This window comes from uncultured Anaerotruncus sp. (genome assembly GCF_902490045.1).
In the GTDB taxonomy this organism is placed as follows: domain Bacteria; phylum Bacillota; class Clostridia; order Oscillospirales; family Ruminococcaceae; genus Anaerotruncus.
In genome coordinates this window covers 1-50,315 of sequence record NZ_CABUCJ010000004.1, presented here as the reverse complement: position 1 = coordinate 50,315, position 50,315 = coordinate 1, and the positions used below count along the sequence as shown (strand labels likewise).

At 62.3% G+C, this 50,315-nt stretch carries 51 protein-coding genes, 3 pseudogenes and 1 riboswitch; of the genes and pseudogenes, 34 read left to right on the top strand and 20 right to left on the bottom strand.

Annotated elements, in window-relative coordinates; genetic code table 11:
- Positions 1-193 (top strand): annotated as a pseudogene (locus tag RDM88_RS01125) (oligopeptide ABC transporter ATP-binding protein); the annotation flags it as partial.
- Positions 194-283: 90 nt separating this feature from the next.
- Here RDM88_RS01125 and RDM88_RS01120 read toward each other — a convergent pair.
- Positions 284-589 (bottom strand): hypothetical protein, encoded by a 306-nt coding sequence (locus RDM88_RS01120; RefSeq protein WP_308752363.1) that lies wholly within the window; start codon positions 587-589, stop codon positions 284-286.
- A gap of 301 nt (positions 590-890) precedes the next feature.
- Between RDM88_RS01120 and RDM88_RS01115 the strand changes: the two genes are divergently transcribed.
- From RDM88_RS01115 to sigG, 3 genes are all read left to right on the top strand, one after another.
- Positions 891-1,706, top strand: coding sequence for a sigma-E processing peptidase SpoIIGA (locus tag RDM88_RS01115; protein WP_308752361.1), 816 nt, complete (start codon positions 891-893; stop codon positions 1,704-1,706).
- 50 nt (positions 1,707-1,756) lie between these two features.
- A complete protein-coding gene (sigE, locus tag RDM88_RS01110) occupies positions 1,757-2,449 on the top strand; it encodes an RNA polymerase sporulation sigma factor SigE (protein WP_308752367.1) in 693 nt (230 codons plus the stop codon).
- A gap of 172 nt (positions 2,450-2,621) precedes the next feature.
- On the top strand, positions 2,622-3,392 hold the full coding sequence (sigG, locus tag RDM88_RS01105) for an RNA polymerase sporulation sigma factor SigG (RefSeq protein ID WP_308752359.1): 771 nt from the start codon (positions 2,622-2,624) through the stop codon (positions 3,390-3,392).
- Positions 3,393-3,433: 41 nt separating this feature from the next.
- Here the strand turns inward: sigG and RDM88_RS01100 are convergent, their stop codons facing one another.
- Positions 3,434-4,819: a sodium-dependent transporter gene (locus tag RDM88_RS01100; protein ID WP_308752357.1), complete on the bottom strand. Its 1,386-nt coding sequence runs from the start codon at positions 4,817-4,819 to the stop codon at positions 3,434-3,436.
- Positions 4,820-5,000: 181 nt separating this feature from the next.
- Here RDM88_RS01100 and RDM88_RS01095 point away from each other — a divergent pair, with 181 nt between their 5' ends.
- From RDM88_RS01095 to hisE, 21 genes and pseudogenes are all read left to right on the top strand, one after another.
- Positions 5,001-5,300: a YlmC/YmxH family sporulation protein gene (locus tag RDM88_RS01095; protein ID WP_121585638.1), complete on the top strand. Its 300-nt coding sequence runs from the start codon at positions 5,001-5,003 to the stop codon at positions 5,298-5,300.
- Positions 5,301-5,496: 196 nt separating this feature from the next.
- Complete coding sequence (rpsB, locus tag RDM88_RS01090) at positions 5,497-6,249, top strand: 30S ribosomal protein S2 (protein ID WP_121585637.1); 753 nt, start codon at positions 5,497-5,499, stop codon at positions 6,247-6,249.
- A 45-nt stretch (positions 6,250-6,294) separates the two neighbouring features.
- Positions 6,295-7,215, top strand: coding sequence for a translation elongation factor Ts (gene tsf, locus RDM88_RS01085; RefSeq protein ID WP_308752355.1), 921 nt, complete (start codon positions 6,295-6,297; stop codon positions 7,213-7,215).
- 200 nt (positions 7,216-7,415) lie between these two features.
- Positions 7,416-8,138 carry a UMP kinase gene (pyrH, locus tag RDM88_RS01080; RefSeq protein ID WP_308752351.1) on the top strand — a complete coding sequence of 241 codons (723 nt, stop codon included), beginning with the start codon at positions 7,416-7,418 and terminating at the stop codon, positions 8,136-8,138.
- A complete protein-coding gene (frr, locus tag RDM88_RS01075) occupies positions 8,131-8,685 on the top strand; it encodes a ribosome recycling factor (RefSeq protein ID WP_308752349.1) in 555 nt (184 codons plus the stop codon). The genes pyrH and frr overlap by 8 nt, the downstream gene beginning before the upstream one ends.
- A 22-nt stretch (positions 8,686-8,707) precedes the next feature.
- The gene (gene uppS, locus RDM88_RS01070) at positions 8,708-9,424 is read left to right on the top strand and encodes a polyprenyl diphosphate synthase (protein ID WP_308752347.1); all 717 of its coding nucleotides are present in this window, start codon (positions 8,708-8,710) and stop codon (positions 9,422-9,424) included.
- Positions 9,425-9,463: 39 nt separating this feature from the next.
- Positions 9,464-10,297 (top strand): phosphatidate cytidylyltransferase, encoded by an 834-nt coding sequence (locus RDM88_RS01065; protein ID WP_308752345.1) that lies wholly within the window; start codon positions 9,464-9,466, stop codon positions 10,295-10,297.
- A 28-nt stretch (positions 10,298-10,325) separates the two neighbouring features.
- Positions 10,326-11,483, top strand: coding sequence for a 1-deoxy-D-xylulose-5-phosphate reductoisomerase (locus RDM88_RS01060; RefSeq protein WP_308752343.1), 1,158 nt, complete (start codon positions 10,326-10,328; stop codon positions 11,481-11,483).
- Between the two features lie 94 nt (positions 11,484-11,577).
- Complete coding sequence (locus RDM88_RS01055) at positions 11,578-12,603, top strand: site-2 protease family protein (protein WP_308752341.1); 1,026 nt, start codon at positions 11,578-11,580, stop codon at positions 12,601-12,603.
- A 15-nt stretch (positions 12,604-12,618) separates the two neighbouring features.
- A complete protein-coding gene (gene ispG, locus RDM88_RS01050; RefSeq protein ID WP_308752339.1) occupies positions 12,619-13,653 on the top strand; it encodes a flavodoxin-dependent (E)-4-hydroxy-3-methylbut-2-enyl-diphosphate synthase in 1,035 nt (344 codons plus the stop codon).
- A 20-nt stretch (positions 13,654-13,673) separates the two neighbouring features.
- Complete coding sequence (locus RDM88_RS01045) at positions 13,674-18,017, top strand: PolC-type DNA polymerase III (RefSeq protein WP_308752335.1); 4,344 nt, start codon at positions 13,674-13,676, stop codon at positions 18,015-18,017.
- 322 nt (positions 18,018-18,339) lie between these two features.
- Positions 18,340-19,551 carry an ATP phosphoribosyltransferase regulatory subunit gene (gene hisZ, locus RDM88_RS01040; protein ID WP_308752333.1) on the top strand — a complete coding sequence of 404 codons (1,212 nt, stop codon included), beginning with the start codon at positions 18,340-18,342 and terminating at the stop codon, positions 19,549-19,551.
- On the top strand, positions 19,548-20,195 hold the full coding sequence (hisG, locus tag RDM88_RS01035; RefSeq protein ID WP_308752331.1) for an ATP phosphoribosyltransferase: 648 nt from the start codon (positions 19,548-19,550) through the stop codon (positions 20,193-20,195). The genes hisZ and hisG overlap by 4 nt, the downstream gene beginning before the upstream one ends.
- Entirely contained in the window at positions 20,192-21,487 is a 1,296-nt protein-coding gene (gene hisD / locus RDM88_RS01030; RefSeq protein WP_308752329.1) for a histidinol dehydrogenase, read from the top strand. The genes hisG and hisD overlap by 4 nt, the downstream gene beginning before the upstream one ends.
- Complete coding sequence (locus tag RDM88_RS01025) at positions 21,477-22,544, top strand: histidinol-phosphate transaminase (RefSeq protein ID WP_308752327.1); 1,068 nt, start codon at positions 21,477-21,479, stop codon at positions 22,542-22,544. Before hisD ends, RDM88_RS01025 begins: the two co-directional genes overlap by 11 nt.
- 12 nt (positions 22,545-22,556) lie before the next feature.
- Entirely contained in the window at positions 22,557-23,135 is a 579-nt protein-coding gene (gene hisB / locus RDM88_RS01020; protein WP_308752325.1) for an imidazoleglycerol-phosphate dehydratase HisB, read from the top strand.
- 1 nt (position 23,136) lies between these two features.
- Positions 23,137-23,739, top strand: coding sequence for an imidazole glycerol phosphate synthase subunit HisH (hisH, locus tag RDM88_RS01015; RefSeq protein WP_308752323.1), 603 nt, complete (start codon positions 23,137-23,139; stop codon positions 23,737-23,739).
- Positions 23,736-24,461 carry a 1-(5-phosphoribosyl)-5-[(5-phosphoribosylamino)methylideneamino]imidazole-4-carboxamide isomerase gene (gene hisA / locus RDM88_RS01010; protein ID WP_308752321.1) on the top strand — a complete coding sequence of 242 codons (726 nt, stop codon included), beginning with the start codon at positions 23,736-23,738 and terminating at the stop codon, positions 24,459-24,461. The genes hisH and hisA overlap by 4 nt, the downstream gene beginning before the upstream one ends.
- A pseudogene (gene hisF, locus RDM88_RS01005) lies at positions 24,455-25,203 on the top strand (imidazole glycerol phosphate synthase subunit HisF). Before hisA ends, hisF begins: the two are co-directional and overlap by 7 nt.
- Positions 25,204-25,207: 4 nt before the next feature.
- On the top strand, positions 25,208-25,537 hold the full coding sequence (hisI, locus tag RDM88_RS01000; protein ID WP_308752319.1) for a phosphoribosyl-AMP cyclohydrolase: 330 nt from the start codon (positions 25,208-25,210) through the stop codon (positions 25,535-25,537).
- Positions 25,537-25,863 carry a phosphoribosyl-ATP diphosphatase gene (gene hisE, locus RDM88_RS00995; RefSeq protein ID WP_308752365.1) on the top strand — a complete coding sequence of 109 codons (327 nt, stop codon included), beginning with the start codon at positions 25,537-25,539 and terminating at the stop codon, positions 25,861-25,863. The genes hisI and hisE overlap by 1 nt, the downstream gene beginning before the upstream one ends.
- A 59-nt stretch (positions 25,864-25,922) precedes the next feature.
- Here hisE and RDM88_RS00990 read toward each other — a convergent pair whose 3' ends face one another.
- From RDM88_RS00990 to asd, 4 genes are read right to left on the bottom strand one after another with little or no spacing between them, the layout of a single operon-like run.
- Complete coding sequence (locus tag RDM88_RS00990) at positions 25,923-26,393, bottom strand: hypothetical protein (RefSeq protein ID WP_308752317.1); 471 nt, start codon at positions 26,391-26,393, stop codon at positions 25,923-25,925.
- Between the two features lie 19 nt (positions 26,394-26,412).
- Positions 26,413-27,162 carry a 4-hydroxy-tetrahydrodipicolinate reductase gene (dapB, locus tag RDM88_RS00985; RefSeq protein ID WP_308752315.1) on the bottom strand — a complete coding sequence of 250 codons (750 nt, stop codon included), beginning with the start codon at positions 27,160-27,162 and terminating at the stop codon, positions 26,413-26,415.
- Positions 27,163-27,186: 24 nt separating this feature from the next.
- Complete coding sequence (gene dapA / locus RDM88_RS00980; protein ID WP_308752313.1) at positions 27,187-28,074, bottom strand: 4-hydroxy-tetrahydrodipicolinate synthase; 888 nt, start codon at positions 28,072-28,074, stop codon at positions 27,187-27,189.
- A gap of 26 nt (positions 28,075-28,100) precedes the next feature.
- A complete protein-coding gene (asd, locus tag RDM88_RS00975) occupies positions 28,101-29,180 on the bottom strand; it encodes an aspartate-semialdehyde dehydrogenase (protein ID WP_308752311.1) in 1,080 nt (359 codons plus the stop codon).
- Positions 29,181-29,308: 128 nt separating this feature from the next.
- Positions 29,309-29,483, bottom strand: a riboswitch (Lysine riboswitch).
- 130 nt (positions 29,484-29,613) lie between these two features.
- On the opposite strand from asd, the gene queA reads away from it, so the two are divergent.
- From queA to RDM88_RS00935, 8 genes are all read left to right on the top strand, one after another.
- Positions 29,614-30,645: a tRNA preQ1(34) S-adenosylmethionine ribosyltransferase-isomerase QueA gene (queA, locus tag RDM88_RS00970; protein ID WP_308752309.1), complete on the top strand. Its 1,032-nt coding sequence runs from the start codon at positions 29,614-29,616 to the stop codon at positions 30,643-30,645.
- 210 nt (positions 30,646-30,855) lie between these two features.
- Positions 30,856-31,986 carry a tRNA guanosine(34) transglycosylase Tgt gene (gene tgt, locus RDM88_RS00965; protein WP_308752307.1) on the top strand — a complete coding sequence of 377 codons (1,131 nt, stop codon included), beginning with the start codon at positions 30,856-30,858 and terminating at the stop codon, positions 31,984-31,986.
- 100 nt (positions 31,987-32,086) lie between these two features.
- Positions 32,087-32,410, top strand: coding sequence for a preprotein translocase subunit YajC (gene yajC / locus RDM88_RS00960; RefSeq protein WP_121585618.1), 324 nt, complete (start codon positions 32,087-32,089; stop codon positions 32,408-32,410).
- Between the two features lie 62 nt (positions 32,411-32,472).
- Positions 32,473-32,871, top strand: a complete 399-nt coding sequence (locus RDM88_RS00955; protein ID WP_308752304.1) for a TIGR04086 family membrane protein — start codon at positions 32,473-32,475, stop codon at positions 32,869-32,871.
- Between the two features lie 102 nt (positions 32,872-32,973).
- Complete coding sequence (gene scfA / locus RDM88_RS00950) at positions 32,974-33,120, top strand: six-cysteine ranthipeptide SCIFF (protein WP_101550656.1); 147 nt, start codon at positions 32,974-32,976, stop codon at positions 33,118-33,120.
- A gap of 93 nt (positions 33,121-33,213) precedes the next feature.
- On the top strand, positions 33,214-34,578 hold the full coding sequence (scfB, locus tag RDM88_RS00945; protein WP_308752302.1) for a thioether cross-link-forming SCIFF peptide maturase: 1,365 nt from the start codon (positions 33,214-33,216) through the stop codon (positions 34,576-34,578).
- A gap of 16 nt (positions 34,579-34,594) precedes the next feature.
- Positions 34,595-35,398, top strand: coding sequence for a pyrroline-5-carboxylate reductase (gene proC / locus RDM88_RS00940; RefSeq protein WP_308752300.1), 804 nt, complete (start codon positions 34,595-34,597; stop codon positions 35,396-35,398).
- Between the two features lie 182 nt (positions 35,399-35,580).
- A complete protein-coding gene (locus RDM88_RS00935) occupies positions 35,581-36,177 on the top strand; it encodes a stage II sporulation protein M (protein WP_308752298.1) in 597 nt (198 codons plus the stop codon).
- Here RDM88_RS00935 and RDM88_RS00930 read toward each other — a convergent pair.
- The 4 genes from RDM88_RS00930 to RDM88_RS00915 all read right to left on the bottom strand — a co-directional run bounded on the left by RDM88_RS00930 (position 36,163) and on the right by RDM88_RS00915 (position 40,366).
- The gene (locus RDM88_RS00930) at positions 36,163-37,188 is read right to left on the bottom strand and encodes a tyrosine recombinase XerC (RefSeq protein WP_308752296.1); all 1,026 of its coding nucleotides are present in this window, start codon (positions 37,186-37,188) and stop codon (positions 36,163-36,165) included. The genes RDM88_RS00935 and RDM88_RS00930 overlap by 15 nt on opposite strands.
- A gap of 103 nt (positions 37,189-37,291) precedes the next feature.
- Positions 37,292-38,062 carry a DUF6873 family GME fold protein gene (locus RDM88_RS00925; RefSeq protein WP_308752294.1) on the bottom strand — a complete coding sequence of 257 codons (771 nt, stop codon included), beginning with the start codon at positions 38,060-38,062 and terminating at the stop codon, positions 37,292-37,294.
- A gap of 20 nt (positions 38,063-38,082) precedes the next feature.
- Positions 38,083-39,273, bottom strand: coding sequence for an ABC transporter permease (locus tag RDM88_RS00920; RefSeq protein ID WP_308752292.1), 1,191 nt, complete (start codon positions 39,271-39,273; stop codon positions 38,083-38,085).
- A complete protein-coding gene (locus RDM88_RS00915; protein WP_308752290.1) occupies positions 39,263-40,366 on the bottom strand; it encodes an efflux RND transporter periplasmic adaptor subunit in 1,104 nt (367 codons plus the stop codon). The genes RDM88_RS00920 and RDM88_RS00915 overlap by 11 nt, the downstream gene beginning before the upstream one ends.
- Positions 40,367-40,576: 210 nt before the next feature.
- Here RDM88_RS00915 and RDM88_RS00910 point away from each other — a divergent pair, with 210 nt between their 5' ends.
- Positions 40,577-40,762 (top strand): hypothetical protein, encoded by a 186-nt coding sequence (locus RDM88_RS00910; RefSeq protein ID WP_308752288.1) that lies wholly within the window; start codon positions 40,577-40,579, stop codon positions 40,760-40,762.
- On the opposite strand, the gene radA is transcribed toward RDM88_RS00910, so the two are convergent.
- The 10 genes and pseudogenes from radA to RDM88_RS00860 all read right to left on the bottom strand — a co-directional run.
- Complete coding sequence (gene radA, locus RDM88_RS00905) at positions 40,736-42,121, bottom strand: DNA repair protein RadA (protein WP_308752286.1); 1,386 nt, start codon at positions 42,119-42,121, stop codon at positions 40,736-40,738. The genes RDM88_RS00910 and radA overlap by 27 nt on opposite strands.
- Before the next feature lie 15 nt (positions 42,122-42,136).
- A complete protein-coding gene (locus tag RDM88_RS00900) occupies positions 42,137-42,889 on the bottom strand; it encodes an N-acetylmuramoyl-L-alanine amidase (RefSeq protein ID WP_308752284.1) in 753 nt (250 codons plus the stop codon).
- 41 nt (positions 42,890-42,930) lie between these two features.
- Positions 42,931-43,743 (bottom strand): HAD-IIB family hydrolase, encoded by an 813-nt coding sequence (locus tag RDM88_RS00895; RefSeq protein ID WP_308752282.1) that lies wholly within the window; start codon positions 43,741-43,743, stop codon positions 42,931-42,933.
- A complete protein-coding gene (locus RDM88_RS00890; RefSeq protein WP_308752280.1) occupies positions 43,740-44,663 on the bottom strand; it encodes an RluA family pseudouridine synthase in 924 nt (307 codons plus the stop codon). The genes RDM88_RS00895 and RDM88_RS00890 overlap by 4 nt, the downstream gene beginning before the upstream one ends.
- On the bottom strand, positions 44,656-45,159 hold the full coding sequence (lspA, locus tag RDM88_RS00885) for a signal peptidase II (protein ID WP_308752278.1): 504 nt from the start codon (positions 45,157-45,159) through the stop codon (positions 44,656-44,658). The genes RDM88_RS00890 and lspA overlap by 8 nt, the downstream gene beginning before the upstream one ends.
- Positions 45,160-45,229: 70 nt before the next feature.
- Complete coding sequence (gene ileS, locus RDM88_RS00880; protein ID WP_308752276.1) at positions 45,230-48,028, bottom strand: isoleucine--tRNA ligase; 2,799 nt, start codon at positions 48,026-48,028, stop codon at positions 45,230-45,232.
- 45 nt (positions 48,029-48,073) lie between these two features.
- Positions 48,074-48,820: a DivIVA domain-containing protein gene (locus RDM88_RS00875; protein ID WP_308752274.1), complete on the bottom strand. Its 747-nt coding sequence runs from the start codon at positions 48,818-48,820 to the stop codon at positions 48,074-48,076.
- A 43-nt stretch (positions 48,821-48,863) separates the two neighbouring features.
- Complete coding sequence (locus RDM88_RS00870) at positions 48,864-49,625, bottom strand: YlmH/Sll1252 family protein (protein WP_308752272.1); 762 nt, start codon at positions 49,623-49,625, stop codon at positions 48,864-48,866.
- Positions 49,625-50,074 (bottom strand): cell division protein SepF, encoded by a 450-nt coding sequence (locus RDM88_RS00865; protein WP_308752270.1) that lies wholly within the window; start codon positions 50,072-50,074, stop codon positions 49,625-49,627. The genes RDM88_RS00870 and RDM88_RS00865 overlap by 1 nt, the downstream gene beginning before the upstream one ends.
- Positions 50,075-50,095: 21 nt before the next feature.
- Positions 50,096-50,315 (bottom strand): annotated as a pseudogene (locus RDM88_RS00860) (YggS family pyridoxal phosphate-dependent enzyme); the annotation flags it as partial.

Below are 50,315 nucleotides of genomic sequence, written 5' to 3'. Positions count from 1 at the left end.
GGTGCGGCGGGTATGCGGGCGCATCGGTGTCATGAAAGCGGGAAGGCTCGTCGAACTGGGGGAGACCGCGGAGGTCTGCGGGCATCCGCGCCACCCCTATACCCGGGCGCTGCTCGAGGCGGCGTCCAGCCCGGACTTCGCTTTCGCCGGCGGGCGCGGTTCCGTCGAGCCCGGAAGCGGGAACGCCGGGTAAATATTTGCCTGCCAAATAAAAAAGGCGCGCGGCGGTTGCCGCGCGCCTTTTTTATGTCCTGCGCGGGCGGCGCCGTCCCAAAAACGGGAGTCAGCAGCCGCACTTTCTCCTCGCGCAGTAGAGGTCCTTGCAGCAGAGCCACCGCGGATGGGCGAAGTCGGGCCAGAAGGTATTCCGGCAGTCCTCGGGAAACATCCCGCAGCAGCCGTTCTGGTCGCAGCAAAGCCTCATCTGGCGTCCGTTGTCGGACGTGACATCAACCGGATACCAGCAGCAGTCGCTGTTGGGCCGGCATCCGCTGACGGGCTGGATGCGGCAGTCGTCCATGCAGGTCTTTTTCCGGCAGCAGTTGCAGCCGCAGTTGCAGCGGTTCCTGTTGTTACAACAACAAGCCATTAACGATCACACCTTTTTCTCAGAATAAATGTATCAAAAGCACAGCTCACAGGGATAAGAACGCCGCGCGCGGTCCCGTGCGGCAGGAAAGGGCGGGCAGGGAGCTCCGCCGGCGTTCCGATACAGTTGCTGTTCTCTCTCATTGTATGCGGGAGGGGCCCATCGTGTTAGCCCGCGGGAGGCTTCGGAGAAATCCGATGATTTGTCCCGCGATTTCGACAGAAACAAAACTTGTCCGCTCACTATAATAGTCCTGTTGGACAATATCGGCTTGGGATTTCCGGCGGGGGGCGGGGCGGTTATGACAGTTTATGCGGATGTGCTGGTAGTGGTGAACTATATCGTCAATCTCCTGCTCCTGCTCGCTTCGGCCAAACTGCTCGGCGTGCTGGCGAGCCGCTGGAGGCTGTGCGCCGGGGCCCTCGTCGGCGCGCTCGGGTCGCTCGTCATCTTCCTGCCCTATGTGGGGCTGTGGTTCCAAATTCTCTATAAAATCCTGCTCGCACTGGCAATGGCGGCGGCCGCCTTCGGCGTGCGCCCATGGCAGCGTCTCGCAAAGGCCCTTTTCGTCACCTTTGCGGTGAGCTTCCTCTTCGCGGGGCTCATGCTGGCGCTCTCCCGCCTGCTCGCGCCCGCCGGGATGATCTTCTATAACGGCGTGGTCTATTTCGACATCTCCGTGCTGGCGCTCATCCTTTCCACGACCGCCGCGTATCTGCTCATTTTGCTCTTCGAGCGGCTCTTCGCGGGCCGGGTCGACGAACGGCGGCTCTATGAAATCACCATGACGGCGGACGGGAAGACGGTCTCCTGCAAGGGGCTCGCGGATACCGGCAGCGACCTGCGGGAGCCCTTTTCCGGCGCGCCCGTCATCGTCTGCGACCGGGCGCTGGCGGAACGGGTGCGGCCGCCCGAATTTGCGGGCTTCCGGGTGATCCCCTGCCGGACGGTGACGGGGGAGGGGGCGCTCGAGGGGTTCCGGCCCGATGAAATCCGGATCACCGGAGGAGGCAGGACGATCCGGACCTCCGACGTCTACATAGCGGCGAGCCGCGAACCGATCAGCGGGGAATACCAGGCGCTCATCAACCCGCAGATTATCGACCGGGCGCATTAGGGAAGGGGCGTATTTATTTGATCACGACATTACGGACGCGGGCGGCCGGGCTGTTCGGGCGGCTGCGTGAAATCTTTTGGAGGCTGTGGAGGAGGCGGGCCTACTATATCAACGGCCCGGAGACGCTGCCCGCGCCCCTCTCCAAGGAGGAGGAAAAGATCGTTTTCCGCAAGCTCGAGGAGAACGACGAGGGCGCGAAGGAGACGCTGACGGTACATAACCTGCGGCTGGTCGTCTACATCGCCAAAAAATTCGAGTCGACCGGCATCTGTGTGGAGGACCTCATTTCCATCGGGACGATCGGGCTGATCAAGGCGGTGAACACCTTCTGCCCGCAGAAGAATATCAAGCTCGCCACCTACGCCTCCCGCTGCATCGAAAACGAGATTCTCATGCACCTGCGCAAAAACCAGTCGCACCGGAACGAGATTTCGATCGACGAGCCGCTCAACATCGACTGGGACGGCAACGAGCTGCTCCTCTCGGACATTCTGGGCACCGACCCGGACAGCATCAACCGCCCCATTGAGGACGAGGCGGAGAAAAACCTCCTGCTCGGCGCGATCAGCCATCTCGACGAGCGCGAACAGCTCATCATGAAGCTGCGGTTCGGCCTGCTCGGAAACGAGGAGAAGACCCAGAAGGAGGTCGCGGATATCATCGGCATTTCCCAGTCATACATCTCGCGTCTGGAAAAGCGCATCATCAAAAAGCTCAAAAAGGAGCTCGAAAAAACTCTGTAATGTCACTTCGCTTTACAGAAAGGCCCCGGCACGAAAATTTCGTCCCGGGGCCTTTTACGCGCCAACCGGGAAATGCCGCCGCACCGGTCAAGCAATTTCTGGAAAGCGTATGTTTGCAAATTCCCCTGCTCATACTGAATTTAGAAAGATTCGGGTGAGCGGGGTGCGAAACGTGTATTACAACAAGGTGGAAATCTGCGGGATCAATACGGCCAAGCTGACCGTTTTAAAGGAAAAGGAAAAGATCGAGCTGTTAAAGCGCATCCGGCAGGGGGACCAGCAGGCGCGCCAGGAGATGATCAACGGCAACCTGCGGCTGGTGCTGTCGGTCGTGCAGAAGTTCACCAACCGCGGCGAAAACCTGGACGACCTCTTTCAGGTGGGGTGCATCGGGCTCATCAAGGCGATCGACAACTTCGATCCCAACCAGAACGTGCGCTTTTCCACCTACGGGGTGCCGATGATCATCGGGGAAATCCGCCGCCATCTGCGCGACAACAACTCGGTGCGGGTGAGCCGTTCGCTGCGCGACCTCGCCTATAAGGCGATGCAGGCGAAGGAGACGCTCATCAACCGCAACTCCAAAGAGCCGACCGTGGACGAGATCGCGGCGGAGATGGGTGCCAAAAAAGAGGACGTCGTGCTCGCGCTCGAGGCGATCGTCGAACCGATGTCCCTCTACGAGCCGGTCTATTCGGACGGCGGGGACACCATCTACGTGATGGACCAGGTGGGGGACAAGGGCGGTGAAAGCGACTGGATGGACGAGATCGCGATCAAGGAGGCGATGAAGAGCCTGGGCGAACGGGAGAAGAAGATCCTCACGCTGCGCTTTTTCGTCGGCAAGACCCAGATGGAAGTCGCTAAGGAGATCGGCATCTCGCAGGCGCAGGTCTCCCGTCTGGAAAAGGGCGCGCTCGACTGGATCAAAAAGCACATCTAATCTAAAAAGGGAGCCGCCCGCGGGCGGCTCCCTTTTGCTTCTCAGTGGATAAACAGCGCCTTGAAGAATTTGTCCCAATAGCCCTGGAAAAAGATGAACAGCACGATGAGCGGCAGGATGTAGGAGACGTAGATCCGCGACCACTTTGGGAACTTGACGCCGTTTCCGGTGTCCGCCTCGGCAATGAAGTTCTTCCAGCCCCAGCCGTACCGGGAGGTGCAGAAGAGCAGGTAGACGAGGGAGCCGAGCGGCAGCAGGTTGTTGCTGACGATGAAGTCCTCGAGGTCGAGCACCGCGGAGCCCGCGCCGAGCGGGGCAAAGCCGCTCCACAGGTTGTAGCCGAGCACGCAGGGGATCGAAAGCAGGATGATCGCCGCGAGATTGACGGCGACCGTCTTTTTGCGGGTCCAGCCCCAGAGATCCATCCCGAAAGAGACGATGTTTTCAAACACCGCGATGATGGTCGAGAGGGCGGCGAAGGACATAAAGACGAAGAAGAGCGCGCCGAACACCCGGCCGCCGGGCATCTCGTTGAAGATATTGGGCAGGGTGACGAAGACGAGTCCGGGGCCCTGCGCCGAGTCGACGCCGAACGCAGAGCAAGCGGGGAAGATGATGAGGCCGGCCATCAGCGCGACGAAGGTGTCGAGCAGCGTGATGCTGATCGACTCGCCGGTGAGGGAACGGTCCTTGCCGATGTAGCTGCCGAAGATGGCCATTGCGCCAATGCCGAGGCTGAGGGTGAAGAACGCCTGCCCCATGGCCGCGGATACGACGGTGGCAACGCCCTGGTCGGCCATCTTGCCGAAATCGGGCATCAGGTAGAACCGAAGCCCCTCGCCCGCGCCCGGCAGCGTGACCGAACGCGCGACGAGCACCACCATGATGAGAAGCAGACAGCTCATCATCGCCTTGGTGATCTTTTCAACTCCGTTTTGCAGCCCCATCGAGCAGACGCCGAAGCCGATCACGACGACGATCACCATCCAGATCATCATGAGCAGAGGGTCGCCGAGCATGCTGTTGAAGATGCCGCCAACCTCATCCGGGGTCTTGCCGGCGAACTCGCCGCCCGCCATCTTCACGAAGTAGATGAGCATCCAGCCGCCGACGGTCGTATAGAACATCATCAGCATGTAGTTGCCAAGCATGGCGCCGTATTTATAGAGGTGCCATTTGCTCCCCTTCGGTTCGAGCACGTCGAACGAGCGGGCGGCGCTCTTCTGGCTGGCGCGGCCGACCGAGAATTCCATGACCATGATCGGCAGGCCGAGGATGACGAGGAAGAACAGATAGATCAGCACGAACGCCGCGCCGCCGTACTGTCCCGTGATGTAGGGGAACCGCCAGACGTTGCCGATCCCGATGGCGCAGCCCGCCGAGATCAGCAGAAAGCCGAGCCGCGAAGAAAACTTTTCCCTTTGCACAAAAACACCTCCGTCCCGGCACGTCCCTGTACTGCCGGGGATTTCCGTTTGCGGGGTTTACAAATTGTTCATAAAGTTTATCATAAGGGATTTCCATCCAAATGTCAATTGCTTTGCAGAAGAACTATTTCCCCGGTCCCGCACATATACTTTAATCAAATCAGCACAGGGGGGAAGCGCCATGTTTTGCCGGATGGGGGACCTTCGGAACAAATACGTCATCAACGTGCGCAACGGCAGCAAGCTCGGGTACGTTTCGGACGCGGAGATCGACACGGCCGCCGCCGCGGTCACGGCGATCGTCATCCGCGGCAGGCTACGCTTTTTCGGGCTGCTCGGCCGGGAGGAGGACACCGTCATCCGCTGGCAGGACATCGAGGTGATCGGGGAGGACACCATCCTCGTCAACCACACCCTTCCGGCACAGGAGAATTCCACGGGCGGACGCGGAAAGTGGTTCCGTATCCTGGAGGACGACTAAACGCCCCAAAACCGCGCAAAATATTGGCGCGGCGGGAAATTCATACTTGCATTTTTTCTCTCTTTGTGGTAATATATTACGGCTGGCATACTGCCGGTAACACACACACCGCGCGATCATCTGATCGGTGTCCCTCTGGGATGGTGGGATGAGATGAACGCGGTGGCGGAATTTAACCGAAAGAGAGGAATTTATCATGGGCGTAGTATCAATGAAACAACTGTTGGAGGCGGGTGTCCACTTCGGCCACCAGACCAGGAGATGGAATCCGAAGATGGCCCGTTACATCTTCACCGAGCGCAACGGCATCTACATCATCGACCTCCAGAAAACCGTCAAAAAGCTGGACGAGGCCTATATGTTCGTCCGCGACATGGCCGCCAACGGCGGGAACCTCCTGTTCGTCGGCACCAAGAAGCAGGCGGGCGACTCCGTCCGCGACGAGGCCACCCGCGCCGGCGCCTACTATGTCAACGCCAGATGGCTCGGCGGCATGCTGACCAACTTCAAGACCATCCGCCGCCGGATCGACCGCCTCGCGCAGCTGCGCAAGATGCAGGAGGACGGCACCTTCGAGCTGCTACCGAAGAAGGAAGTCAGCAAGCTCAACCTTGAGATCGAGAAACTCGAGAAGTTCCTCGGCGGCATCAAGGACATGAAGAAGCTCCCGTCCGCCCTCTTCGTCGTCGACCCCCGCAAGGAGAAGATCGCCGTCGCCGAAGCGCGCAAGCTGGGCATCCCCATCGTCGCGATCGTCGACACCAACTGCGATCCCGATGAGATCGACTACGTGATCCCCGGCAACGACGACGCGATCCGCGCCGTCAAGCTGTTGTGCGCCACCATGGCCGACGCGCTCATCGAGGGCCGCCAGGGCAGCACCGAGGTCGCTCCGGAAGAGGCCGCCGCGAAGGAGAACGAGACCGACGAGGCTCCCGCCGATAAGTAAATCCCGGCTTTTTGGACGAATAAAAGATATATGGAGGTTTCACGAATGGCATTCACTGCAAAAGACGTACAGGCGCTGCGCGAGCAGACCAATTGCGGCATGATGGACTGCAAAAAGGCTCTGACCGAAGCGGATGGAGATATGGAAAAAGCGGTTGAGATTCTCCGTGAGAAGGGGCTCGCCGCGGCCACCAAGAAGGCCGGCCGCATCGCGGCCGAGGGCGTCGTCCTCGCGATGGTCGACGACGACACCAAGGTCGGCGTCGTGATCGAAGTCAACTCGGAGACCGACTTTGTCGCGAAGAACGACAAGTTCATGGATTTCGTCAAATCCTGCGCCAAGACCGTCGCGGCCCACAAGCCCGCCGATGTCGACGCGCTTCTGAAGCTCCCCGCGGTCGGCATGAGCATGACCGTCGAGGAGGAGCTCCGCGACAAGATCCTCACGATCGGCGAGAACATGAAGGTCCGCCGCTTCACCTATGCCGAGGGCCCGCTCGTCACCTACGTGCACGGCGGCGGCCGCATCGGCGTCATGGTCACCTTTGAGACCGACGTCGCGGACAAGGAGGGCTTCCAGGCCTACGCGAAGGATGTCGCGATGCAGGTCGCGGCGATCAATCCGCTCTTCCTCAACGAGGCTTCCGTTCCCGCGGACGTTATCGAGAAGGAGAAGGAGATCCTCACCGCGCAGATCGCTAACGACGAGAAGCTCAAGAACAAGCCCGCCCAGATCATCGCCAAGATGGTCGACGGCCGCATCGGCAAGTACTACAAGGAGAACTGCCTGCTGGATCAGCCGTTCGTCAAGAACGGCGACATCACCGTCGCGCAATACACCGAGGAGACCGCCAAGGCGCTCGGCGGCTCGATCAAGGTCACCGGTTTCGTCCGCTATGAGAAGGGCGAGGGCCTTGAGAAGCGCGAGGACAACTTCGCCGACGAAGTTGCCAGCATGATCAAGTAAGATTTTTCCGTCGAAAGGCGGCCGGATTTCCGGCCGCCTTTTTTGTATGCGGGAGGGGGAAATTAATCGCGGCGCGCCCTTTACTTTGACGGGTGATTATTGTAAAATAGAAGGGATGTAATTTCCCCCTCCGGCCTGCGGGCTGGATTGCATAAACAGGGCGCAAAAGTGCCAAAAATAACCATTCCGGGAGGTCATGTATGCCACTGAAGTATAAACGGGTCCTGCTGAAGCTCAGCGGGGAAGCCCTCGCCGGGGAGAAAAAATTCGGCATCGATTACAGCGTCGTGCGCGGCATCTGCGAGAGCATCAAGAAATGCGCCGCGCTCGGGGCCGAGATCGGGATCGTGGTCGGGGGCGGAAACTTCTTCCGCGGCAGGGACGCGGGAAGCATGGACCGCACCCGCGCCGACCACATGGGGATGCTCGCCACCGTCATGAACTCCCTCGCGCTGGCCGACGCGCTCGAGGCGCTGGAGGTGTCCGTGCGGGTGCAGACCGCCATCACCATGCAGCAGATTGCCGAGCCCTACATCCGCGGACGCGCCGTCCGCCACCTCGAAAAGGGCCGGGTCGTCATTTTCGGCTGCGGCACCGGCAACCCCTATTTCTCGACCGACACAGCCTCTTCTCTGCGCGCCGCCGAAATCGACGCGGACATCATCCTCAAGGCGACGATGGTGGACGGCGTCTACGACCGCGACCCCAACAAGTTCGACACCGCCGTGCGGTATGACAATGTTTCCTTCCAGGAGGTACTGGAGAAGGGCCTGGGCGTGATGGACAGCACGGCCGCCGCGATGTGCCGCGACAACCGGATTCCCGTCCTTGTATTCAGTCTCGCCGACCCGGATAACATCCTGGCCGCGATTGAAGGCAAAAATATCGGAACCATCGTGAAGGAGGATGACTCAGATGAATGAACGGCTGAATCCCTATAACGACAAGATGGAAAAAACCATCCGCGTGCTGGAGGGCGAGTTCGCGACCATCCGCGCCGGAAGGGCCAATCCCGCAGTGCTCGACAAAATTACGGTCGACTACTACGGCACCCCCACGCCGGTCCAGGCAATGGCGGCGATCTCGGTGGCGGAGGCGCGCATCCTGGTGATCCAGCCGTGGGACAAATCCACCCTCAAACCGATCGAAAAGGCGATCCAGGCCTCTGATATCGGCATCAACCCCACCAACGACGGCTCCGTCATCCGCATCGTGTTCCCGCCGCTGACCGAGGAGCGCAGGAAGGAGATCTGCAAGCAGATCAAGAAGCAGGGAGAGGAAGCCAAGGTCGCGATCCGCGCGATCCGCCGCGACGCGAACGAGAAGTTCAAGGCGCTCAAGAAATCGAGCGAGATCAGCGAGGATGACCAGAAGGATCTCGAGGAAGCGACCCAGAAGATGACCGACAAGTTCTGCAAGCGGATCGACGAGACCGCCGCGAAGAAGGAGAAGGAAATCCTCGAAATCTGATTTTCCGGAACGGAGTGTATCCATGTCGAACAAGCAGCCTGCCGGCGCCATGCCCCGTCATATCGGCATCATCATGGACGGGAACGGGCGCTGGGCGAGCCGCCGCGGCCTGCCGCGCAGCGCGGGACACAGGGCCGGGGCGGACACCTTTGGCAAAATCGCAAAATACTGCCGGGAAATCGGCGTCCCCTACCTGACGATCTACGCCTTTTCCACCGAAAACTGGAAGCGGCCCGCGGACGAGGTGGAGGGGTTGATGGATCTTCTGCGCAGGTACCTGAACGAGATGTTCAGGCACCGTGAGGAGGACGCGCGGCTGTGTTTTTTGGGGGAGCGCGGTCCGCTCTCCGAGGACATTCGGGAGATGATCGCGCGCGTGGAGGCCGAGAGCGCCGGGAACACCGCGATCACCGTCAACATCGCACTCAACTACGGGGGCCGGGACGAGATCGTCCACGCGGCGCGCACGCTCGCGCGCAGATGCCTCTCCGGAGAGCTTTCTCCCGATGAAATCGACGAGGAGGCCTTTGCCGGCGCGCTCTACACCGCCGGGCAGCCCGACCCCGACCTGATCATCCGCCCGAGCGGGGAGCAGCGCACCTCCAATTTCCTGCCGTGGCAGGCGGCCTATGCCGAACTGGTGTTTATGGATGTGCTCTGGCCGGATTTTACCCCCGAGCACCTCGACCGCGCCATCGCGGAATACCGGGGGAGGTCGCGTCGTTTCGGCGGCCTGTAATGTCACCCCGCGTGACGGCGCGGAAGATGGGAGAGTTCTATGAAGGTAAGAATCATCAGCTCCATGATCGGTCTTGTGCTGCTGTTCGTGGTGTTTGTCTTTTTCGATACGGTGCTGACAAACCTTGTGATCGCGTTTCTCTGCGCGCTGGCGGTCTACGAGCTGCTCGCCGCGACCGGCTGCATCAAAGATAAGCTCGTGGCGGTGCTGTCGATCGCCTTCGCGGCGGTGATCCCGCTCTTTTCCGTGCAGTGGATCGCCCGGCACATCATGGCGATCTGCTACCTCTATGTGGTGGCGCTCTTCGCCGTGCTGCTGCGCCGTCACCACCTGCTGCGCATCGAGCAGATCGCCATGAGCTTCCTTTTCAGCCTGGTGGTGCCATTTTCGCTTACCACGCTGATCTATATGCGCGACCACTGGGGCAAGGCGCTGGGCATCTTCTACGTGCTCGTGACGCTTGGCAGCGCCTGGCTGAGCGACACGGGGGCCTATTTTGCGGGGCGCGCGTTCGGAAAGCATAAGCTCGCGCCCGTCATCAGCCCGAAAAAGACGGTGGAGGGCGCGGTCGGCGGGATCGTCTTCGCCGAAATCGCCATGCTGCTCGTCGCGCTCCTCTACGGCGCCATTTCGGGCTGGCTGGGCGTTCCCATCGCGGTCAATGTGCCGGCGCTGCTCTGCATCGTGCCCTTCCTGTCGGCCGCGAGCATGCTTGGGGACCTGTCGGCCTCGATCATCAAGCGGCAGTTCGGGGTCAAGGACTACGGTTCGATCATGCCGGGGCACGGCGGGGTTATGGACCGGTTTGACAGCGTGCTGATGGTCGCGCCGCTGGTGTTCATCTTCAGCCAGCACGTCCATCTGGCGGCGTGAGTACATATCAATGAAGGCGGGGCAGAATTTGAAGAAAACAATCGCGCTTCTGGGGTCGACCGGCTCGATCGGCACCCAGACGCTTCGTTGCTGTAAAAATCTCGGATATGGGGTCGACGTGCTTGCCGCAAACAGGAACGCCGCCCTGCTGGAAACGCAGGCGAGGGAGTTTCACCCTCGCTGTGTTGTCGTTTCGGACAAAACGGCCTACGCGGACCTGAAAACCCGCCTCGCGGATACCGATATCCGGCTGCTGGCGGGCGTGGAGGGGATGTGCGAGGCCGCTTCGCTTCCCGGCGCGGATGTGGTGTGCAACGCGGTGGTGGGGATGGTGGGCCTGCGCCCGACGCTCGCCGCCATCGCGGCCAAAAAGACGGTCGCGCTCGCCAACAAGGAGACGCTCGTCGCAGGCGGACGGCTCGTGATGAACGCGGCGGAGGAAAACGGGGTAAAGGTGCTGCCTGTCGACAGCGAGCACAGCGCGATCTTCCAGTCGCTGCAGGGCAGCGACCGCGCGGCGCTCCGAAAGATCATCCTCACCGCGTCGGGCGGGCCGTTCCGCGGCAAAACCGCCGCGGAGCTTGAGGGGATGACCGCCGCGGACGCGCTCAAACATCCCAACTGGTCGATGGGCGCGAAGATTACCGTCGATTCCGCGACGCTCATGAACAAGGGACTCGAATTCATCGAGGCGATGTGGCTCTTCGGGCTGTCGCCCGATCAGATCGAGATCGTCGTGCACCCGCAGAGCGTCGTCCATTCGGCGGTGGAGTACGCCGACGGCGCGGTGATCGCCCAGATGGGCACGCCCGACATGGCGGTGCCCATACAGTACGCGCTGACCTGGCCGCACCGCGCGCCGACCGGGGCGAAGCGCCTGTCTCTGACCGACTGCGGCGGCCTCACCTTTGAAAAACCCGACTACGGGACGTTCGCCTGCCTGGGTTTCTGCATCGAGGCGGCAAAGCGCGGCGGGCTCTATCCCTGCGCGGTCAACGCTGCCAACGAGTATGCGGTCGGCCGCTTCCTGTCCGGATCGCTCGGGTTCCTTGAAATCGGACGGTGCGTCGGGTACATATTGGAGCACTTTCCCTGTAACGCTGAAGAACTTTACACGTTGGAAGAGGTGCTCGAGGCGGAGCGGACGGCGCGGGAGCTTGCCGAAGCGTACTGCGCGCGCCGGTAATCCGCCGGAATATTGCGCGCGCCGGTAAGAATACTATGATAGTAGCGCCGCCGTATGCAGGCGATTTTATGTGGATTGGAATGTGTTGCGTTCTATGAGTATTGTCTTTCAGGTCGTTGTCGCGGTTCTCGTGTTCGGGCTGCTCATCTTCGTCCATGAGCTCGGCCATTTTACGGTCGGCAAGCTCTCGGGGATGCGGGTCAACGAATTTGCGCTCGGCATGGGTCCCGCGATCTGGTCCACCCAGCGCGGCGAAACCAAATACGCCCTGCGCGCCCTGCCGATCGGCGGCTATGTCGCGGTCGAGGGGGAGGACGAGGACAGCTCCGACCCGCGCGCCTACTGCAACGTGCGGCTGTGGAAACGGATCCTCTTCGTCTGCGCGGGCGCGCTGATGAACCTGCTGCTGGGCTTTCTCATCCTGTCGATCCTCGTGGGGATGCGCCAGAGCCTGCCCACGACGGTGGTCGGCGGGTTTCACGAGGGCGCGCAGAGCAACGCGCGGCTCCAGGCGGGGGACCAGATCCTGCGGGTCAACGGCAGCCGTGTCTTCACCTCCAACGACATCTCCTTTTCGATGGTGAGCGACAAGGACGGCGTCGTCAGCTTCACCGTCCTGCGCGGCGGGGAAAAGCTCGAGCTCAGGGACATCGACTTCGGCATGCAGGTCATGGAGGACGGTACCAAGGTCATCAACCTCGATTTTTACGTCAATTCCGCGCCCAAGACCTTTTGGAGCAGCGTGCGGTACACCGTTTTATGGATGTTTTCGATCGTGCGGCAGGTGTGGATGTCCTTCATCAACCTGATCACCGGAAACTTCACCCTTGCGGAGCTCTCCGGGCCGGTCGGGGTTTCGACGGTCATCGGGCAGGCGAGCATGGCGGGAATCAAGACGCTCCTGCTGCTCGTCGGGTTCATCACCGTCAACATCGGCGTGTTCAACCTTTTGCCAGTGCCCGCGCTCGACGGCGGGCGGCTGCTCTTTTTGCTGATCGAGCTGGTGATCCGCCGCCCGGTAAACCCCAAATACGAGGGGATCATCCATACGGCGGGGTTCGTCCTGCTGATGGGGCTGATGCTGGTGGTAACCTTCAACGATATCCTGCGATTCTTCTAGACGGGATGTGAACGGATGACAGGGAAAGTAAAAATCGGGAATGTGACGATCGGCGGCGGAAGTCCCATCGCGGTGCAGTCGATGCTGAACGTGCCCGCTGAGGACGTTGCGGGCAGCGTCGCGCAGGCAAAGGCGCTCGAGGCCGCGGGCTGCGATATCATCCGCGCCGCCGTGCCCGACCGGGAGGCGGTCCGGCTGGTCCCCGCGATCAAGGCGGCGGTCTCCGTCCCGCTCGTCGCGGACATCCACTTCGACTACCGCATCGCGCTCGACTGCGTGGCGGCGGGGGTGGACAAAATCCGCCTTAACCCCGGCAACATCGGCGGGGAGGACCGCGTAAAGCAGGTCGCGGACGCGTGCAGGGCGGCGGGGGTGCCCATCCGCATCGGGGTCAACTCCGGCTCGCTGGAAAAGCACATCCTCGCAAAATACGGCGCGCCGACCCCTCAGGCGCTGGTCGACAGCGCCCTATACCACGCGCGCCTGCTGGAAAAGTTCGACTTTACCGACATCGTCGTGTCCATCAAGTCGTCGCACGTCCCCACGATGATCGAGGCCTACCGGCTGGCCGCGGAGCAGCTCGGCTGTCCGCTCCACCTCGGCGTGACCGAGGCGGGCACCGCCCGCATGGGGCTCATCAAGTCGGCGGTGGGCATCGGGTCGCTGCTCTGCGACGGCATCGGCGACACCATCCGCGTCTCGCTGACCGCCGATCCGGTCGAGGAGGTGCGCGCCGCCCGCGACATCCTCAAGGCCGTGGGCAGGGGCAGGGGGCCGGAGGTCGTCTCCTGCCCGACCTGCGGACGCACGAAGATCGACCTCATCTCCCTGGCGGGCAGGGTGGAGGAGGCGCTCGCGGACTGCCGCAAGGATATAAAGGTGGCTGTCATGGGCTGCGCCGTCAACGGACCGGGGGAAGCGCGGGAGGCGGACATCGGCATCGCGGGCGGAAACGGGGAGGCGCTCCTCTTCAAAAAGGGAGTTCCCGTTGGGAAATACCCCGAGGACCAGATCGTGGACGTGCTGCTCCGGGAGATTGAAAAACTGTAGGGTTTGAGGAGTTGTCTGTTTTGGCGTCATTCATCGAGATATTCGGCGATTACATAGAGCTCGTCCCCGGCTGCGCCGCAGCGCGCGGCGAAATCTGCGGGCTTCGGCTCGACCAGGCGCGGCGCGCGCTGGCCGTCACGCTCGTTTTGGACGAGCTGGTGCCGCGCGGCGCGCTGTCCGAACTCGCACGCAAGCTGGAGGGGGCGCTCACCCTCGACACGGCGGCGGTCTGCCCGCGCTATCCGGGCGAGCTCTTTTCGAGCGACTACCTGCCCGAAATCATCGCCCGCCTCGGCGGCGAGGGGGTGCCGGTCAACGGCTTTTTTACCGGCAGCCGCGCCGACCTCTCGGGGGACACGCTGCGCGTCTACCTCAGCCACGGCGGCGGCCCCTTCCTCGAGGAGATCCACTGCGCCCAGAAGATTTCCGCCGTCATCCGCGAGGAGTTCGGGCGGGAGGTCCGGGTCCTCTTCGACGGGGTGCTCGACGTCGCGCCCGACAGCGACGTCTACCATGAAACGATGGACAAGGCGCGTCCCGCGCCGATCAAATATTCTCCGCCCCCCGCCCAGCGTGCGGAGAAGAAGCTCGAAAACGGCGCGGTCGTTCCCGCTGCGGCGCGGCTCAGCTTTGACGCGCACGACCTGCCCTTCGAGCCCGGCTCGATGGTCGCGCTCTACGGCAATCCGCCCAAGGGCCGTCCGGCCGAGATGGCGGGGGTGAACATCGAAAGCGGCAGCGTCACCGTCTGGGGGGACGTCTTCAAGATCGACCGGCGCACCAGCCGGGACGAGAAGACGCTGATCCTTTCGATCTACTTTACCGACTATACCGGCTCCTACTGCGCAAAGGTCATCGGGCGGATGGATAAGAAGATCAAGGCGCTCGACGAGCTCAAGGTGGGGGACACCGTGGTGATGTACGGGCTGGTCGAGTACGACCGCTTCGACCACGAAAACGTCCTGCGCCCCGACAGCATCGCCACCGTGAAGAAGGTCCCGCGCCGCGACACCGCTGAGGAGAAGCGGGTGGAACTACATATGCATTCCAATATGTCGGCGATGGACGGTCTGACCCCGGCGGACAAGCTCGTCCGCCGCGCCTTCGAATTCGGCCACAGGGCGGTCGCGATCACCGACCATGGGGTCGTGCAGGCATTCCCCGACGCGGTGAACGCCCAGAACGCGATCCGCAAAAAGGGCGGGGATATCAAAATCATCTACGGCGTGGAGGCCTACTTCGTCGACGACGTCGTGCAGGCCGTGAGCGGCCGTGCCGCGGGCGGCTTCGACCGGGAGATCATCGTCTTCGACCTCGAGACGACCGGCCTTTCCGCCGCGACCGAACGGATCACCGAGATCGGCGCGGTCAAGCTGTCGGGCGGGGAAGTTGTCGACCGCTTCAACACCTTTGTGAATCCCGAGCGGGCGATCCCGCCCAAGATCACCGAGCTCACCGGCATCACCGACGACGACGTGCGCGGCGCGCCCTCCGAGTCGGAGGCGCTCGCCGCTTTCTATGCGTTCTGCGGCGGGGACGAGGCGGTGCTCGTCGCGCACAACGCCCCCTTCGACACGAGCTTCCTGAAGCAGGCGGCGCGCCGCTGCCGCATGCCCTACCACTTTGCCGCGATCGACACGGTCATCCTTTCGCGGTCCCTTTTCCCCGAGCTCAAAAAGCATAAGCTCGACCTCGTCGCCAAGCATCTCGGACTGGGCGACTTCAACCACCACCGCGCCTGCGACGACGCGGAGATGCTCGCGCGCATCTTTTTAAGGATGATCGACATCCTCAAATCTGAGAAGGGCTGCAAAAGCATCGACCGGATCAACACCTCGCTCGCGGCGGTCGACGTGAAAAAATCCCCCACCTACCACCAGATCATCCTGGTCAAAAACCTCACGGGGCTCAAAAATCTCTACCGCCTCGTGTCCCTCTCCCACCTCGACTGCTATTCGCGCCATCCGCGCATCCCCAAATCCAAGCTGATGGAGCACCGCGAGGGACTCCTGATCGGCAGCGCGTGCGAGGCGGGGCAGCTCTACCGCGCGATTGTCGAGGGCAAGAGCTGGGGGGACCTCTGCGACATCGCCAAATTTTACGACTACCTGGAGATCCAGCCGCTCGGCAACAACGAATTCATGGTGCGCAACAACATCGTACCGGATGAAAACGGCATCAGGGAGTTCAACGAGACGGTCGTGAAGCTCGGTGAAAAGCTGAACATCCCCGTTGTGGCGACCTGCGACGTGCACTTCATGGACGCTGGCGACGCGAAGTTCCGCGCCATCCTGATGGCGGGCATGGGATTTTCCGACGCCGACCAGCAGGCGCCCCTCTACTTCCGCACGACCGATGAAATGCTCCGGGAATTTGAATATCTCGGCCCCCAGAAGGCGCACGAGGTCGTCATCGACAACCCCAACCGCATCGCGGACATGATCGAAAGCGACGTCAAGCCGATTCCCAACGGCACCTTCACCCCGACGATCCCCGGCTCGGAGGAGGACCTCCAGCGGATCACCCGTGAACGGACGATGAAGATGTACGGCTTTGAGGGGCAGGTCCCCGAGCTGGTGTCCAAGCGGCTCGAGCGGGAGCTCGGCTCGATCATCAAGCACGGCTTCGCGGTGCTCTATATGATTGCGCAGAAGCTCGTCGCCAAGAGCGAGGAGGGCGGCTACAAGGTGGGCTCCCGCGGTTCGGTCGGCTCCTCCTTTGTGGCGACGATGGCGGGCATCTCGGAGGTCAACCCCCTGCCGCCCCATTATTACTGCCCCAATTGCCGCCACAGCGAGTTCTTTACCAAGGGCGAGGTGGGCTCCGGCTTCGACCTGCCCGAAAAGAACTGCCCCGTCTGCGGCACGAAGTATAAGCAGGACGGCCACGACATCCCGTTCGAGACCTTCCTCGGGTTTGACGGGGACAAGGCGCCTGATATCGACCTCAACTTCTCAGGCGAATACCAGAGCAAAATCCACAAGTACACCGAGGAGCTTTTCGGCCCGACCCACGTCTTCAAGGCCGGCACCATCTCGACCGTCGCGGAAAAGACCGCCTACGGCTTTGTGAAGAAGTACGCGCAGGAGCGCGGGCTTGTAATGACCCGCGCGGAGGAGGAGCGGCTCGCGCTCGGCTGCACCGGCGTCAAGCGCACGACCGGACAGCATCCTGGCGGCATGGTCGTCGTGCCCTCCAACCACGAGGTCTTCGACTTCACGGCGGTCCAGCGCCCCGCCGACGACGCCAATTCGGACATCACGACCACACACTTCGACTTCCACTCGCTGCATGACACGATCCTCAAGCTCGACGAGCTCGGGCACGATGTCCCGACGATGTACAAGTACCTCGAGGACATGACCGGCATCGACGTGAACGACGTGCCGATGAACGATCCCGCCGTCATGAGCCTCTTTTTGAAGCCGGACGCGCTCGGCGTCACGGCGGAGGAGATCGACTGCAACACCGGGACCCTCGGCATTCCCGAATTCGGCACCAACTTCGTGCGCGGCATGCTCATCGAGGCGCAGCCGAAGAACTTTTCCGACCTTCTCCAGATTTCCGGCCTCTCCCACGGCACCGACGTGTGGCTCGGCAACGCGCAGGAGCTGATCCGGAGCAAAACCTGCACGATTTCCGAGGTCATCGGAACGCGCGACAGCATCATGACCTACCTGCTCCTCAAGGGTCTGGAACCCAAGATGGCGTTCAAGATCATGGAGATCACCCGTAAGGGCAACGCGCCCAAGCTGCTGACCGAGGAACACATGATGGCGATGAAGGAGCACGGGGTGCCCCAGTGGTATATCGACAGCTGCCTTAAGATCAAATACATGTTCCCCAAGGCGCACGCGGCGGCCTACGATATCGCCTCCATCCGTCTCTGCTGGTTCAAGGTGCACCATCCGCTGGCCTTCTACGCGGTCATCTTCACCGTGCGGGGCGACGACTTTGACGCCGAGGCGGCGGTGCAGGGAAAATCCGCGACCAAGCGCAAAATCCAGAACCTGCTCGCGATGGGAAACGACCGCTCCGCCAAGGACGAGGGCACGCTGACCATGCTGCAGATCATCCACGAGTGCCAGGCGCGCGGCTTTGAATTCCTGCCGGTCGATCTCTACAAGAGTCATTACAAGCTCTACGAGGTGGAGGACGGCAAGATCCGCCTGCCCTTCATGGCGCTCAAGGGGGTCGGAGAGGCCGCGGCCAAGAGCCTGTGGGAAGAGGCGCAGACCGAATCTTTCATCTCGGCGGACGACATCTCCAACCGCGCCGGGGTCTCCAGCGCCGTTGTCGAGACGCTGCGCGCGGCGGGCGCGCTCGGCGACCTGCCCGCGACCTCGCAGGTCACCTTCTTTTAACCTGCGGGCCCCAGGGGGACTTTTCAAAGTCCCCCTGGACCCCGAAACATTTGGCACAGGCGGGTCTCCCGTTTCCGTCTCCTCCCGCGCCCCGTGAGGAGAGCCGCGCAAACCATACGGGAGAACGAAAAACTCCCTGGCCCCGAAATGTCTGGCGCAGGCGGGGCGTCCGCTTTCAACGCCTCCCGCGTCCGTCGGTGCAGGGGACATTGGGCCGAATGGCGCAAAATACGGGAGAATCTTTGTGCAAGGTGTTGACAAGGTTATTTCACTATGCTAATATATTAGCAAGTTAAAGCAAGACGCAAAACGGGAGGTTCCCATGAAACATTACGACAAGGTCACCCCCGACGGCACCCGCGACCTGCTCTTCGACGAGTGCGTCTCGCGGGAAGAGGTGGTCGGCCGCCTCACGGCGATGTTCCGCTCGCACGGCTACCGGCAGGTCATTACCCCCGCGATCGAGTTTTATGACGTGTTCGGCTCCTCCGCGGCGCATTTTCCGCAGGAGAACATGTATAAGCTTTCGGACACCCGCGGGCGGCTGATGGTCGTGCGGCCCGACTGCACGATTCCGATCGCGCGGCTGGTGGCGACCCGCCTGACCGGCATGCCGATGCCGCTGCGCCTCTACTACTGCGAAAACGTCTACCGCGTCGAGCACACGATGCGCGGCAAGCCGAGCGAGATCTACCAGGCGGGCGTCGAGCTGATCGGCTCCAATTCCCTGCGCAGCGATCTGGAGATCGTCGAACTCGCCGCGTCGGGGCTTTCGGACATCAATGGGGAGAGCTTCCGCATCGAGCTCTGCCATATCGGCTACTTCAAGGCGCTGATCGATTCGCTCGACACCGGGGCGGACACCAAGGAGTCCATCCGCCAGTGCATCGAGCAGAAGAACTACCCGGCGCTTTCCGATCTGCTCGCGCCCTTCGGCGACAGCCGCGCAGCGGCCGCGCTCGGTTATCTGCCCCGGCTGTTCGGCGGGGAGGAGGTCTTCGGGAAGGCTTATGAGCTCTTCTCCGAAAACGGCGCGCTCGAATGCCTCGACTATCTGCACGGGCTCTACGAGGACCTCTGCCAGCTCGGGCTGGAGGACCGCGTGATCATCGACCTCGGCCTGGTCAACCAGGCGGAGTACTACACCGGGCTTATCTTCCGCGGCTATTTCGACGGAGTCGGCGAGCCGGTGCTCTCGGGCGGTCGGTACGACAACCTCCTCGGTGAATTCGGCGCGCCGCTCTCGGCGATCGGCTTCGCGGTCAACATTGATCCGGCGGCGCGGGTCGTCGGGGAACCCGCACCGCAGACGCCCGATATCCTCGTCTTTTCCGACGAGCGGCACCTGCCTGAGGCGGTCAACTACATCAAATCGCTGACGGAAAACGGCCTCGTCGCGGAGAACTGTGTCTATGATGACTTTGACGCGGCCGCCGACTATGCGCGCAGGCGCGGCATCCGGCAGCTGCACGTCGTGGACGATGTGATCGAGGCGGTCGACGTCGAGACGCTGAAGGGGGAGGGCGCGCGATGATAAAACCGATCCGCATCGCCCTGACCAAGGGGCGGCTTGAAAAGGACACGGTCGAGATGTTCGAGCGTCTCGGCTACGACTGCACCGCCGTCCGGGAGAAGGGCCGCAGGCTCATCCTGCCCGTCGCGGGGACAAATCTCGAGATCGTGCTCGCCAAGGCGGCGGACGTCGCCACCTACGTCGACAACGGCGTCTGCGATATCGGCGTGGTCGGCAAGGACACGATCATGGAGATGGGCGGAACCTTCTACGAGGTGGCGGACCTCGGCTTCGGCAAATGCCGGTTCGCGCTCGCCCTGCCGCAGGGGGTCGACTTCTACGAGGGATACCACACCCGGCGCATCGCCTCCAAATACGTGAATGTGGCGCGCGCCTTCTTTGAACGTAAAAATATGGACGTCAGCATCGTGAAGATTGAGGGCTCGGTCGAGCTCGCGCCCATTCTGGGGCTGTCCGACGCGATCGTGGACATCGTCGAGACGGGCACCACCCTCCGGGAAAACGGGCTGGTGGTCGCCGAATACATCTGTGACGTCAGCGCGCGGCTGATCGTCAACATTGCGAGCCTCAAGCTGCGCAAGGCGGAGATCGAACCGCTGATCGCGCGCATCGAGGACTATCTGGCGGGGGAGGAAACGGAATGATACCGATTGTCAGGGCGGACGGCGCCGCCGAATGGGAGCTGCTCGCCTCGCTGCGGCGGCGCGGCGCGGAGGTGGACCGGAAGGTGACGGCCGCCGTCACCGAGATCGTCGACGCCGTGCGGGAGCGCGGCGACGGGGCGGTGCGGGAATACACCCTCAAATTTGACGGGCAGTGCCCCGGGACTTTCGAGGTGAGCCGCGACGAGATCAACGACGCGCTCACCCTCGCGGAGCCCGAATTCGTGAACGCGATGCTCTCCGCGATGGAGAATATCGCGGCTTTCCACAACCGCCAGAAGCAGCAGAGCTTCATTGACACGCAGGAAAACGGCGTCATCATGGGCCAGCGGGTGCGCGGGCTCTCCCGCGTCGGGCTCTACGTGCCGGGCGGTACGGCGGCCTATCCCTCGTCGGTGCTCATGAACTGCATCCCCGCGCGCATCGCGGGGGTGGGGGAGATCGTCATGGTCACCCCGCCGCGAAAGGACGGCACCGCGAATCCGGACATTCTCGCCGCCGCCGCGGTGGCGGGCGTGGACCGCGTCTTTTTGATGGGCGGCGCGCAGGCGGTCGCCGCGCTCGCCTATGGCACCGAATCGGTGCCCCGCGTCGACAAGATTGTCGGCCCCGGCAATATCTATGTGGCCACCGCCAAGCGGCTCCTCTACGGCACGGTGGACATCGACATGATCGCCGGACCGAGCGAAATCCTCATCGCGGCGGACGACACCGCCAACCCCGTCTACCTCGCGGCGGACATGATGAGCCAGGCGGAGCACGACGTGCTCGCCTCGTCGGTCCTGCTCACGACGAGCGAACGGGTGGCCAGTGAGACGGCCGCCGAGCTGACGCGCCAGGTGGAGAGCCTTTCCCGCGCCGAAATCATCCGCAGATCGCTCTCGGACTACGGCATGATCATCGTCTGCCGCAGCGAAGCGGAGATGATCGCGCTCGCCAACGAGCTCGCGCCCGAGCATATGGAGATCATGACCGCCAACCCGCTCGAATATATCGGGAAGATCGACAATGTCGGCTCCCTCTTTTTGGGGCAGAATTCGCCCGAGCCGCTGGGGGACTACTTTGCCGGCCCCAACCACGTTCTGCCGACCTCCGGCACCGCGCGGTTCTTTTCGCCGCTCGGGGTGGACAGCTTCCTCAAGCGGTCGAGCTTCCTCTACTACACCCGCGAGGCGCTCGCCGAGGCGCAGGTGCCCGTCGTGCGCCTGGCTGAGAAGGAGGGGCTCACCGCCCACGCAAATTCGATCAAAGTGAGGTTCCCCGATGTCTGGTAACCGCTACGAGCTTCCCCAAAAGCTCCAGAACCTGACCCCCTACGATCCGCTGACCGGAAGCTACCGCATCCGGCTCGACGCGAACGAGAGCTTCCTCTCGCCGCCGCCCGAGCTGATGGAGGAGCTTATGGCCGCGGTCATGCGGGTCGATTTCAACCGTTATCCCGACCCCTACGCGGTGGAGCTCTGCGAAAAATGTGCCGCCTTTTTCGGCGTCGACCCGTCGATGGTCGTCGCTGGCAACGGCTCGGACGAGCTGATCGGGCTGATCGTCAGCTGGTTCACCGAGCCGGGCGACACGATGGCGGTCGTGCGCCCCGATTTTTCAATGTATTCCTTCTACGCGCAGCCCTGCGGGCTGCGCCTGCTGGCGTTCGACAAGGACCCGGACACCCTCGCGCTCGACGCGGACGCGCTCATCTCCCGCGCGCGGGAGGCGGGCGCAAAGCTGCTCATCTTCTCCAACCCCTGCAACCCGACCTCGCTTGCGGCGACGCGGGCGGACGTCCTCAAAATCATCGACGGGCTGCCCGGCTGCCTCGTCGTCGTGGACGAGGCTTATATGGATTTCGCGGAGGGCTCGATCCTGCGGACGGCAGGGGAGCACGACAACCTGATCGTGCTCAAAACCTGCTCCAAGGCGTTCGGCATGGCGGCGATCCGGCTCGGCTTCGCCGTCGCGAACCCGGTCCTAACCGGCGCCATCAAGGCCGCGAAATCCCCCTATAACGTCAATTCGATGACCCAGGCGGCCGGGTGCGTGCTCTTTTCCCATCCCGACTACCTTACGGGCTGCGCGGATGAGATCAAGAGGTCGCGGGACGCGCTCTGCCGGGAGCTTTCGGCGCTCGCCGGGGAAAAGGCCGATCTTCTCGACGTGCGCCCGACCTGCGCAAATTTTGTGTTCCTGCGCCTGACCGACGCGAAGGGCGTCTATGAAGCACTTTTGGCGCGCGGCGTCGCCGTGCGGCTGATGGGCGACCGCCTGCGCATCTCCGCGGGCGCACCGATCGAAAACCGCGCGCTGCTTTCCACCCTCAGGGAAATTTTACGATAGGGGGCCAAACCGATGCGTGAATCCACCATCCGGCGTACGACCAGGGAGACCGACATCGAGCTGACGCTCCGCCTCGACGGCAAGGGGCGCTTTACCGGCACGAGCGGGATCGGCTTTTTCGACCACATGCTCGCCGCCTTCGCGGTGCACGGGGGCTTCGACCTAACGCTCAACATGACCGGCGACCTTGAGGTCGACTGCCACCACTCGGTGGAGGATGTGGGCATCGTGCTCGGGCAGGCGTTTCTGAAGGCGCTCGGCGGCCGGGACGGGATCGCCCGTTACGGCAGCTTCCTGGTCCCCATGGACGAGGCGCTCGCCTTCTGCGCGCTCGACATCAGCGGCAGGCCCTTCCTCGTCTTCGACAGCGCCTTCCAAAACCCGTCGGTCGGCGCGCTCGACTGCTGTATGGCGGGGGAGTTCTTCCGCGCTTTCGCGCAGAACGCCGGGGTCACGCTGCACCTGCGCGTGCCCTACGGCGAAAACGACCACCACAAGATCGAGGCCCTCTTCAAGGCGGCGGCGCACGCGCTGCGGATTGCGGTTTCTCCCGCGGGTGAAGGGGTGCTCTCCTCCAAAGGGGTGCTCTGATATGATCGCGATCATCGACTACGGCGCGGGCAACCTGTTCAGCGTCCAGAACGCGCTGACCTACCTCAACGAGACCTTCTGCGTCACGCGCGACCCCGCGATGCTGCAAAGCTGCGACGGGATGATCCTGCCCGGTGTGGGGGCGTTCCCCGACGCGATGAAGCGCCTGCGCGCTTCGGGGCTCGTCCCGGTGATCCAGGCCGAGGCGCGGAAAAAGCCGCTGCTCGGCATCTGCCTCGGGATGCAGCTGCTCTTTGAGCGCAGCTTTGAATTCGGGGAAACCGAAGGGCTGGGACTCATCCCCGGAAGCGTGCGGCTCCTTGAGTCCGGCGGGCTGAAAATCCCGCACATGGGCTGGAACGACCTGACGGTGCTCCATCCCTGCGAGCTGACCGGCGGGACCAGGACGGGAGACTATGTCTATTTCGTCCATTCCTTCTGTGCGGACACGCCGGAGGAGAACATCTCTTGCTACACCGTCTACGGCGAGCGCGTTCCCGCTCTCGTCCGCAGCGGAAGCGTCTACGGCGCGCAGTTCCACCCCGAAAAGAGCGGGGACGTGGGAATGGGGATGCTCAAAAACTTTGCGAGGTTGTGCCAATGATCATTTTACCTGCGATTGACATCAAGGACGGTTGCTGCGTGCGCCTTAGAAAGGGAGACTTCTCGACGGCCCACAAGGTCGCCGACGACGCGGCGGAGACCGCCGCGTCCTTTCTCGCGGCGGGCGCCAGGTGGATTCACATGGTCGACCTCGACGGCGCGAAGGAGGGCGCGGTGAAAAACGCGCCGCTCTTTTTGGAGATTGCGAAGACCTCCGGGCTCAAGGTGGAGCTGGGGGGCGGCATCCGCGACCGGAAAACGATCGAATTCTACCTGAAAAACGGGATTTCCCGGGTAATCCTGGGCTCCATCGCGGTCAAAAACCCCGCCCTCGTGCGGGAGGCGGCCGCCGCCTACGGCGACCGGATCGCCGTGGGCATCGACGCAAAGGAGGGAAGGGTGGCTACCGAGGGCTGGCTCGACACGAGCAGCGTCAGCTACCTGGATCTTGCCAAAGAGATGGAGCAGGCGGGTGTCAAGACGATTATCTTTACAGATATTTCCCGCGACGGGATGCTCGGCGGGCTCAACCTGGAGCAGCTTGCGGCGCTCCGGGAAACCGTCTCCTGCAATGTTATTGCGAGCGGGGGCGTGCGGGACCTTGGGGATATCGAGGTATGCGGACGTCTCGGCCTCCACGGGGTCATCTGCGGAAAGGCGCTCTACACAGGAAGCCTCTCCCTGCGGGAGGCAATCGAAACGGCGGGTGATCAGCAGTGTTAGCCAAACGCATCATCCCATGCCTCGACGTGCGCGACGGCGTGGTGGTCAAAGGGGTCAACTTCGTCGGCATCAGGGAGGTCGGCGACCCGGTCGAGTGCGCCATCGAATACGACCGGCAGGGCGCGGACGAGATCACCTTTCTCGACATCACCGCGACCCACGAGGGCCGAAGCACGATGATTGACGTCGTGCGGGAGACGGCGCGCAACGTCTTTGTGCCGCTCACCGTCGGCGGCGGCATCCGGTCGGTGGACGACTTCCGCGCGCGGGCGCGGACAAGATTTCGGTCAACTCCGCCGCGGTGCGCAGCCCGAAGCTGATCAGCGAGGCCGCCGAACAGTTCGGCAGCCAGTGCGTTGTTGTGGCGGTCGACGCGCGCAGGCGGCCTGAGGGAGGCTTCACCGTCGTCGTGAACGGCGGGCGGATCGACATGGGGCTCGACGCCGTCGAGTGGGCGAAAACCTGCGAGCGCCTCGGCGCGGGGGAGATTTTGCTCACCTCGATGGACACCGACGGCTGCAAAAACGGTTTCGATCTCGAGCTCACCCGCGCGGTTTCCGACGCGGTACGGATTCCGGTCATCGCGTCGGGCGGCTGCGGGAAGCTCGAGCATTTCTCCGAGGTCTTCGAGCAGACGGGCGCGGACGCCGCGCTCGCCGCGTCCCTCTTCCACTTCCGCGAGCTGACGGTAGGGGAGGTCAAGGACCACCTCGCCGCGAAAAACATCCCGGTCAGGAGGTAGCGCCATGCGCGATCTGGACGTCTATTTTCAGAAATCCGAGCTCATCCCCGCAATCGTGCAGGAGGCGGGCACCGGCGAGGTGCTCATGCTCGCCTACATGAACCGCGAGAGCCTGCAAAGGACCTTTGAGACGGGGTACACCTGGTTCTGGAGCCGTTCGCGGCGGGAACTTTGGAATAAAGGCGCGACATCCGGGCATCTTCAAAAGGTGGTGGATCTGCGCGCCGACTGTGACGACGACACGCTGCTCGTCACGGTGGAGCAGGCGGGCAGCGCCTGCCACACCGGCGCGCACAGCTGTTTCTTTAAAGAGATCTGGGAGGGAAAAGCATGATGAACGACGTATTGAACGGCCTTTACGAGGTGGTGCTCGACCGCCGCGACCATCCGCGGGAGGGCTCCTACACCTGCTACCTGTTTGAAAAGGGCCTCGATAAAATCCTCAAAAAATGCGGCGAGGAGTGCAGCGAGGTCATCATTGCCGCCAAAAACGGCAAAAACGAGGAGACCGAGGAGGAGATCTGCGACCTCCTCTACCACCTGCTCGTGATGATGGCCCAGCAGGATATCCCGCTCTCCCGCATCGAGGAGATTTTGGAGGCGCGCCGGCAGAAGATCGGCAACCTCAAGCAGTTCCACGAGAGCGACCACAACACCTGAGCCCAAAAAGGCCCCGCAGCGGCTTTGCCGCTGCGGGGCCTTTTCATTTTCTTTTGGGATCAGCCGGCCCTGACGCCGAACGCCTCTTCGAGCGCGCGGACGGCCTCGTCGCAGCTCGACTGCGGCACCAGCAGGGATATCTCCACCTCTCCAGTGCTGATGAGGGTGAGCTCCGCGTCAGTCCTGGCGACGGCGGCGATCGCGGCGGAGGCCACGCCGTACATGTCGCGCATTTCCTCGCCGCAGAGCTCGATTTTGCAGTTGCCGTTGCTCACCATCGGCTTGAGTCCGTGCGCCGCCTGGAATTTGGTGGCGAGCCCGAGCACCTCGATCAGCTGGCTGGAATGCAGCGTGAAGGAGATGTCGATCCGGTGCCCCTGGGGCGCCGTCTGGCTGATCATGTCGAGGTTTACCTTTGCGTCGGCCAACTGGGTAAAGATCGACGCGAGCACGCCCAGATCGTTGGGGACCCTGCGGAAGGTGACAAGCGCCACATCCTCGGTCACGGTAATTTTCGATACGCCGTTCATATCCAATCCTCCATCCTTTTTACACCAGATCGCCCATACTGTAAAGGCCGTTTTCCTTCCCGCAGAGGAAGAGCGCCGCGTTGATGCTCCCCGTGGCGAAGACCTCCTTGCTCATCGCCGAATGGGTGAGGGTCAGTACCTCGTCCCGCCCGGCAAAGATCACCTCGTGTTCGCCGACGATCGTGCCGCCGCGCACCGCGTGCAGGCCGATCTCGTTTTTGCCGCGCCTGCGGCGCACCGCATGGCGGTCATAGACGTACTGCGGCTCCTCCGGGAGCACGCCGGAGATCGCGTCCGCGAGCATGAGCGCGGTGCCGCTGGGCGCGTCGATCTTCTGGTTGTGGTGCTTTTCTATGATCTCGATATCGAACTGCCCGCCCAGCACGGCCGCCGCTTTTTTGGCAAGCTCGACAAGCAGGTTCACCCCCAGCGACATGTTCGCGGTGAAGAAGAGGGGAACCCGCGCCGACGTTTCCCGGATGAGCGCGACCTGGTCGGAGGAGAGCCCCGTCGTCGCGATGACGGCGGGCGTATGGGTGGCCGCGGCGTAGTCGAGCAGGGGTGCGAGCGCGCTGGGGTGGGAGAAGTCGATGATGACGTCGGCCTCCACCTGGCACCCGGCGGGGGAGGTGAAGACGGGGAACGCGTCCAGCACCTCGCCGCTCACGTCGATGCCCGCGACGACGGTGCAGTCGTCGCGCCCCTTGACGCAGGAGGCGATCATCCGCCCCATCTTTCCGTTACAGCCCGATAGTACGATCCTTTTCATTTGAACCTCCAGATGCGCGGGACCTCAGATCAGTCCCGCGGCCTTCATTTCCCGGTTGAGCAGTGCGCGGTTTTCCGCGCCGAGTTCGGTGAGGGGCAACCGGCAGGGGCCGGCCTTCCAGCCCATCATTGACACGGCCGCCTTGACCGGGATGGGGTTGACGTCACAGAAGAGCGCGTTGATGAGGGGCAGGAGCTTCACCTGCAGGTCGGCGCTCTCCCTTACCCTGCCGTCAAAATAGAGCTGGCAGATGTCGTGGGTCTGGCGCGGCGCGACGTTGGAAAGCACCGAAATGACGCCCTTTCCGCCGAGCGAAAGGATCGGCACGATCTGGTCGTCGTTGCCCGAATAGAGATCGAGCCCGTCGCCGCAGAGGCTGCGGATCATCGCGATCTGCGAGATGTTGCCGCTGGCCTCCTTGGCCGCGACGATATTCGGATGCTTCGAGAGCTCCAGGTAGGTCTTCGGCAGGATGTTCATGCCCGTGCGGCTGGGGACGTTGTAGAGGATGACGGGCAGGTCGACGGTGTCCGCGACCGCGAGGAAGTGGCGGACCAGCCCCGCCTGCGAGGTCTTGTTGTAGTAGGGGGTCACGAGCAGGAGCCCGTCGGCGCCCGCCTGTTTGGCCTCCCTGGAGAGCCAGAGGGAGTAGTCGGTGTGGTTGCTGCCGGCGCCCGCCACAACGGGGACGCGTCCCGCGGTGCGCTCGACGGCGTAGCGGATGGCCTCGACATGCTCCTCGTCGGTGAGGGTGGATGCCTCGCCGGTCGTTCCGACGATGATGATCGCGTCGGTGCCGTTGTCGATCTGGTAGTCGATCAGCTCTCCGAGCAGCTCCCAGTTGATCGAAAGGTCGTCGTGCATCGGCGTGACGATCGCAACGCCCGCGCCGGTGAAAATGGTCTTCTTCATTGGTCCATCAGCCCTTCCGGTTAAATTCAGTCGAAATACCCCTTTGCCGCGAGCAGCTCGGCCAGCAGGACGCCGCCGCCCGCCGCTCCGCGCAGGGTGTTGTGGGAGAGGCATACGAATTTGTAGTCGTACTGGGTGTCCTCGCGCAGCCTGCCGATCGACACCGCCATGCCGTTTTCGAGGTTGCGGTCAAGCCTCGTCTGCGGGCGGTCCGGCTCCTCGAAATAGTGCAGGAACTGCCTGGGGGCGCTGGGCAGGGCGAGCTTCTGCGGTTCGCCCGCGAAGGAGGCCCATTTCTCCTTGATTTCATCGATCGAGGGCTTCTTATCAAAGCTCACAAACACCGCCGCCATATGGCCGTCCGAACAGGCGACCCGCAGGCACTGGGCGGTGATCGACGGGCTTGCGACCGGCGCGATCGCGCCGCCTTTGACGGAACCCCAGATTTTGAGCGGCTCCTGCTCGCTCTTTTCCTCCTCGCCGCCGATGTAGGGGATGACGTTGTCGACCATCTCCGGCCAGCGCTCGAACGTCTTGCCCGCGCCGGAGATCGCCTGGTAGGTGCAGACAAGAGTCTTAGCCACGCCGAAATCGGCCATGAGCGGGTGCAGCGCGGGCACATAGCTCTGTAGCGAGCAGTTGGACTTGACGGCGATGAAACCGCGTTTGGTGCCGAGGCGCGCGCGCTGGAAGGGGATGACTTCCGCGTGCCCGGGGTTCACCTCGGGAATGATCATCGGCACGTCGGGGGTCATGCGGTGGGCGGAGTTGTTGGAGACGACGGGGCATTCCGCCCTGGCGTACGCCTCTTCGAGCGCCCTGATCTCGTCTTTTTTCATATCCACCGCGCAGAAGATGAAATCCACCCCGGAGGCGACCGTTTTCACATCCGACGCGTCGAGCACGACCATTTTTTTGACGGCCTCGGGGATGGGCGTGGACATCGCCCAGCGGGAGCCGACCGCTTCCTCGTAGGTTTTGCCCGCGGAGCGCGGCGACGCCGCGACCGCCGCGAGACGGAACCACGGATGGTTTTCCAGCAAAGAGACGAATCTTTGGCCGACCATTCCGGTCGCCCCGACCACCCCGACCTGATACTGCTTCATAGGGAACAACTTCCTTTCCAACGCCGGCAGATCCGGCAATAAAAAAACCGGTTGAAAACCGGCATGAATTGCACTATAATAGAGAAGTTATCGGCGCGTACGAACGCGCGGGATCCGCGCGTCCAACCGCCCGCCATAGCTCTCCATCACAGTTCAATGATGACAGTCGCATGCCTTTCAGCGATGCGCCCAGGGAACGGCTGCCAGGCGTCCCCTTCGGCGTCTGTCCCTTTCACACGGCTTTTCAACGACTCTGGCAGTCTCGTTCCGGCTACTGATGAAAGACGCGCCTCTACCGGCTCGGTTTATTACTAGTTATATTATCATCGAAGCCCTCTTATGTCAACAAATTTTGATGATTTACCGCAATAAAACCAATGCTTATCCGGCGATGTCGGAAAAATGCGTTGAATCTGTCAGGAAGGACCGCCCCATGCTCAAGACATCCGATTTTTACTTCGACCTGCCGCAGGAGCAGATCGCCCAGACCCCCGTCGAGCCGCGCGACCACTCCCGCATGCTCCACCTCTTCCGCGAGACGGGCGAGCTCGAGCACCGGCATTTCTACGACCTGCCCGACTACCTGGAGGCGGGAGACACGCTCGTCGTCAACACATCCCGGGTCATCCCGGCGCGCCTATTCGGCGTGAAGGAGGGCACCGGCGGGCACATGCAGTTTCTCCTGCTGGACCAGAAGGAGAAGGACGTCTGGGAGGTCATGGTGAAGCCGGGGAAAAAGGCCAAGACGGGCGCGCGATTCGTCTTTGGGGACGGGCTGCTCGTTGGGGAAATCCTCTCCACCGTCGAGGGGGGCAACCGCCTCGTGCGGATGCACTACGAGGGGAGCAGCATCTATCCCATCCTCGAAAAGATCGGCAATATGCCCCTGCCGCCCTACATCACCGCCGCGCTCGAGGACAACGAGCGCTACCAGACCGTCTATTCCAAGCAGCTTGGGTCCGCCGCCGCGCCCACCGCGGGTCTGCACTTCACCACCGAGCTGATGGACAAGCTGCGCCAAAAGGGCGTCAACATCGCCGAGGTGATCCTCCATGTCGGCATCGGCACCTTCCGGCCCGTCAAGGTGGAGGACGTGACCAAGCACCACATGCATTCGGAGCACTACCACCTGCCGAAGGAGACCGCCGATCTCATCAACGAGACCCACGCGCGCGGCAAACGGGTGATCGGCGTCGGCACCACGAGCTGCCGCACGGTGGAATCGGTCGCCGCCAAGCTCGGCGAGGTCCGCGAGGACGACGACGACACGAGCATCTTCATCTACCCGGGCTACCGGTTCAAGGTGCTCGACGGGCTCATCACCAATTTCCACCTGCCTGAAAGCACCCTCATCATGCTGGTGAGCGCCTTCGCGGGCTACGAGCACACGATGCGCGCCTATGAGACCGCCGTGAAGGAGAACTACCGGTTTTTCTCCTTTGGCGATTCCATGCTGATTCTCTGAGGGGAATTTTTGAAAAAATTCCCCTTATCATCCCTTCAAAACTTCCGGTTCAGGCCGGCCGCCGCGGATGGACGCACGCGCCGGCCGTGAGGCAAAGGATCTTCCCGGCGCGGAAAGCGCCTGCGGTTTCGGGCGGAGGACGGCCCGATTAAAGTTTTCGGGGTCCAGGGGGGCTTTTTCAAAAGCCCTCCCTGGAAAGGAGGAGCAATTTTGTATACCTTATTGAAGCAGGACGGACACGCCCGACGGGGGACCTTTGAGACGGTGCACGGCGCCGTGCAGACCCCCGCTTTTATGAACGTCGGCACCTCCGCCGCGATCAAGGGCGGAATTTCGTCGACCGACCTCGTGGAGCTCAAATGCCAGGTGGAGCTCTGCAACACCTACCACCTGCATGTGCGCCCGGGCGACGACGTCATCCGCGCGATGGGCGGGCTGCACAGGTTCATGAACTGGCACCGCCCGATTTTGACAGACAGCGGCGGCTTCCAGGTATTTTCCCTCGCCAAGCTGCGCAAGATCAAGGAGGAGGGCGTCACCTTCGCCTGCCACCTCGACGGCAAGCGGATTTTCATGGGACCGGAGGAGAGCATGCGCATCCAGTCGAACTTCGGCTCGACGATCGCGATGGCCTTTGACGAGTGCATCGAGAACCCCGCGCCCTACGACTATACCGAGCGTTCGATCGCCCGCACCACCCGCTGGCTCGTCCGATGCAGGGATGAGATGGCGCGTCTGAACGCCCTGCCGGACACCCTCAACCCGCGCCAGATGCTCTTCGGCATCAACCAGGGAAGCACCTACGCCGATCTGCGCGTGCGGCACATGCAGGAGATCGCCGCGCTCGGGCTGGACGGCTACGCGATCGGCGGGCTCGCTGTGGGGGAAACCGCGCAGGAGATGTACGACACGATCGAGGCGGTCGAGCCGCATATGCCCGCGGACAGGCCCCGGTACCTGATGGGGGTGGGCACGCCGGTCAACATCATCGAGGGGGTCTATCGGGGCATCGACCTCTTCGACTGCGTGATGCCCAGCCGCAACGCGCGGCACGGGACCCTCTTCACCTGGGACGGCATCCGCATCCTGCACAACGAAAAATACAAGACCGACGAGAGCCCTCTCGACGAGCACTGCGGCTGCCCAACCTGCCGGAACTTTTCCCGCGGCTACCTGCGGCACCTTTTCCGCGTGAACGAGATGCTCGGGATGCGGCTGGGCGTCCAGCACAACCTCTACTTCTACAATACGCTGATGGAAAAGATCCGCGAGGCGATCGAGGAGGGAACCTACGACGCCTTCCGCCGGCACTGGGTCCCCATACTGGGGCGGCGCATCTGAAGGGCCTTTTCTGTATCTTTATACAAAATGCCCTTGCAAGACCGGCCCGGACACGCTATAATAGTACAAGTATCCTGAAAGAGAATTTGGAGGTATTACCATGAACGAACAGACGATGGCCACCCTTGGCAGCTTTTTGCCGCTGATTTTAATTTTTGTAATCTTCTACTTCATGCTCATCCGTCCGCAGAAAAAGCGCGACAAGGAGACCCAGCAGATGCGCGCCAACCTCGAGGTGGGCGATGAGATCGTTACGATCGGCGGCGTCATCGGCACCGTCGTCGTCATCAAGGACGATTACCTCCTGATCGAGACCGGCTCCGACCGCAGCAAAATCCGCATCGCGCGCTGGGCCATCCAGGCGAACAACACGCCGCACGAGTCCGCCGCTCCGGAAAAGAAGGACAAGAAGAAGGAGAAGTGAGCCGTGCCCGGCATATTGGGCGGCTTCCCTGAATATCCTGTAACAGTAAAGGGGGAGTTCAGGTGAGACAGCCCGACGTTCACGGCGCGAAGCGTTTTATCCGGCCGGTCACTTACGGCATCTTATTCGGCGCAGGCGCGTGCTTCCTGCTGCTTCTGATCATGGCCGCCGTGATGGGGCTGCGGGATATCCCGCAGTCGGCCGTGTCGCTGATCGCCACGCTGATCTTTGTGCTCGGCGGGCTCGTCGCGGGGTACGTCTCCGCCGCGTTCGCGCGTGAAAAAGGCATGCTTCTCGGACTCTGCTGCGGCGCCTGCCTCTTCGTGATCCTGAGCCTGGCGAGCCTTGCCGTCGACGGCGGCGGGTTCGGCATGGAGGCGCTCACCAAGCTGGCCGCCGTTTTGCTTGCGGCGGCGCTCGGCGGCGTCATCGGCGTCAACCGGCGTAAAAAATTCCGCTGAAAACGGGCCGTCCGGGACCGATTTCCGGGCCTGCCGGCTTGAATTACCAGCGGGGATATGCTATACTTGTTGGCAGAAATCAAAAGAAACGAGGGGATACCAATGAAACATATCAAGACGATCAACAGCGCGAACCTCAAGGAATCCGCCGTCAAGGGCGGCTGCGGCGAGTGCCAGGCCTCCTGCCAGTCGGCCTGCAAAACCTCCTGCACCGTCGCCAACCAGAAGTGCGAGAACAAGAATAAGTAAAAAAGGCATGGCAGTTTTTCAACTGCCATCCTTTCTTTATCGCGGTTTTGGGCAGTCGGACGACTGCCCTTATCTTTATGTGGGGAGATTGGAATGATACACCAGTACAGGCTCAACGGCTACAATATCGTGCTCGACGTCAATTCCGGCGCGGTGCACCTCATGGACGACCTTTCCTTTGATCTGCTGGACATGCTTGGGGACCCAATCCCCGAAAGCTGTCCCGAGGCGGTCTTCGACCGTTTCGCGTCCGCATACGCGCGGGAGGAGGTCGAGGACGCCTTCCGGGAGCTCCTCGCGCTTCAGAAAGCGGACCAGCTCTGCTCGAGCGACGACTACGACCAGTTTGCGAAGCTCATGACTCCGTCGCCGGTCAAGGCGATGTGTTTACATATTGCGCACGACTGCAACCTGCGCTGCAAATACTGCTTTGCGGACACGGGCGAATATATGGGCCACCGCGAGCTGATGTCCACGGAGGTGGGGAAGGCGGCGGTCGACTACCTCATCAAGCACTCCTGCGGCCGCCACAACCTCGAGGTGGATTTCTTCGGCGGCGAACCGCTGATGAACTTCGAGGTGGTTAAGGAGATTGTCCGGTATGCCCGCTCGCTGGAACAGGAGCACAACAAGCTCTTCCGGTTCACGATCACAACGAACGGTCTGCTGCTCGACGACGACAAGATCGATTTCATCAACCGGGAGATGTCCAACGTCGTGCTTTCCATCGACGGCCGCAGGGAGGTCAACGACCGGGTGCGGGTGCGCGTCGACGGGCGCGGCAGCTACGACAGCATCCTGCCGAAATTTCAAAAGCTCGTCGAAAAGCGCAGGAACGGGCCCTACGACCAGTACTACGCGCGCGGCACCTTCACCAAATACAACAAGGACTTTGCGGAGGATGTGCTGCACCTGGCCGACAAGGGATTCGATCAGGTTTCGGTCGAGCCGGTCGTCACCGACCCGGCGGAGCCCTACGCGCTGACCGAAGAGGACCTGCCCGAGGTGTTCGCCGAGTACGAACGGCTTGCGAAGATCATGATCGAGCGCCACGGCACGCCGCGGGATTTTAATTTCTTCCACTTCATGCTCGACCTCGACCAGGGCCCCTGCGCGATCAAGCGCCTGCGCGGCTGCGGCTGCGGCAACGAGTACGTCGCGATCACCCCGTCGGGCGACGTCTATCCCTGCCACCAGTTCGTCGGCCACGACGGCTGGAAGATGGGCAATGTTTTCGACCAGTCGCTCGACTTCGACCTCAAGTGCAGATTTGCCGCCGCGACTGTCTATGGCAAGCCCGAGTGCAAAAACTGCTGGGCCAAGTTCTACTGCTCGGGCGGCTGCAATGCCAACAGCATGCAGTACAGCGGCGACATCTTAAAGCCCTATAAGCTCTCCTGCGAGCTGGAAAAAAAGCGGCTGGAGTGCGCGATTATGATCAAAGCGGCGACGCTTTGAGAGGGGAGGACCTCCTGTGGAGTGCAAAATCGGATTCATTGGCGCGGGCAACATGGCCGGCGCGATCATCAACGGCGTCACCGGCTCGGGAATGCTTACACCGGCGCAGGTCGCCGTCCATGACATCCGCGAGAGCCAGCGGGAGAGCTACGCGGCGCGCGGATTCAAGGTCTATGCGAGTGCCGCGGCGCTCGTAGAGGGCTGTGATTATGTCGTGCTTTCTGTAAAGCCGCAGAACTTTGCAGATGTGCTGGCCGAAATCAAAGGCCATCCGCGCCCCGAAACGGTGTTCGTCACCATTGCGGCGGGCATCAGCGCGGAATTTATCAAGGAGGGGCTCGGCTGCGACGCGAAGGTCGTGCGGGTCATGCCCAATACGCCGCTGCTGATCGGCTGCGGCTCCACGGCGATGTGCCGGGTCGCGCCCGCCACTGAAGAGGAATTCGCGTTTGTCAAATCGGTCTTTGCGTCGGCGGGCTGTGTCGAGGAGATTTCCCCGGACAAGATGAACGAGGTCATCCCGCTCAACGGCTCGAGCCCCGCGTATATCTACCTCTTCGCGAAGGTGTTCGTCGACCGGGCCGTCGAGCTTGGCTTTGACGCGGACGTGGCCAACCGGCTTTTCTGCAACACGCTGATCGGTTCGGCAAGGATGATGCTCGAGTCGGGGAAGAGCCACCAGGAGCTGATCGATATGGTCACGTCGCCCAAGGGGACGACCTTTGAGGGGCTCGCGGCGCTCGAACGCTGCGGCTTTGACAAGGCGCTCGTCGAATGCTTTGACGATACGGTGCGCCGCGCCTATGAGCTCGGGAAATAATCGGGCAGGGGAGTCATAAAATTTAGCGAAATCGCATATCCTTTCCTGAGGCGAAAAAGGAAAGGATGGTTGCAATGAGTTTTACCGCCGCGGATTGGGACAAGATTTTACAGCAGCAGAGGGCCGCACGGGGAATTCCGCCCTTACAGCCGGTACGCCCGGCGACGGAGGGGCGGCTTTCCTTGCGGTCCTCGTGGTTTTCTTCACGCAGCTTATCCACCTGGGCGCTGGGGCTCTGCTTCCTGGCGGGCCTGCTGATCGGCACGCTGCTCGTCGGCCGGTCGGGCCCGGACACCCGCGCGGCGCTTCAGGTGATTCTCGGGGGCTATGTCGAACGGCGGCAGACGCTGGCGTTCGCCTCGATCGCAGCGTCGACCTTCTGCTCGGCCTTCGCGGCGCTGGCGGTGCTCTTCTTCTGCGGTTTCTGCACGATCGCCCAGCTCATCATCTTTGCCGTGCCGCTCTTCAAGGGGCTCGGGTACGGCTTCTCGATCGGCATGCTCTATGCCCAGTACGGCGCGTCCGCGATCCGCTATGTCGCGTTCCTGCTGCTTCCCACAATGTTTCTGAGCACATTGCTGCTGATCCTTGCAAGCCGCACGTCGCTGCGCCTGTCAGTCTCGCTTCTGCGGTCGGCCCTCGTCGCGCCCGATGAAAACGGGTCGCGGAGAATCAAACGTTATTGTATAAAGTATTTGATTTTTACAGGAATATGCCTGCTGATCGCGCTGTTTGACGCGCTGATCGTAACCCGCTTCGGCGGATTATTCGTCCTCTGAATCCGGCGCCTTGGGCGCCTTCGGTTTTTTCTTGGGTGCAACCCCCGAAAGCGGCGATTGTTTCGCCGCTTTTTCCATTTGCCGGTCGGAAACGTGGGTATAGATCTCTGTTGTGGAAAGGCTCACGTGCCCGAGGATCTCCTTGAGAATACGGATATCCACGCCGCCGTGCTGGTACATGAGCGTCGCCGCGGTGTGCCGGAGCTTGTGCGGCGAATAGCCCTGACCGGAAAGCCCCGCATTGCGAAGGCAGTCCTCGATGATCTGTTCGACCCGCCGGGGAGAAATCCGCGTCCCACGGGAGGACAGGAACAGCGCGTCGCGGTCTTTGACTCCCTGTGTGGATCTCCGCTTGGCAAGGTAGGCCTCCAGCGCCTTTCTGCAGGCTTCGTTGAGGTAGATCACGCGCTCCTTGTTGCCCTTACCGAGCAGCTTGATCGTGTCGTCGCGAATGTCGTAAAGGTTGATGCCGACCAGTTCGGAAAGCCGCATCCCACAGTTGAGAAAAAGGGTCACGATGCAGAAATCCCGCTCGTAGCTCGGCGACGTAGGATCGATGTGGGTCAGCAGCTCAAGGCTCTCCTCCAAAGTCAGATACCGCGGCATCGACTTGCGCACGGAGGGCACCTCCAGGTTTTCCACCGGGTTCGTTTTGAGTACGCCCGATTTGACCGTCAGGTAGTTGAAGAGGGCCCGGATGGATGAAACCTTTCGCGATCGGGTCTTGGCGTTGTTGTCCCGGTCGGAAGCCGCGTAGTTGAGGAACTGGTAGACGTCCGAAAGGGTAATGGAAGCGACCGTCTCAAGCGGAATATCTCTGATCGAGAGCTTGTCGAAGAACTCCGGATCGTCGGGATTTCCGTTCACGAGCTTGACGCATTTGATATAGCGCAGGAAGGTGCGCAGATCGATATAATAGGCGTCGACCGTGCGCTGGGAACGTCCTTTGATCGTCAGCATATAAAAAAGGAACTCGCTGAGGTAATTGGGACAGTCGGCATAGTTTGCCATATGAGTAACCTCCAATCCTTGTCGTAGAATTCCCCAAACTACGCTAAATTTTTATTTAGCGAAATAACCTTCGCAAAAAGAATACCACATTCCATCTAGAAAGTCAAGACTCCTCCTCGTCCCCATCCGCCTCCATCAGCGGCAGAATGGACCCGACATCGTAAAGCGGCCCGTCGGTCAATTCCAGCGGCTCCACGCCGCGGCTATGTAGAAATGCTCTGATCCGTTCTCCATCCGGATGGCTGCTGAGCGAGCCGGTGAACGCAAGCTGCTTCCTGCCGAGCAAACCGGAACAGCCTCCAATAAAGCCGGTATCATAACCCGGCAGCTGGATTTGGCTGTTTTGTATTTTCAGCGCCTCCAGGCCGTATTGCTCCGCCGCCCGTGCAATTGACGGGTCCTGGGTAATGATCGCGTGTTCGTCCACGACGCAGACGGAGCATTTGGCATATCCCTGCTTTACCGGGATCAGTTCTATCCCCGCTTCCCCGCAGTAATTTGTGATTTTTTTATCAATTAGATCTTTCCCGCCAAGACAGACCTTTCCGACGATCGCGCAGTTGAGCGGCACGTCCCCCGGATAGTCCGGTACAAGCGGCGCCGCAGTTTCAACGGAAAAACCCCGTTGCCGCAGGGCCTTCCAAAAGCCTTCCCTTCCCCGTCCCGCCGCGGCGGCGATCCGCGGCCCGCCGAGGTGGCAGAGCTGCAAATCCGCGTGACAGGCGACCGGCGCTGGCAGCCCGGCATATTCCGGCACCCGAAGGCAGGCGACGCCGCGCGCCTCAAGCACGGCAATCAGGGCCTTATACCGCTCCCCCACCGCGCAGAGGCGCACATTCCCCGCCGGCAGATTGCTTTTTTGGACAAACCGCATGGTTCCACCATCCCAAGGCTTTATTCGGTCCGCAGGGCGTCCACCGGGCGCAGGCGCGCGGCGATCGTCGCCGGGTAGACGCCGAACACCACGCCGATGCCGACCGTAAGCGCGACGCTCACCGCGATGAGCGCCGGGTTCACCGACATGGCCACACCGATGAGGGCGCAACCGGCCCAAACAAGCGCAAGGCCTGCCGCCACTCCCATGATACTCCCGATCAGCGAAATCGTAAAGGCCTCGATCAGGAATTCGAGCAGGATGGTTCGTCGGGTCGCGCCAATCGATTTTTTGATGCCGATCTCCCGGGTGCGCTCGTTGACCGACACAATCATCACCGTCATAATTCCCAGCCCCGCCACCACGAGCGACACCGCCGCAATTGCCGAGAGCACGACGGTCACCACGCCAAGCAGGTTGTCGAGAGTGTCCTTCTGCTTGGAGATGTTTTCCGCCTTAAAGCCGCGCTCAATGTTGTGGAATCGGTTGACCGACGCGCTGAGCTGTTCGGCCGCCGCGTCGATATCCGCCGAGTCCCGCAGGGTGACGGCGATCTGCCCGAAGGAATCCTCCCCCGTGTACCGCTGGACGGTCGTATAGGGCAGGTATGCGAAGGAGGGGATCACGTCCCCCACCATGTTTTGCAGGATGTTTCCGCCCGACGAGGCGATCCCAACGATTTCGAGGCGCACATAGCTGCCGCCGATCATCGCGTCGAGGTGTTTCCCGACGATGTTGTCCCGCTTGTAGAAGAGCTCGGCCACGTTGCTGTCGATGACGCAGACGTCCGCCGCCCCGGCCACGTCCGCGGCGTCCAGCATCCTCCCGTATTTCGGCGTCAGTGAAATCACCTGGGTCTTTCCGTCGTCCACCCCCCACAGCACCGCGTTGGCCACAAGCCCGCGCATCCGGATGCTGCTGTAGCTGACGACGATCGGAGTGGCGCTCTCCACCTGCGGGCTCTGGCGGAGCAGCGCAAGATCCCCCTCGTCCATTTTGAGGCTGGTAAACTTTTTATCGGCGCTCACCGTAACGCTGCCGAGACCCAGCGAATTGAGCTCGTCGGTGATCGCGCCCTTGCCGATCTCCCCAATCGAGCCGATCAATACGACCGAGGCCACACCGATCGCGATGCTTGCGATCGTCAGAAAGCTGCGGAACCGCTTGCGTCCGAGATTGCGGATGCTGCAGACGAAGCTGTCAAAGAACATCCTGCCGCTCCCCCCTCTGCAGGTTCACGAGAGCCCCTTCCTTCCCCGCCGCGGACGCGTCGGCAAGCAGCACGTCCGCGGGGCCGAGCCCTTCGGTCACCTCGACGCCCTCGAGTAGCTCGACCCCCGTCCGGATATCCCGCCGCACGGCGCGGGAGCCTTGGGCCAGGTAGACGTATTCCACGTTGTTTTCATCCTGCCGCACCGCTTCATACGGCACCGTCAGCATCGTGCGCCGGGTGTCCGTGACGATCTCCGCGCGCGCGGTAAAGCCCGCCTTGAGATCGTCGTCCGGGTTGTCGATCGCAATTTCCACGTCGACCACCGTCTCCTGCGCGGTGCCGCCCGTCAGCTTGCGGGCCACCGGGGCGATCTTCCGCACATGCCCCGTATATTCCCGTCCGGGAAAGCCCGTGCCCGTGATGACGGCCGGATCCCCGACCTTCACGTCCGAGATGTACGACTCTCCCACTGTGACCATCGCCGCGAAGCTACCGGTGTCTGAGATGGTGACGACCGGCTTCGCCGTCCGGGAGAGTACGCCGCTCTTGATGCCCACCTCGGTCACGATGCCGTCCATTGGCGCGGTGATTGTCTCGGGGACATAGAGGTAGGGGTTCTGCTCCACCGGGACGCCCCCCGCCGCCTCATAGACCTCCTGCAGGCTGCCGAGGTCCAGTCCCGTGCCGAACGCGGAGGACTGCAGCGCCGAATAGAGCCCCGCCAAATCCGCCGTCTCCTGGGTAATCGCGCCCGCGGCCAGGCTCGAAACAAGGCTCGACGCGGGGATGCTCTGTTCCAGCACGCTCTTGGTGGTGTCCGCGTCGATGACGGCGAGCACCTGGTCCCGTCGCACGCAGTCGCCCACCGAAACGTTCACCGCCTGCGCGATGACCGGCGTGTCGAGATAGACCTCCCGCACATTCTGCGCTTCAATGGTGCCGGTGGCGTTGATGCGCTTCTCATAGAGCGTTTCCCGCGGCGTAATGCACGCCACCGTCGGCACGGCGCGCAGGACAACCAGCGGCGCGGCCGCGGCCGCGCCGAATGAGCCGGCGGCCAGCAGCAGCGCGGCGATACGTTTAAAAATCAATGGCGAAACCCCCATCACGGACGAACATCCGATCCAACTTCATCAAAAATTACGAAGTTAGTGTTCGTCCGCGACGGGGGTTTTATTCTCCGCGCCCGGAGGATTTGCCGTGCTTAATCGGCGCTGAAATGGTGATACTAATGGCTGCCGCACCGCTGCGGAAACGGCGCGGCGCGCAAATGAAGAATCTGTGTTTGGAGTGTGAGTTTCATGGCAAGTCCCAAGGAACGAAAGGCGCGGCTCATCCCCTGCGACAAGGACTGTTACTACCAGCAGCAGGGCTACTGCTCGCTCGACGACATCAGCTACATCACCAGCTGCGACGGAAACGGCTGCGGCTACTTTACCCGCACCGATCCCTACGCCGAACTAACGGATGACCGCGATGGCCTGTGAAAGATTCTGCACCCCGATCAGGTTGAGCTCCGGCATCCCGCGCGGGTCGATCTGCTTCACGCAGTGCTTTGGCACCACGCAGGTGGTGAACCCGAGCCGGTAGCTCTCGCTGACCCGCTGCTGGATGCTCCCCACCGCGCGCACCTCCCCCGCGAGCCCCACCTCGCCGAAGGCGGCCAGATCGTCCGGCACGCTCTTGTCGAGCAGGTTGGAGATGAGGGCCATCGCGACCGGGAGGTCCGCGGCGGGCTCGTCCAGCCTGAGTCCGCCGACCACATTGATGTACGCGTCGAGATTTCCGAAGAAATACCCGCAGCGTTTTTCCAGCACCGCGATGAGCAGCGCGGCGCGGTTATAATCGAACCCCGCCGCCTGCCGCCGCGGGTTGCCGAACCCCGTCTTAGAGACGAGCGCCTGCACCTCCGCGAGGATGGGGCGCGTCCCCTCCATCACGCAGGCCACGCAGGTCCCGGACACCCCCTTCGGGCGGCCGGACAGCATCATCTGGGAGGGATTCGGGACCTCCCGCAGGCCGTCCTGCGCCATCTCGAAGACGCCAATCTCGTTTGTGGAGCCGTAGCGGTTTTTGACCGCGCGCAGGATGCGGAAGTTCTGCTGGCGCTCCCCCTCGAAGTAGAGGACCGCGTCCACCATGTGCTCGAGCACCTTCGGACCAGCGATCGCGCCGTCCTTGTTGACGTGACCGACGATGAAAACGGGAACCTCCATGCTCTTGGCGATACCGATGAGTACTTGGGTGCACTCGCGGATCTGCGTCACGCTGCCCGCCGACGAGGTGAGCGCGGCCAGGGTCATCGTCTGGATCGAGTCGATCATCACCATGTCGGGCGACAGCCGCCGCACCGTCTCGAGCACGCTCTCGACGTCGGTCGTGGCGCAGATATAGAGGTTGCCGCTTGTGACGCCCAGCCGGTTGGCGCGCAGCTTGAGCTGGCGCGCACTCTCCTCCCCCGATACATAGAGGATTTTGAGCCCTTCGCAGAGGTACTCGCAGATTTGCAGCAGCAGCGTGGATTTGCCGATGCCCGGGTCGCCCGAGAGCAGCGTCACCGACCCCGCGACGATCCCGCCGCCGAGCACCCGGTCGAGCTCACCGACGCCGGTGACATACCGCTGGCTGTCGTCCGACGAAATTTCCGAGAGCTTTTTCACCGCGCTCTCCCGCGCCGCGGGCGCGCTCCCCCCGGACGAACGGGACTTCGCCGCCGAAACCTGCTGGCGGATCTCCTCGGTCATCGAGTTCCACTCGCCGCAGTCGGGACAGCGCCCATACCACTTGGCCGACTCGTAGCCGCAGCTCTGGCAGACGTAGACGCTCTTATTTTTGGTTACAGCCATCCTTCACATTCCTTTTTATTCGAGTTCCCGGTAGACCGCCGTCTCCGCCGGGGTCTGAAGGCCGAGATATTCCGCCGTCGAGGAAAAGATCGCAAAGGCGACCCTTTTCTGGTAGTCCGCGTCGATCAGCTTGTAGGCGTCGTCCGGATTGGAGAGGAAGCCGCACTCGATCAGCAGCGCGGGCATCGGGGCGTTGTAGATGAGGTAAACGCTGTCCCCGCAGGGCTTCTGCTGTCGGGTGTTCTCCGGCTGGAGCATCTCCACCATCCGCCGCTGGGTGATCTTCGCAAGCGCCTCGCTCTGCGGGTTTTTCGGCCCGTAGAAGACCTGCGCGCCGAAATACTGCGCCTGTGGGAACTTGTTCTGGTGGATGCTCAGCAGGATGCAGTTGTCGTAGCTTTTCGCCAGCGCGAGGCGGTTGTGGATATCGGAATTTTTCCGCTTGCGGATGGTCGTGAGCGACGGATCCTCAAGCGTCTCGTCGCTGTCCCGCGTGAGTACCGCGTCGAAGCCGTTCACCGTGAAGAGGTCGCAGAGCTTGCGGGCGATCGAAAGATTCAGGTCCTTTTCGACGATCCCGTCCACGCCTGTGGCGCCCCCGTCAAATCCGCCGTGCCCCGCGTCGATCACGATGGTGGGCAGCCCCTCTTCCTCCCCGGCGAAGACGGGCGTGACCGACATGATCTCCGACACCGAATGCACCGCCAGGGAAGCCGCCGCAAGCCCGAAGAGCAGGACTGCCGCGGCCGTCGATTTTTTCCATTTCATGCGCATCCCCCCGCTCCAATCTATGCGGAGGGGACGGGGCATTATGCCGGATAGCGGCGTTCGAGCTCTTCGACGAGGTCGGCGAGCGCGCCGTCGTCGCAGCGCCCGAAGATACCCCGGCAGCGGTAGCGCACCGCGTCGGGCGCCTCCGCCGTGGTGGCGGCGAAGCCGGCCGCCTCGAGCATTCCGGCGTCGTTATAGTAGTCCCCCATCGCGACCGTGCGCGCGGGGGAAACGCCGAGCAGCTCCATCGATGCTGTTAATGCGATTCCCTTTTCAGCTTTGGCGGGCAGCATTTCGACGAATGGGCGGCCCGTCCGGAAGAACCGCACGTCCCCCCAGCCCTGCGCATTGCCGAATTCCTCAGCCCGCGCGGTCCATTCGTAAGGCATCGCCATGACCGCCTTGAGGAAGGGGCCGCACGCCTCGCCGGGCGCCTGTTCGACAATCGGCATATTTTCCCGGCCGAGGTATTCGCGCACATATCCGGTTCCGGAGAGCGCGACGATCTCCCGCTCTCGCATGAGCGCGAGGCCCGCGTCGGGAAACGCCCGCATCAGCGCGCGGACATATTGGAGATATCCGGCGGGCAGATAATGCGCGCAGAGCATTTTTTCCGAGGAAAAGTCGTAGATTGCACAGCCGTTGTAGAGGATGCAGGGCGCGTTCACCGGAAGCTGCTCCACCCAGGGGCGCGCCGAGGCGATCGAGCGCCCGGTGGCGACGGCAAACCTCCCGCCGGCGGCAGTAAAACGCCTCAGCGCCTTGATGTTGCGCGCCGGGATGGGCGCGGGAAAGTTCATCAGCGTGCCGTCGATATCGCTGACCAGCAGCAGGTCGGAAAGTTTTGTCAAGGATGGTCCCCCCTCAGGCTGTCGAGAAACGAGGTGTAATAAGCTGGAAGATCGCTCGTGAATTCGAGGTACTCCCCCGTGCGCGGATGGAGGAAGCCGATCGCGCGGGCGTGCAGGCACTGCCCGCCGAGGCGCGTGATCACCTTTTTCGGCCCGTAGACAGGGTCCCCTGCGACGGGATGGCCGATGTGCGCCATGTGTACGCGGATCTGATGGGTGCGCCCCGTCTCAAGCCGCAGCTCCAGGTCGGTGAACCCGGAAAGCCGCTCCTTTACCCGGTAGTGGGTCACGGCGGGGCGGGAATTCCGCTCGGTCACGCACATCTTTTTGCGGTCGGAGGGATTCCGCCCGATCGGCGCGTCGACCGTCCCCGCTTCGACGGGAAAGCCGCCGTAGACGACGGCGTTATAGATGCGTGTAAAGCCGTGCACCTTGATCTGCTCCGCGAGCAGATTGTGGGCGAAGTCGTTCTTCGCAACGATTAAAAGGCCGCTCGTGTCCTTGTCGATCCGGTGGACGATCCCGGGGCGGATGACCCCGTTGATCGAGGAGAGCCGCCCGGCGCAGTGGAAGAGCAGCGCGTTGACCAGCGTGCCGTCCCAGTTGCCCGGCGCGGGGTGCACGACCATCCCCTTGGGCTTGTCGACGACCAGCAGGTCGTCGTCCTCATAGACGATATCGATGGGGATGTCCTGCGGGACGAGGTCGAGCGGCTTTGCGTCCGGCACCTCGACGGCGAGCTCCTCGCCGCCCCGCAGCCGGTAGTTCTTGGGGATCGCCCTGCCGTCCGCGAAGACCGCTCCGTCGTCGCACAGCTTCTGCACCGTGGAACGAGAGAGGTCCCCCGCCGCCTCCGCGAGCCAGCGGTCGGCCCGCTCCCCCGCGTCCGCCTCGTCGGCGGTGAAATAGCGCCTATTCAACGCTCCCGCCCTCCGGGACCTCCGAAGCGGGCGGGGCTTTTTTGTCCCTGCCCTCGAGGAAGAGCAGCCAGACCGCGAGCAGGATCGTCCCGACGACCACACAGCAGTCGGCAAAGTTGAAGACCGGGAAGCGGAAGAGCGGCGACACATCGAGATAGTCGACGACAAACGTGCGGAAAATCCGGTCGATCAGGTTGCCGAGCCCGCCCGCGATGATAAGTCCCACGCTCCACATCGCGAGCTTGTGGCGGATTTTTCCGCGGACGAGCAGCCATACGGCCGCCGCGATGACCGCGAGGGTGACGATCGAGAGAAGCCCCACCCTCCCCTGGAAGATGCCGAACGCTGCCCCGCGGTTCTCCACGTAGGTCAGCTGAAGAAGTCCGGGAATGAGCGTCACCGACGGCGCGCCGGGCAGGGCGCCCAGCACCCACAGCTTGATGAGCTGGTCGGCAAGCACGAGCAGCGCGGACACGATCAAAACGATTGCTGTCATAAAATGTCCTCCAACAGAAATTTGCGGCGCTTAAAGGATTTAAGCGCCGCAAACTGATTTCTAACCGTGTTTAACCAACGATCCCGGCGCAGCGCGCGCAGAGCTCGGGGTGCTTCGGGTCGGAACCGACCGTACCGCTGTAAGCCCAGCAGCGCGGGCAGTGCGCCCCGTCCGCGTGGGCGACGGAGACGGAAAGCCCTTCGACCGCGCCCTTGAACGCGCCTTCCCCGCCCCGTTCGAGCGATACGGCGGAGACGATGAAGACGGGCGCGAGCTCCTCCATGACCGAGGCGAGGAAATCATGGAGCTCCCCGTCGCAGTGGAGGGACACCTTTGCCTCGAGCGACTTGCCGATCGTCTTGGCGGCGCGGGCCGCCTCGAGCGCGCCGAGCACGTCGTCGCGCACCCTGTGGATGCGGTCCCACTTCTCCATGAAGGCCTCGTCGACCATGCCGTCGACCGCCCGGGGCATCTCGTTGAACATGACCGAACCGGCGTCATAGCTGTCGTCGGCGGGCAGATAGCTCCAGACCTCCTCCGCGGTAAAGGGAATGAGCGGCGCGATGAGCAGCGTGAGCCCGCGCAGGATCGTATAGATCGCCGTCTGCGCGGCGCGGCGGTCGGCCGAATCAGCCGCCTCGACGTAGAGGCGGTCCTTGATCACGTCGAGATAGAAGTTCGACATGTCGATCGTGCAGAAGTTGTGGAGCGCGTGATAGATGATATGGAACTCAAAGCGGTCGTAGGCCCCGGCGCACTGCTTCACGAGTTCGTTGAAGCGGGAAAGCGCCCACAGGTCGAGCCCGGTCAGCTTCTCCTTCGCGACGAGGTCCCGGTTGGGGTCGAAGTCGGAGAGGTTGCCGAGGATGAACCGAGCGGTGTTGCGGATTTTGCGGTAAACCTCCGAAAGCTGCTTGAGGATGTCCTTGGAGATGCGGATGTCCGCGTGATAGTCGGCGGAGGCGACCCACAGGCGCAGGATATCCGCGCCGTACTGATCGGTGATCTCGCTGGGCTCCATGCCGTTGCCGAGCGACTTGCTCATCTTGCGGCCCTCGCCGTCGACTACCCAGCCGTGGGTGCAGACGGTCTTGTAGGGCGCGACGCCCTGCCACGCGACCGAGGTCAGCAGGGACGACTGGAACCAGCCGCGGTACTGGTCGGTGCCCTCGAGATAGAGATCGACCGGCCAGTTCAGGTCGGGGTTGTCGCGGATGACCGAGGCGTAGGACGTGCCCGAATCGAACCAGACGTCCATGATGTCGGTTTCCTTGGTGAACTCCTCGCTGCCGCAGTATTTGCACCGGGTGCCCTCCGGCAGGATGTCCTTCGCATCGGTGGTGTACCAGGAGTCCGAGCCCCCGTGCGTGCGGAAAAGCTCCGCGACCGCCGCGATGCTCGCCTCGTCGACATGGTACTTTCCACATTTTTTGCAGTAGAAGATCGGGATCGGCACGCCCCAGGTACGCTGGCGCGAGATGCACCAGTCGCTGCGGTCGCGGACCATGTTGATCATGCGGCCGCGGCCCCACTCGGGGATGAAGCGGACCTTTTCGATCTCCTCCACCGTCTGCTCCTTGATGTCGTCGACCGAGCAGAACCACTGCTCGGTGGCGCGGTAAATGATCGGCTCCTTGCAGCGCCAGCAGTGCGGGTACTGGTGGATGATCTTCTCCATCGCGAAGAGGCTGCCGGTGGATTCCAGCTTAAGGGCGATCGCCTTGTTGGCGTCGTCGGTCGAAAGGCCCGCGAACTCGCCTGCGAGCTCGGTCAGCCTGCCAAATTTATCGACCGGCACGACGACTTCGATCTCGGGATAGTGCTGCGCGCAGACGTCGAAGTCCTCGACGCCGTGTCCGGGCGCCGTGTGGACGCAGCCGGTGCCGCTTTCGAGCGTGACGTGGTCGCCGAGGATGACGGGCGACTGCCGGTCGAGGAAGGGATGCTGGTAGGTGATGTATTCCAGATCCTCGCCCAGGCAGGTGCCGAGAATCTCGTATTGCTCGATCTTGGCAGCCTTCATCGACGCCTCGACCAGCTCCTTGGCCATGACGTAGTATTCGCCGCCCGCCTTCACGACGCAGTACTCAAACGCAGGGCCGACGCAGATGGCCATGTTACCGGGCAGCGTCCAGGTGGTCGTGGTCCAGATGACGATGTAGGTCTTGGAGAGGTCCTCCGCGCCGAGGCGCGTGAGCACGCCGTTTTTGTCGTCGATGACGTTGAATTTCACATAGATCGAACGGCAGGGGTCCTCCTCGTATTCGATCTCCGCCTCCGCAAGCGCCGTTTCGCACTGGGGGCACCAGTAGACGGGCTTGAGGCCCTTGTAGATATAGCCCTTGTTGGCCATCGCGCCGAAGATTTCGATCTGGCGCGCCTCGTATTCGGGCTTGAGGGTCAGGTAGGGATTGTCGTAGTCCGCAAGGGTGCCCAGGCGCTTGAACTCCTGCTTCTGGTTCTCAACGAAACGCAGCGCAAAATCACGGCACACCTTCCGGAGCTCGACCGGGGTGATGTCGCTCGAAACGCCCAGCTCCTTGATTGCCTTGAGCTCGATGGGCAGGCCGTGGGTGTCCCAGCCGGGGGTGTAGGGGGCTTTGTATCCGGACAGGTTTTTCTGGCGGACGATGATGTCCTTGAGCACCTTGTTGAGCGCGGTCCCGAGGTGGATGTTCGCGTTCGCATACGGCGGGCCGTCGTGGAACATATAGAGCGGCTTGCCCTCGTTCTTTTCGATCATCTTCTCGTAAAGGCGCTCACGGTCCCATTTTTCGACCATGCCGGGCTCCTTCTGCGGCAGCCCGGCCCTCATCGAGAAGTCGGTCTTGGGAAGGTTCAAGGTTTTGCTGTAATCCTGTTCGGACATTGGACTGTTCTCTCCTTGTTTTGTCTATTTCATCTTGACGGAAATTTATTTCCTGCGCTTGTCGTCGTCGCGCTTGATGTCGAATTCCTTGCCGAATTTGAGCGGCCCGAACCGCGATTCCCGCTTGGGGGCGGGCTCCGGATCGGATTCATAGGCGTCCTCGCTGTATTCGAGGCGCTCTTCCGAGTAACTCAGCGGGGCGTCGACCGGCAGCGGAACCGAATACTCGTCCACCGGCTCGACGGGAGGCGGCAGCTCGTCGCCGGGCTCCTCGTAGGCGGGTTCCTCCGGCTGGGGCTGGGGTTCGGGCTGGGGGGCGCTCTTCTTCAATGCCGCTTCCACGATGTTCTCGTCCACGGGGATCGAACTGATGAGCTCCAGATGCTGCTTATAGACGAGCTGAAGCTTGCTCTTGAAGGTCGCGACCTCCCGCTGCAGCCGGACAAAGCCCTGCTGCTGGCGCTCGATCTCCTTCTTGGCGTTTTCAATGATCTGGCCGGCCTGGACCTCCGCGTCCTCGACAAGCGACTGCGCCTTGGCCTTGGCCTCCCGCACCACGCTGCCGCCCAGCTTCTGGGCGCCGAGCAGCGCCGCGCGCAGGCTCTCCTCGTCCTCCTTGTACTCCTCGAGCTTGTCCGCGAGGACCATCATCTTCTTTTCCAGGTCCCGCTTTTCCTCTATCAGTTCACCGATGTCGCTGGCAATCTGCCGCAGATAGCTGTCGACTTCCTCCATGCGGTAGCCCCGCCCCTTGGAAAACTGCTTGTTCGCGATCTCGTTTGGATTGAGCACAGTGGAACATCCCCCTTATATCATTCATCGGAATCGTACCGGATCATACATATTTTTTGCACAGCAGGTGCAGCCGCCCCTTCTTCGTCTCCGAAAGCACCTGTGCGACCAGATATTTCCCATAGCCGCGCACGCTCAGCACGTCTCCCTCGCAGAGCATGTGGGAGACCTCCTGTTCGGGCGCGCCGTTGAGGGACACCGCCCCCGAGCGCACCGCCTGCGCGGCCTTTTCGCGGGAGAGGCGGAGGAGCGCCGCAGCCACGCAGTCGAGCCGCAGGGCGCTCACGTTGACGGGGACGTCGGTATAGCGGTGCAGCGCCGGCAGGGTTTCGGGAAGCCCCTCCCGGACCTTGACGCCGCAGCGTCCGACCTTGGTGAGTTCATGCAGGATGACGGGCGCGACCGCGTCGGTCGCGAAGCAGACGGCGAGCCCCTCCCCCATCAGGATGTCCCCCACCGCTTCCCGGCGGATCTCCAGCCCCGTGAGGGAGCCGAGGATATCCCGGTGGCCGATGGGGTCCTCCGCCCGAAAGGTGAGCGTGAGCGGGACGATCGGGAACGCCGCCTCATCCGGCTCCTCGAAGGGGGCGAAAACGCCGAGCATCACCCGTTCCCCGCCGGGATGCCCGCCGAAAAACGAGTGATTCGGATACGCGCAGGACGCGGCCGCCCGCCGCGCCAGCGCGAGCTGGTGCATGTCCAGGAAGCCGGTGAAGCGCGTTACATATTTTTGCTGCGCAATGGTAAACAGGTCGAGGATGTGGGCGGTGAACGCCTGGTCCTGCCTGTCCGCCGCGAAAGCCATCAGAAAAAGACGCCGTTGCTCTCGAGCTCGTCAAGCAGGTCGCCCATGATGTCGACATTGTAGGGAGTGATGATATAGGTGCTGTTGGCGACGCGCTTGATCTGGCCGTTGTTGGCGTAGGCCACGCCCGAGAGGAAATCGATCAGCCTGCGGGAGACGTCCTTGTTGGTCGACTCGAGGTTGAGCACGACGGTGCGCTTGTCGTTGAGGTGGTCCGCCACGGCGGAGGCATCGTCAAACCGCTCGGGCTTCACGAGCACCACCTGAAGCTGGGTGGTCGCGTGGATGTTGACAACCTTGTTGCCGCGCTTCTCTCCGTGAACCGCGGGCTCCTCGCGGACGGGCTCGGGGCGGGGATTGTCGTTGGAGATGAAATCCACGTCCTCGTCCTCGTAATACTCGTCCTCCGGAATCCCGATGAAGTTCTTGAACTTATCCATAAGTCCCATAAAAACATCCCTCTCAGTTTCTCATTGATGGCCGGCATAGGCCCTGCGCCCAAACAGCGCGGTTCCAATCCGAACAAGGCTGGAGCCGTGCTTGATTGCCAACAGGTAGTCGTCCGACATCCCCATAGACAAAAAATCCATATTGATATTATCTATTTTTTTCTGCCCGATGTCAACAAATAGTTTATACAAACTGGAAAAATAACGTTCCCTTTCGAGGTCGTTTTCGCAGACCGGCGGG

What these genes read in the sequence shown, in the direction of transcription:
- RDM88_RS01120 (WP_308752363.1), bottom strand. Translation starts at nt 589, where the DNA reads ATGGCTTGTTGTTGTAACAACAGGAACCGCTGCAACTGCGGCTGCAAC.
- RDM88_RS01115 (WP_308752361.1), top strand. Translation starts at nt 891, where the DNA reads ATGACAGTTTATGCGGATGTGCTGGTAGTGGTGAACTATATCGTCAAT.
- RDM88_RS01095 (WP_121585638.1), top strand. Translation starts at nt 5,001, where the DNA reads ATGTTTTGCCGGATGGGGGACCTTCGGAACAAATACGTCATCAACGTG.
- rpsB (WP_121585637.1), top strand. Translation starts at nt 5,497, where the DNA reads ATGGGCGTAGTATCAATGAAACAACTGTTGGAGGCGGGTGTCCACTTC.
- tsf (WP_308752355.1), top strand. Translation starts at nt 6,295, where the DNA reads ATGGCATTCACTGCAAAAGACGTACAGGCGCTGCGCGAGCAGACCAAT.
- pyrH (WP_308752351.1), top strand. Translation starts at nt 7,416, where the DNA reads ATGCCACTGAAGTATAAACGGGTCCTGCTGAAGCTCAGCGGGGAAGCC.
- frr (WP_308752349.1), top strand. Translation starts at nt 8,131, where the DNA reads ATGAATGAACGGCTGAATCCCTATAACGACAAGATGGAAAAAACCATC.
- uppS (WP_308752347.1), top strand. Translation starts at nt 8,708, where the DNA reads ATGTCGAACAAGCAGCCTGCCGGCGCCATGCCCCGTCATATCGGCATC.
- RDM88_RS01065 (WP_308752345.1), top strand. Translation starts at nt 9,464, where the DNA reads ATGAAGGTAAGAATCATCAGCTCCATGATCGGTCTTGTGCTGCTGTTC.
- RDM88_RS01055 (WP_308752341.1), top strand. Translation starts at nt 11,578, where the DNA reads ATGAGTATTGTCTTTCAGGTCGTTGTCGCGGTTCTCGTGTTCGGGCTG.
- ispG (WP_308752339.1), top strand. Translation starts at nt 12,619, where the DNA reads ATGACAGGGAAAGTAAAAATCGGGAATGTGACGATCGGCGGCGGAAGT.
- hisZ (WP_308752333.1), top strand. Translation starts at nt 18,340, where the DNA reads ATGAAACATTACGACAAGGTCACCCCCGACGGCACCCGCGACCTGCTC.
- hisG (WP_308752331.1), top strand. Translation starts at nt 19,548, where the DNA reads ATGATAAAACCGATCCGCATCGCCCTGACCAAGGGGCGGCTTGAAAAG.
- hisD (WP_308752329.1), top strand. Translation starts at nt 20,192, where the DNA reads ATGATACCGATTGTCAGGGCGGACGGCGCCGCCGAATGGGAGCTGCTC.
- RDM88_RS01025 (WP_308752327.1), top strand. Translation starts at nt 21,477, where the DNA reads ATGTCTGGTAACCGCTACGAGCTTCCCCAAAAGCTCCAGAACCTGACC.
- hisB (WP_308752325.1), top strand. Translation starts at nt 22,557, where the DNA reads ATGCGTGAATCCACCATCCGGCGTACGACCAGGGAGACCGACATCGAG.
- hisH (WP_308752323.1), top strand. Translation starts at nt 23,137, where the DNA reads ATGATCGCGATCATCGACTACGGCGCGGGCAACCTGTTCAGCGTCCAG.
- hisA (WP_308752321.1), top strand. Translation starts at nt 23,736, where the DNA reads ATGATCATTTTACCTGCGATTGACATCAAGGACGGTTGCTGCGTGCGC.
- hisI (WP_308752319.1), top strand. Translation starts at nt 25,208, where the DNA reads ATGCGCGATCTGGACGTCTATTTTCAGAAATCCGAGCTCATCCCCGCA.
- hisE (WP_308752365.1), top strand. Translation starts at nt 25,537, where the DNA reads ATGAACGACGTATTGAACGGCCTTTACGAGGTGGTGCTCGACCGCCGC.
- RDM88_RS00990 (WP_308752317.1), bottom strand. Translation starts at nt 26,393, where the DNA reads ATGAACGGCGTATCGAAAATTACCGTGACCGAGGATGTGGCGCTTGTC.
- dapB (WP_308752315.1), bottom strand. Translation starts at nt 27,162, where the DNA reads ATGAAAAGGATCGTACTATCGGGCTGTAACGGAAAGATGGGGCGGATG.
- dapA (WP_308752313.1), bottom strand. Translation starts at nt 28,074, where the DNA reads ATGAAGAAGACCATTTTCACCGGCGCGGGCGTTGCGATCGTCACGCCG.
- asd (WP_308752311.1), bottom strand. Translation starts at nt 29,180, where the DNA reads ATGAAGCAGTATCAGGTCGGGGTGGTCGGGGCGACCGGAATGGTCGGC.
- queA (WP_308752309.1), top strand. Translation starts at nt 29,614, where the DNA reads ATGCTCAAGACATCCGATTTTTACTTCGACCTGCCGCAGGAGCAGATC.
- yajC (WP_121585618.1), top strand. Translation starts at nt 32,087, where the DNA reads ATGAACGAACAGACGATGGCCACCCTTGGCAGCTTTTTGCCGCTGATT.
- scfA (WP_101550656.1), top strand. Translation starts at nt 32,974, where the DNA reads ATGAAACATATCAAGACGATCAACAGCGCGAACCTCAAGGAATCCGCC.
- scfB (WP_308752302.1), top strand. Translation starts at nt 33,214, where the DNA reads ATGATACACCAGTACAGGCTCAACGGCTACAATATCGTGCTCGACGTC.
- RDM88_RS00930 (WP_308752296.1), bottom strand. Translation starts at nt 37,188, where the DNA reads ATGGCAAACTATGCCGACTGTCCCAATTACCTCAGCGAGTTCCTTTTT.
- RDM88_RS00925 (WP_308752294.1), bottom strand. Translation starts at nt 38,062, where the DNA reads ATGCGGTTTGTCCAAAAAAGCAATCTGCCGGCGGGGAATGTGCGCCTC.
- RDM88_RS00920 (WP_308752292.1), bottom strand. Translation starts at nt 39,273, where the DNA reads ATGTTCTTTGACAGCTTCGTCTGCAGCATCCGCAATCTCGGACGCAAG.
- RDM88_RS00910 (WP_308752288.1), top strand. Translation starts at nt 40,577, where the DNA reads ATGGCAAGTCCCAAGGAACGAAAGGCGCGGCTCATCCCCTGCGACAAG.
- radA (WP_308752286.1), bottom strand. Translation starts at nt 42,121, where the DNA reads ATGGCTGTAACCAAAAATAAGAGCGTCTACGTCTGCCAGAGCTGCGGC.
- RDM88_RS00900 (WP_308752284.1), bottom strand. Translation starts at nt 42,889, where the DNA reads ATGAAATGGAAAAAATCGACGGCCGCGGCAGTCCTGCTCTTCGGGCTT.
- lspA (WP_308752278.1), bottom strand. Translation starts at nt 45,159, where the DNA reads ATGACAGCAATCGTTTTGATCGTGTCCGCGCTGCTCGTGCTTGCCGAC.
- ileS (WP_308752276.1), bottom strand. Translation starts at nt 48,028, where the DNA reads ATGTCCGAACAGGATTACAGCAAAACCTTGAACCTTCCCAAGACCGAC.
- RDM88_RS00870 (WP_308752272.1), bottom strand. Translation starts at nt 49,625, where the DNA reads ATGGCTTTCGCGGCGGACAGGCAGGACCAGGCGTTCACCGCCCACATC.
- RDM88_RS00865 (WP_308752270.1), bottom strand. Translation starts at nt 50,074, where the DNA reads ATGGGACTTATGGATAAGTTCAAGAACTTCATCGGGATTCCGGAGGAC.